The sequence below is a fragment of the Caulobacter sp. HJHS_5 genome (genome assembly GCF_056683955.1).
The window spans coordinates 220223-274482 of sequence record NZ_JBWZNC010000007.1; the positions used below are offsets into that span (position 1 = coordinate 220223).

The 54260-nt window shown below is 69.4% G+C and carries 56 protein-coding genes and 1 pseudogene (2 of these 57 running past the window's edge); 33 read left to right on the forward strand and 24 right to left on the reverse strand.

What is annotated here, in order from left to right:
* Nucleotides 1-916 carry the 3' portion of a dihydroorotase gene (locus ACFLIT_RS15185; RefSeq protein WP_479912093.1) on the forward strand. The gene continues 419 nt to the left of window position 1, outside the view, so 916 of the gene's 1335 nt are visible here — the last part of the coding sequence; the start codon falls outside the window, past its left edge; it ends in the stop codon at nt 914-916.
* Between the two features lie 81 nt (nt 917-997).
* A complete protein-coding gene (locus tag ACFLIT_RS15190) occupies nt 998-1345 on the forward strand; it encodes a YciI family protein (protein WP_479912094.1) in 348 nt (115 codons plus the stop codon).
* A gap of 189 nt (nt 1346-1534) precedes the next feature.
* Here ACFLIT_RS15190 and ACFLIT_RS15195 read toward each other — a convergent pair whose 3' ends face one another.
* Nucleotides 1535-2884: a hypothetical protein gene (locus ACFLIT_RS15195; protein ID WP_479912095.1), complete on the reverse strand. Its 1350-nt coding sequence runs from the start codon at nt 2882-2884 to the stop codon at nt 1535-1537.
* A 185-nt stretch (nt 2885-3069) separates the two neighbouring features.
* On the opposite strand from ACFLIT_RS15195, the gene ACFLIT_RS15200 reads away from it, so the two are divergent.
* The 3 genes from ACFLIT_RS15200 to ACFLIT_RS15210 are packed head-to-tail and all read left to right on the forward strand — an operon-like array spanning nt 3070 to nt 5160.
* The gene (locus ACFLIT_RS15200; protein ID WP_479912096.1) at nt 3070-3822 is read left to right on the forward strand and encodes an enoyl-CoA hydratase-related protein; all 753 of its coding nucleotides are present in this window, start codon (nt 3070-3072) and stop codon (nt 3820-3822) included.
* A gap of 10 nt (nt 3823-3832) precedes the next feature.
* The gene (locus ACFLIT_RS15205) at nt 3833-4684 is read left to right on the forward strand and encodes an SDR family oxidoreductase (RefSeq protein WP_479912097.1); all 852 of its coding nucleotides are present in this window, start codon (nt 3833-3835) and stop codon (nt 4682-4684) included.
* Nucleotides 4681-5160 (forward strand): N-acetyltransferase family protein, encoded by a 480-nt coding sequence (locus ACFLIT_RS15210; protein ID WP_479912098.1) that lies wholly within the window; start codon nt 4681-4683, stop codon nt 5158-5160. Before ACFLIT_RS15205 ends, ACFLIT_RS15210 begins: the two co-directional genes overlap by 4 nt.
* A 60-nt stretch (nt 5161-5220) precedes the next feature.
* On the opposite strand, the gene ACFLIT_RS15215 is transcribed toward ACFLIT_RS15210, so the two are convergent.
* From ACFLIT_RS15215 to ACFLIT_RS15225, 3 genes are all read right to left on the reverse strand, one after another.
* Nucleotides 5221-6423: an esterase gene (locus ACFLIT_RS15215; RefSeq protein ID WP_479912099.1), complete on the reverse strand. Its 1203-nt coding sequence runs from the start codon at nt 6421-6423 to the stop codon at nt 5221-5223.
* 120 nt (nt 6424-6543) lie between these two features.
* On the reverse strand, nt 6544-8166 hold the full coding sequence (locus ACFLIT_RS15220; protein ID WP_479912100.1) for a tannase/feruloyl esterase family alpha/beta hydrolase: 1623 nt from the start codon (nt 8164-8166) through the stop codon (nt 6544-6546).
* Between the two features lie 60 nt (nt 8167-8226).
* The gene (locus tag ACFLIT_RS15225) at nt 8227-9474 is read right to left on the reverse strand and encodes an MFS transporter (protein WP_479912101.1); all 1248 of its coding nucleotides are present in this window, start codon (nt 9472-9474) and stop codon (nt 8227-8229) included.
* 225 nt (nt 9475-9699) lie between these two features.
* Here ACFLIT_RS15225 and ACFLIT_RS15230 point away from each other — a divergent pair, with 225 nt between their 5' ends.
* Genes ACFLIT_RS15230 through ACFLIT_RS15250 form a run of 5 tightly spaced genes read left to right on the forward strand, consistent with a single transcriptional unit; the run spans nt 9700 to nt 12895 of the window.
* Nucleotides 9700-10200 (forward strand): GNAT family N-acetyltransferase, encoded by a 501-nt coding sequence (locus ACFLIT_RS15230; protein ID WP_479912102.1) that lies wholly within the window; start codon nt 9700-9702, stop codon nt 10198-10200.
* Nucleotides 10201-10241: 41 nt separating this feature from the next.
* Entirely contained in the window at nt 10242-10799 is a 558-nt protein-coding gene (locus tag ACFLIT_RS15235) for a DUF1285 domain-containing protein (RefSeq protein WP_479912103.1), read from the forward strand.
* Nucleotides 10796-11425 (forward strand): CoA pyrophosphatase, encoded by a 630-nt coding sequence (locus ACFLIT_RS15240; RefSeq protein WP_479912104.1) that lies wholly within the window; start codon nt 10796-10798, stop codon nt 11423-11425. Before ACFLIT_RS15235 ends, ACFLIT_RS15240 begins: the two co-directional genes overlap by 4 nt.
* Nucleotides 11418-11681 carry a DUF6111 family protein gene (locus tag ACFLIT_RS15245; protein WP_479912105.1) on the forward strand — a complete coding sequence of 88 codons (264 nt, stop codon included), beginning with the start codon at nt 11418-11420 and terminating at the stop codon, nt 11679-11681. The genes ACFLIT_RS15240 and ACFLIT_RS15245 overlap by 8 nt, the downstream gene beginning before the upstream one ends.
* On the forward strand, nt 11678-12895 hold the full coding sequence (locus tag ACFLIT_RS15250; protein ID WP_479912106.1) for a CCA tRNA nucleotidyltransferase: 1218 nt from the start codon (nt 11678-11680) through the stop codon (nt 12893-12895). The genes ACFLIT_RS15245 and ACFLIT_RS15250 overlap by 4 nt, the downstream gene beginning before the upstream one ends.
* Here ACFLIT_RS15250 and hemF read toward each other — a convergent pair.
* The gene (hemF, locus tag ACFLIT_RS15255; RefSeq protein ID WP_479912107.1) at nt 12892-13764 is read right to left on the reverse strand and encodes an oxygen-dependent coproporphyrinogen oxidase; all 873 of its coding nucleotides are present in this window, start codon (nt 13762-13764) and stop codon (nt 12892-12894) included. The two genes, ACFLIT_RS15250 and hemF, sit on opposite strands and share 4 nt — an antisense overlap.
* Nucleotides 13765-13776: 12 nt before the next feature.
* A complete protein-coding gene (locus tag ACFLIT_RS15260; RefSeq protein ID WP_479912108.1) occupies nt 13777-14250 on the reverse strand; it encodes a tRNA (cytidine(34)-2'-O)-methyltransferase in 474 nt (157 codons plus the stop codon).
* A gap of 207 nt (nt 14251-14457) precedes the next feature.
* Between ACFLIT_RS15260 and petA the strand changes: the two genes are divergently transcribed.
* The 3 genes from petA to ACFLIT_RS15275 are packed head-to-tail and all read left to right on the forward strand — an operon-like array spanning nt 14458 to nt 17188.
* Nucleotides 14458-15003, forward strand: a complete 546-nt coding sequence (gene petA, locus ACFLIT_RS15265; protein WP_479912109.1) for a ubiquinol-cytochrome c reductase iron-sulfur subunit — start codon at nt 14458-14460, stop codon at nt 15001-15003.
* Nucleotides 15004-15010: 7 nt separating this feature from the next.
* Nucleotides 15011-16333 carry a cytochrome b gene (locus ACFLIT_RS15270; protein ID WP_479912110.1) on the forward strand — a complete coding sequence of 441 codons (1323 nt, stop codon included), beginning with the start codon at nt 15011-15013 and terminating at the stop codon, nt 16331-16333.
* A 3-nt stretch (nt 16334-16336) separates the two neighbouring features.
* On the forward strand, nt 16337-17188 hold the full coding sequence (locus ACFLIT_RS15275; RefSeq protein WP_479912111.1) for a cytochrome c1: 852 nt from the start codon (nt 16337-16339) through the stop codon (nt 17186-17188).
* 74 nt (nt 17189-17262) lie between these two features.
* Here the strand turns inward: ACFLIT_RS15275 and ACFLIT_RS15280 are convergent, their stop codons facing one another.
* Nucleotides 17263-17976, reverse strand: coding sequence for a hypothetical protein (locus ACFLIT_RS15280; RefSeq protein WP_479912112.1), 714 nt, complete (start codon nt 17974-17976; stop codon nt 17263-17265).
* A 143-nt stretch (nt 17977-18119) separates the two neighbouring features.
* Between ACFLIT_RS15280 and ACFLIT_RS15285 the strand changes: the two genes are divergently transcribed.
* Nucleotides 18120-18659 carry a methylated-DNA--[protein]-cysteine S-methyltransferase gene (locus tag ACFLIT_RS15285; protein WP_479912113.1) on the forward strand — a complete coding sequence of 180 codons (540 nt, stop codon included), beginning with the start codon at nt 18120-18122 and terminating at the stop codon, nt 18657-18659.
* On the opposite strand, the gene ACFLIT_RS15290 is transcribed toward ACFLIT_RS15285, so the two are convergent.
* From ACFLIT_RS15290 to ACFLIT_RS15305, 4 genes are all read right to left on the reverse strand, one after another.
* Nucleotides 18656-20722: a TonB-dependent receptor plug domain-containing protein gene (locus ACFLIT_RS15290; protein ID WP_479912114.1), complete on the reverse strand. Its 2067-nt coding sequence runs from the start codon at nt 20720-20722 to the stop codon at nt 18656-18658. The genes ACFLIT_RS15285 and ACFLIT_RS15290 overlap by 4 nt on opposite strands.
* Nucleotides 20723-20820: 98 nt before the next feature.
* Nucleotides 20821-21639 (reverse strand): glycosyltransferase family 2 protein, encoded by an 819-nt coding sequence (locus tag ACFLIT_RS15295; RefSeq protein ID WP_479912115.1) that lies wholly within the window; start codon nt 21637-21639, stop codon nt 20821-20823.
* 114 nt (nt 21640-21753) lie between these two features.
* Nucleotides 21754-24060, reverse strand: coding sequence for a TonB-dependent receptor (locus tag ACFLIT_RS15300; RefSeq protein WP_479912116.1), 2307 nt, complete (start codon nt 24058-24060; stop codon nt 21754-21756).
* A 160-nt stretch (nt 24061-24220) separates the two neighbouring features.
* On the reverse strand, nt 24221-25207 hold the full coding sequence (locus ACFLIT_RS15305; protein WP_479912117.1) for a FecR family protein: 987 nt from the start codon (nt 25205-25207) through the stop codon (nt 24221-24223).
* 170 nt (nt 25208-25377) lie between these two features.
* Between ACFLIT_RS15305 and ACFLIT_RS15310 the strand changes: the two genes are divergently transcribed.
* Nucleotides 25378-26034 (forward strand): class I SAM-dependent methyltransferase, encoded by a 657-nt coding sequence (locus ACFLIT_RS15310; protein WP_479912118.1) that lies wholly within the window; start codon nt 25378-25380, stop codon nt 26032-26034.
* Nucleotides 26035-26039: 5 nt separating this feature from the next.
* Here ACFLIT_RS15310 and ACFLIT_RS15315 read toward each other — a convergent pair whose 3' ends face one another.
* Entirely contained in the window at nt 26040-26591 is a 552-nt protein-coding gene (locus tag ACFLIT_RS15315; RefSeq protein WP_479912119.1) for an RNA polymerase sigma factor, read from the reverse strand.
* 174 nt (nt 26592-26765) lie between these two features.
* Here ACFLIT_RS15315 and ACFLIT_RS15320 point away from each other — a divergent pair, with 174 nt between their 5' ends.
* On the forward strand, nt 26766-27494 hold the full coding sequence (locus ACFLIT_RS15320) for a polysaccharide deacetylase family protein (RefSeq protein WP_479912120.1): 729 nt from the start codon (nt 26766-26768) through the stop codon (nt 27492-27494).
* Here the strand turns inward: ACFLIT_RS15320 and gloA are convergent.
* The 3 genes from gloA to ACFLIT_RS15335 form a co-directional block, all read right to left on the reverse strand.
* Entirely contained in the window at nt 27491-27988 is a 498-nt protein-coding gene (gloA, locus tag ACFLIT_RS15325) for a lactoylglutathione lyase (protein ID WP_479912121.1), read from the reverse strand. The genes ACFLIT_RS15320 and gloA overlap by 4 nt on opposite strands.
* Before the next feature lie 95 nt (nt 27989-28083).
* Nucleotides 28084-28317 (reverse strand): hypothetical protein, encoded by a 234-nt coding sequence (locus ACFLIT_RS15330; protein ID WP_479912122.1) that lies wholly within the window; start codon nt 28315-28317, stop codon nt 28084-28086.
* Between the two features lie 2 nt (nt 28318-28319).
* On the reverse strand, nt 28320-28505 hold the full coding sequence (locus ACFLIT_RS15335) for a hypothetical protein (RefSeq protein ID WP_479912123.1): 186 nt from the start codon (nt 28503-28505) through the stop codon (nt 28320-28322).
* 126 nt (nt 28506-28631) lie between these two features.
* Here ACFLIT_RS15335 and ACFLIT_RS15340 point away from each other — a divergent pair, with 126 nt between their 5' ends.
* From ACFLIT_RS15340 to ACFLIT_RS15375, 8 genes are all read left to right on the forward strand, one after another.
* Complete coding sequence (locus tag ACFLIT_RS15340; protein WP_479912124.1) at nt 28632-30632, forward strand: alpha/beta hydrolase domain-containing protein; 2001 nt, start codon at nt 28632-28634, stop codon at nt 30630-30632.
* A 45-nt stretch (nt 30633-30677) separates the two neighbouring features.
* On the forward strand, nt 30678-32306 hold the full coding sequence (locus ACFLIT_RS15345; RefSeq protein ID WP_479912125.1) for an NAD(P)/FAD-dependent oxidoreductase: 1629 nt from the start codon (nt 30678-30680) through the stop codon (nt 32304-32306).
* Between the two features lie 163 nt (nt 32307-32469).
* Nucleotides 32470-32817: a type II RES/Xre toxin-antitoxin system antitoxin gene (gene parS / locus ACFLIT_RS15350; RefSeq protein WP_479912233.1), complete on the forward strand. Its 348-nt coding sequence runs from the start codon at nt 32470-32472 to the stop codon at nt 32815-32817.
* The gene (locus tag ACFLIT_RS15355) at nt 32814-33251 is read left to right on the forward strand and encodes an RES family NAD+ phosphorylase (protein ID WP_479912126.1); all 438 of its coding nucleotides are present in this window, start codon (nt 32814-32816) and stop codon (nt 33249-33251) included. Before parS ends, ACFLIT_RS15355 begins: the two co-directional genes overlap by 4 nt.
* A 31-nt stretch (nt 33252-33282) precedes the next feature.
* Nucleotides 33283-34275: an LLM class flavin-dependent oxidoreductase gene (locus ACFLIT_RS15360; RefSeq protein WP_479912127.1), complete on the forward strand. Its 993-nt coding sequence runs from the start codon at nt 33283-33285 to the stop codon at nt 34273-34275.
* An 84-nt stretch (nt 34276-34359) separates the two neighbouring features.
* Nucleotides 34360-36723 carry a M20/M25/M40 family metallo-hydrolase gene (locus ACFLIT_RS15365; RefSeq protein WP_479912128.1) on the forward strand — a complete coding sequence of 788 codons (2364 nt, stop codon included), beginning with the start codon at nt 34360-34362 and terminating at the stop codon, nt 36721-36723.
* Nucleotides 36720-37091 (forward strand): YbaN family protein, encoded by a 372-nt coding sequence (locus ACFLIT_RS15370; RefSeq protein ID WP_479912129.1) that lies wholly within the window; start codon nt 36720-36722, stop codon nt 37089-37091. Before ACFLIT_RS15365 ends, ACFLIT_RS15370 begins: the two co-directional genes overlap by 4 nt.
* A 2-nt stretch (nt 37092-37093) precedes the next feature.
* Nucleotides 37094-38029 carry an NUDIX hydrolase gene (locus ACFLIT_RS15375; RefSeq protein ID WP_479912130.1) on the forward strand — a complete coding sequence of 312 codons (936 nt, stop codon included), beginning with the start codon at nt 37094-37096 and terminating at the stop codon, nt 38027-38029.
* Here ACFLIT_RS15375 and ACFLIT_RS15380 read toward each other — a convergent pair.
* Nucleotides 38026-38232, reverse strand: coding sequence for a helix-turn-helix transcriptional regulator (locus ACFLIT_RS15380; protein WP_479912131.1), 207 nt, complete (start codon nt 38230-38232; stop codon nt 38026-38028). The genes ACFLIT_RS15375 and ACFLIT_RS15380 overlap by 4 nt on opposite strands.
* Nucleotides 38229-38639, reverse strand: a complete 411-nt coding sequence (locus tag ACFLIT_RS15385) for a hypothetical protein (protein ID WP_479912132.1) — start codon at nt 38637-38639, stop codon at nt 38229-38231. Before ACFLIT_RS15385 ends, ACFLIT_RS15380 begins: the two co-directional genes overlap by 4 nt.
* Nucleotides 38640-38841: 202 nt before the next feature.
* Between ACFLIT_RS15385 and ACFLIT_RS15390 the strand changes: the two genes are divergently transcribed.
* Nucleotides 38842-39363, forward strand: coding sequence for an RNA polymerase sigma factor (locus ACFLIT_RS15390; RefSeq protein ID WP_479912133.1), 522 nt, complete (start codon nt 38842-38844; stop codon nt 39361-39363).
* Nucleotides 39360-39932: a hypothetical protein gene (locus ACFLIT_RS15395; protein WP_479912134.1), complete on the forward strand. Its 573-nt coding sequence runs from the start codon at nt 39360-39362 to the stop codon at nt 39930-39932. Before ACFLIT_RS15390 ends, ACFLIT_RS15395 begins: the two co-directional genes overlap by 4 nt.
* Here the strand turns inward: ACFLIT_RS15395 and ACFLIT_RS15400 are convergent.
* Nucleotides 39929-40825, reverse strand: coding sequence for a LysR family transcriptional regulator (locus ACFLIT_RS15400; RefSeq protein WP_479912135.1), 897 nt, complete (start codon nt 40823-40825; stop codon nt 39929-39931). The genes ACFLIT_RS15395 and ACFLIT_RS15400 overlap by 4 nt on opposite strands.
* Nucleotides 40826-40921: 96 nt before the next feature.
* Here ACFLIT_RS15400 and ACFLIT_RS15405 point away from each other — a divergent pair, with 96 nt between their 5' ends.
* Together ACFLIT_RS15405 and ACFLIT_RS15410 are read left to right on the forward strand one after the other, a co-directional pair.
* Nucleotides 40922-41902, forward strand: a complete 981-nt coding sequence (locus ACFLIT_RS15405) for an aldo/keto reductase (RefSeq protein WP_479912136.1) — start codon at nt 40922-40924, stop codon at nt 41900-41902.
* A gap of 5 nt (nt 41903-41907) precedes the next feature.
* Nucleotides 41908-43437 carry a PQQ-dependent sugar dehydrogenase gene (locus ACFLIT_RS15410; RefSeq protein ID WP_479912137.1) on the forward strand — a complete coding sequence of 510 codons (1530 nt, stop codon included), beginning with the start codon at nt 41908-41910 and terminating at the stop codon, nt 43435-43437.
* Nucleotides 43438-43455: 18 nt separating this feature from the next.
* Here the strand turns inward: ACFLIT_RS15410 and ACFLIT_RS15415 are convergent, their stop codons facing one another.
* Nucleotides 43456-43908 (reverse strand): NIPSNAP family protein, encoded by a 453-nt coding sequence (locus tag ACFLIT_RS15415; protein ID WP_479912138.1) that lies wholly within the window; start codon nt 43906-43908, stop codon nt 43456-43458.
* 221 nt (nt 43909-44129) lie between these two features.
* Between ACFLIT_RS15415 and nadA the strand changes: the two are divergent.
* The 3 genes and pseudogenes from nadA to nadC all read left to right on the forward strand — a co-directional run.
* A pseudogene (gene nadA, locus ACFLIT_RS15420) lies at nt 44130-45116 on the forward strand (quinolinate synthase NadA); the annotation flags it as partial.
* Nucleotides 45117-45129: 13 nt separating this feature from the next.
* Nucleotides 45130-46632, forward strand: a complete 1503-nt coding sequence (locus ACFLIT_RS15425; protein ID WP_479912139.1) for an L-aspartate oxidase — start codon at nt 45130-45132, stop codon at nt 46630-46632.
* Nucleotides 46629-47480, forward strand: coding sequence for a carboxylating nicotinate-nucleotide diphosphorylase (gene nadC, locus ACFLIT_RS15430; protein ID WP_479912140.1), 852 nt, complete (start codon nt 46629-46631; stop codon nt 47478-47480). The genes ACFLIT_RS15425 and nadC overlap by 4 nt, the downstream gene beginning before the upstream one ends.
* A 127-nt stretch (nt 47481-47607) precedes the next feature.
* Here nadC and ACFLIT_RS15435 read toward each other — a convergent pair whose 3' ends face one another.
* Nucleotides 47608-48120: a DUF1993 domain-containing protein gene (locus ACFLIT_RS15435; protein ID WP_479912141.1), complete on the reverse strand. Its 513-nt coding sequence runs from the start codon at nt 48118-48120 to the stop codon at nt 47608-47610.
* Nucleotides 48121-48220: 100 nt separating this feature from the next.
* Between ACFLIT_RS15435 and ACFLIT_RS15440 the strand changes: the two genes are divergently transcribed.
* Both ACFLIT_RS15440 and ACFLIT_RS15445 read left to right on the forward strand, forming a co-directional pair.
* Nucleotides 48221-49849: an FAD-dependent oxidoreductase gene (locus ACFLIT_RS15440; protein WP_479912142.1), complete on the forward strand. Its 1629-nt coding sequence runs from the start codon at nt 48221-48223 to the stop codon at nt 49847-49849.
* Complete coding sequence (locus ACFLIT_RS15445) at nt 49849-50151, forward strand: UBP-type zinc finger domain-containing protein (protein ID WP_479912143.1); 303 nt, start codon at nt 49849-49851, stop codon at nt 50149-50151. Before ACFLIT_RS15440 ends, ACFLIT_RS15445 begins: the two co-directional genes overlap by 1 nt.
* Here ACFLIT_RS15445 and ACFLIT_RS15450 read toward each other — a convergent pair.
* The 4 genes from ACFLIT_RS15450 to ACFLIT_RS15465 form a co-directional block, all read right to left on the reverse strand.
* Nucleotides 50148-51449 (reverse strand): surface lipoprotein assembly modifier, encoded by a 1302-nt coding sequence (locus ACFLIT_RS15450; protein ID WP_479912144.1) that lies wholly within the window; start codon nt 51447-51449, stop codon nt 50148-50150. The genes ACFLIT_RS15445 and ACFLIT_RS15450 overlap by 4 nt on opposite strands.
* 5 nt (nt 51450-51454) lie before the next feature.
* A complete protein-coding gene (locus tag ACFLIT_RS15455) occupies nt 51455-53350 on the reverse strand; it encodes a HupA family protein (RefSeq protein ID WP_479912145.1) in 1896 nt (631 codons plus the stop codon).
* Between the two features lie 195 nt (nt 53351-53545).
* Entirely contained in the window at nt 53546-53980 is a 435-nt protein-coding gene (locus ACFLIT_RS15460; RefSeq protein WP_479912146.1) for a hypothetical protein, read from the reverse strand.
* Nucleotides 53981-54164: 184 nt separating this feature from the next.
* Nucleotides 54165-54260 carry the final stretch of an outer membrane protein assembly factor BamB family protein gene (locus tag ACFLIT_RS15465; RefSeq protein WP_479912147.1) on the reverse strand. 1863 nt of this gene lie beyond the right edge of the window, so 96 of the gene's 1959 nt are visible here — the last part of the coding sequence; its start codon lies off the right edge, out of view — the gene reads right to left on this strand; it ends in the stop codon at nt 54165-54167.

The window sequence follows — 54260 nt, forward strand, 5'->3', positions numbered from 1 at the left end:
GCGCCTTCCGGGCTGCTGCGGCGTGAAGGTGTTCATGGGCGCTTCGACGGGCGCCCTGCTGATCGCCGACGACGCCGGGGTCGAGGCCGTGCTCCGCAACATCAAGCGCCGCGCCGCCTTCCACTCGGAGGACGAATACCGCCTGGCCGAACGCCGGCCGCTGGCTCGCACCGGCGACTGGACCAGCCATCCCGAGGTGCGCGACGCCGAGAGCGCCATCCGCTCCACCGAACGCCTCGTCCGCCTCGCCCAGGGCCTCGGCAAGCGCATCCACGTGCTGCACGTCACCACCAAGGAAGAGATCGCCTTTCTGGCCAAGCACAAGGATGTGGCCAGCGTCGAGGTGACCCCGCAGCACCTCACGCTCACCGCGCCGGAAGCCTATGAGCGGATGAAGGGCCTGGCCCAGATGAACCCGCCGATCCGCAGCGCCGACCACGTCGCCGGTCTCTGGGCCGGCATCGCCAGCGGCGTCGCCGACGTCATGGGCTCGGACCACGCCCCCCATACGCTGGAGGAGAAGGCGCGGCCCTATCCGGCTTCGCCGTCCGGCATGCCGGGGGTGCAGACCCTGGTGCCCGTGATGCTCACCCACGTGAACGCCGGCAAGCTGAGCCTCGAACGCTTCGTCGACCTGACCAGCGCGGGGCCGCAGCGCGTGTTCGGCCTCGCCGACAAGGGCCGCCTCGCCGAGGGCTTCGACGCGGATCTCACCGTCGTCGACATGAAGGCGAAGAGAACGATCAGACACGACCAGATGGCCACCCGTTCGGGCTGGACGCCGTTCGACGGTTTCGAGGCCAACGGCTGGCCGGTCGCCACCATCATCCGCGGTCGCGTCGTCATGCGCGACGACGAGGTGGTTGCTCCGGCGCTGGGGGAGCCGGTGCGTTTCCTCGAGACTCTCGCGGGCTGATTTCGAAATGTCGAAGGCGGCCTCGGCTGCTCGTCATCCCTCGAGGCCGCGATCGGCGCGGCCCCAAGCGGAGCATCGACCATGAAATACATCCTGCTGATCTACGAGAACGAAGCCAACTTCGTCGGCGGCAAGGACACGCCGTCCTATCGCGCCCTGGTGGCCAGCCACATGGCGCTGGCCGGGGAACTCGCCGGGCAAGGCGTGCTGCAGGCCGGCTCGGGCCTGGCCTTCACCAACGAAGCCAAGACCGTGCGCACCAGCCGCGGCAAGGAAATGCTGCATGACGGCCCGTTCGCGGAAACCCGGGAACAACTCGGCGGCTACTACGTGATCGAGGTGGCCGACTTGGACGCGGCCGTGGCCATCGCCCACCGCGTGCCGCTCGGCGCTGACGGGGCCATCGAGGTGCGCCCGCTCAGCGACTAGCTTTCGCGGCAAGGAAAAAGCCCGCCCGGATCGCTCCGGGCGGGCTCGTTCGTTTCAGTCCGGTCGGCTAGAGCCTTTTAGGGCCAGATGGAATCATCTGGCCCGTTGAAAAAGGCTCTACCTTCTAGTGTTTGGAGCGCGCCGGGCGGGTTAACCGCGCACACTTAACCCTGGCGCGCTCTAGGCAGATCAGCCCTTCTTCGGGTTGACGTTGGTGGCCAACTTGCAGCCGCCGCCGATGCCCTTGGCCTGACCGCAGCTGAGGGCTTCCTTCGGCTTCATGTCGGCCTTGTTGATGCCCATCACATAGCCGGCCATGCCGTCCGAGCAGGCCAGTTCGACGAAGCCTTCGTCGGCCGTCGCGCCGATCATGCGGGCTTCCGACACCTGGCAGGTGGTGTCCGGCTTCAGGCTCTTCAGGCTGGTCGAGAGCTTGGCGAACAGCGGGTCGTACTTGGTGAAGCTGCAGCGGAAACCGGCGACTTCCGATTCCACGCAGTCGTAGACCTTGGTCGAGGCGGCGTCGCGGCCGAACAGGGCGACGGCGCCGTCCGGACGGTTCGAGCAGGCCAGTTCCACGGTGTCGACGCCGGGGGCGCCTTGCAGGGTGCCGTACTTGGAGACGTCGCAGTTGTAGCCGGCGGCCTTGGCCAGGCGGGTGTAGAGGGCGTTCTGCTCGGTGGCCGCGGCGCGGCTGTCGGTCAGCTTGCAGCCGCCGCCGACGAAGTCGGCCTGGGCGCAGTCGATGGTGCGGGTCAGGCTGCCGTTCTTGGCCTCCTGCAGCACATAGCCCTTACCGTCGTTACAGGCGATTTCGTAGTAGTTATCGCCGGTGGGGGTGCTGAGCACGTAGCGGCGATCCTTGATCGCGCAGGCCTTGTCCGACTTGGCGGCCAGGGCGTCGATCACCTTCAGCTGGGCGGCGGCGTCGGTCAGGGTGCAGGCCAGGTTCGTGCCGGCCTCGTAAAACAGGCAGGGGTTGACCTCAACGGCGCCGGCGGTCGAAGCCGGGGAGGTGGTGGCGACGACAACGCCCTTGCCGTTCTCGCAGGCGGCTTCGAAATAGACGTTGGTCGTGGTGGCGCCGATGGCGCGGGCCTTGGTCGGCACGCAATCCGAGCCAGCCTTGGTCAGGAACGGCTGCAGAGCCTTCGACTGGTCTGCGTTTTCCGGCAACTTACAGGCGATCGATTGCGGCTTGCCGTCCGGGCCGAGGTTGGCGGCTTCGAGGCAGCTGAACACCTGCGGCTTCGGCGCGGCGCTGCTGGCGATGATTACGAAGCCCATGCCTTCGTTACAGGCGACTTCGTAGCCGTCGGTCTTCACCTTGGTCTTCGAGTCGGTGCTGCCGCCGATGTAGAGAGCGTTCTTGGGCGTGCAGCTGATGCCGGCGGTCGGGATCAGGGCCGGAACCTCGGCCATGCCCTTGGTGATCTGCTTCTGATCGAGCTTGGGCGCGCGGCCCTGCGAAACGGCCGCGGGGACGATCGCGGCGACGGCGAGAATGGCCGCCAGGCCGATCCCGATAGACCTTTTCATGAATATCTCCTGGGTATGTTCCCTCGCGGCGGAGCATAAGCGTCAGGCCGCTGTCGGGGTCAAGATGTGCACAGGCCTTGGCCGAACTGAGGCCAATGGCGAAGCTGGCTTTGCTCTCATTCCGTTGCTTGACGCGGCGGCGCCCGCGTTCGCTGCTAAAAACCTTTACACTTCTGGAGGTGACGATGACGAGCGAACCTGTACGCGCCGCCCTCGCCGACGGCGTGCTGACCCTCACCCTGGCGCGGGCGGAAAAGAAGAACGCCCTCACCGACGGCATGTACGGCGCCCTGGCCGACGCCCTCGTCGAGGCCGAGGCTGACCCGGCGATTCGCTGTGTGCTGTTCGAGGCCGAGGGCGACGCCTTCTGCGCCGGCAACGACATCGCCGACTTCGCCAGGATCGCGACGACGGGGGCGGCGGAAGACGCGAACGTCTTCCGCTTCCTCAAGGCCCTGGCCTATTCCACCAAGCCGCTGGTCGCCGCCGTCCAGGGCGCGGCCGTGGGCGTGGGGACTACCTTGCTGCTGCACTGCGATCTGGTCTTCGTCGCCGACGATGCGCGGTTGGCGACCCCGTTCGCCGACCTCGGCCTGGTGCCCGAGGCCGCCTCCAGCCTGCTGCTGCCGGCCCGCATCGGCCATGCCCGCGCCTTCTCGATGTTCGTTCTCGGAGAGCGGATCGACGGGCCGACCGCCGCCGCCTGGGGCCTGGCCAACGCCTGCCTCCCGCGCGCCGAGCTGGCCACGCGGGCTCGCACGGCGGCCCTGGAAGTCGCCGGACGGCCGCCGATGGCCCTGGCCCAGACCAAGGCCCTGATGCGCCAAGCCGAAACCGTCGCCGGGGTGATGGATCGCGAGGCGGTGCTGTTCGTCGAACGATTGCGGAGCGAGGAGGCGCGGGAAGCCTTCTCGGCCTTCGCGGCCCGCAAGCGCTGAGGAGAACGTCATGTCCCTGAAGAACAAGACCCTGTTCGTCACCGGCGCCTCGCGCGGCATCGGCCTGGCCATCGCCCTGCGCGCCGCGCGCGACGGGGCCAACGTCGTGGTCGCCGCCAAGACCGCCGAGCCGCATCCCAAGCTGCCTGGCACCATCCACACCGCCGCGGCCGAGATCGAAGCCGCCGGCGGCAAGGCCCTGCCCCTCGTGGTCGACGTGCGGGACGAGGCCAGCGTCGAGGCGGCCGTCGCCGCCGCCGTCGACGCCTTCGGCGGCGTCGACATCTGCGTTAACAACGCCTCGGCCATCCAGCTGACCGGCACGTTGCAGACCGAGATGAAGCGCTACGACCTGATGCACCAGGTGAACGGACGAGGGACCTTCCTCGTCTCCAAGGCCTGCCTGCCGCACCTTCTGAAAGCCGAGAACCCGCACGTGCTGGCCCTATCGCCGCCGCTCGACCTTTCGCCCCACTGGTTCGGTCCGCACGTCGCCTACACGGTCGCCAAGTACAACATGAGCCTGTTCATGCTGGGCATGGCGGCGGAGTTTCAGGGCCGGGTGGCGTTCAACGCCCTTTGGCCGCGCACCACCATCGCCACCTCGGCGGTGAAGTTCGCCCTCGGGGGCGATGCGATGATGAACGCCTCGCGCAGCCCGGACATCCTGGCCGACGCCGCCCACGCCATTTTCAAAAAGGACGCCAAGGCCTTCACCGGCCGCTTCCTGATCGACGACAGTTTCCTCTATGACGAGGGTGTGCGCGACTTCGAATCCTATCGCATGGTTCCCGGCTCGACCCTGATGCCCGATTTCTTCGTCCCCGCCGACAGCCAGCCGCCGCCGGGCGTGAAGCTGTGAGCGTTTCGATCCGGCCGGCGGTCCCCGCCGACGCCCCGACCATCCTCGTCTTCGTGCGCGAGTTGGCCGAGTACGAACAGATGCTGGATCAGGTCGAGGCCGGCGAGGCGGACTTCGCCGAAGCGCTGTTCGGCCGTACGCCGCGCGTCTTCGCGGAGATCGCCGAGGTCGATGGCGCGCCCGTCGGCTTCGCCCTGTGGTTCTATACCTTCTCGACCTTCAAAGGCCGCCACGGGATCTATCTCGAAGATCTCTATGTGCGCCCCCAAGCGCGCGGCGCGGGCGTCGGCAAGGCGTTGCTGCAGGGGCTGGCGCGCCGCTGCGTCGAGGAGCGGCTCGGTCGCCTGGAGTGGGCGGTGCTCGACTGGAACGCCCCGGCGATCGGCTTCTACGACAGCATCGGATCGGCGACCCTCGACGACTGGGTCGTGCGCCGCCTCACCGGCGAGGCGTTGGAGGCGATGGCCGCCGGCTGAAATGCGAAGGGCCGCCGCGTTCGACGCGACGGCCCTCGTCGTCCTCGATCCTTAAGCTCCTCAGCGGAAGAAGCGCGGTGCGGCGTCGTTGAGGTTGATCTGCCACAGATCCCAGGCGTGGATGCGGTCCGGCGCCTCCACGGTCACCGGCTTGAAGCCGTTCTCCTGGTAGAAGGGCACGCTGGCGCGCCAGCCGTTCAGGGCGAAGTCCTTGGTTCCGACGGCCATGTAGACCAGCTTCCAGGTCTTCTTGGCGGTTTCGAGCTTGGCCTTGTTGTCGCCTTGCAGGCTGGCCTTGGTGGCGTCGCTCAGGCCGGCCGACAGGATGCCGACGTAGCCGAACAGTTCGGGATGGCTGAACGCCAGGGTCGCGGTCTGACCGCCGCCCATCGACAGGCCCATCACCGCCGTGTTGGCCGGTCCGGTCTTCACGCGGTAGCGCGCGTTCACCAGCGGAATCACCTCGCCCACCACGTCGCGGGTGTAGTTGTCGGTCCCCAGCGCGGGCGTCGGGCCGCCCATGGTGAAGCCATTGCCGCCGGCCGGCGCCGTCTCGCCCGGCAGGGCCTCGATATGTCCGCTCGGCATGACCACGATCATCGGAACCGCCTTCTTCTCGGCGATCAGATTGTCGAGGATGTAGTGGGCGCGGCCGATGGTGGTCCAGGAATCGTCGTCGCCGCCGCCGCCGTGCAGCAGGTAGAGCACCGGATAGGTCTGGTTGCTCTTCTCGTAGCCGGGCGGAGTGTAGACGTGCAGCGAGCGGGTCATGCCGCCCAGGGTCTTGGACGTGTAGTCGAAGCGGCTGACGGCCCCGTGCGGCACGTCCTTCAGCGCCATGAAGGCGGTGTCGGCGCCCTTGATCTCGAACATCGCCTGGGCGCCCGTCTGGCCGAGCGAATAGTCGATGTTGGTCTGGTCCATCACCGTCACGCCGTCGACGTTGTACTGATAGCGATAGAGCATCGGCGGCAGCTTCGGGGTGGTGAACGACCACACGCCCTCGGCGTCCTTGGTCATGGCGCCCCCGTAAGCCGGATAGTCCTGGATCGCCACGGTGACGGCCTTGGCCTCCGGCGCGCGCAGCTTGAACTGCACGGTGTCGCCCGGCAGCAGGGTCACGCCCTTGGGCGGAGGCGGCGGGCGGTTGGCCGCGGCGCCGCCGGGCGGTCCGCCGGCCGGGGCGGGCGGCTGGGCCTGGGCCAGGCCGGCTGTCGAGATCAGGCTGCAGGCGAGGCCCGCCGTCAGAAGAATGCGCTTCATTGTCTCCCCCTCGTGTTCTGGTTCGGCTGCGCAAGGCGCAGGAGCCGTCACGCTAGGGCGAAAGGCAGTCTTTGAAAATGTTTCTCTACATAACAAATTGCGGCGCGTGAGGCGCGTCGCTCACGCCTTGGGCGCCTCGCAGACGAAGTTCTCGGCGCGGTTCGGATCGCCGCCGCGATAGCGGGCGACGGCGGGAAAGGCGCAGAGCGGTCGTTGGAAGCCGATCTTGCCGCTGGGGCCCGATCCCTCTTCGAAGCGGGTGGCGATCAGGGTGCCAGGCGCCTGGCCAGCCTCGACCCAGGCCTCGATGGCCTTGCCCATGTCATGCCGCGGATCGCTGACCGGCGGCGCTCCGCCGTTGGCGGTGGAGAAGGCGGTCGCGCCGGGGCCGCCCTGACAGTGGCCCATGCCGGGGACCATGTAGAGTCGGGTGAAATCCTGCGCCTGGGCGGCGCTGCGCGCCTGCACCGCCTCGTAGTACTGAACCACGTCCATCGGCGGCACGACCGGGTCCTGCCAGCCGGCGAACAGGATCAGCTTGCCGCCCCGGGCGCGGAAGCGGGAAAGGTCGGGGTCTGTCGCGTCGACCTTGGGGCTCATCAGCCGGCGCACGGCGTCGACGCCCGCGCCCCAGTCGAAATTCCACCAGTTCCAGTTGGCGTCGTTGAAGGCCCACCAGCGGAAGAAGTCGACGCGCTGTGGCTCGGCCGGGTTGGGTCCGTGCCAATAGGCCGCCCAGCCGGGGCGGGGCGAGGTCGCGGGGCCGGCGCCCTCGCTGCCGATCGGATAGCCGGCGATGATCGAGGCGCCCGTGCGGGCGTCGCGCGGACCTTGGTAGATCTTCTGGGCGGCGATCACCTGGGCGTCGGTCAGGCAGTCCGGCCGGTCGCCCGTCGCGCAGCGCAGCCGCTCGACCTTGAAGCCGCAGGCGCGCGGATCGTTGATGACCCCGTCGGTCACCCCGTCCTGCGGATCGCATTCGGCCACCGCCGCGCGGGTGATCAGCCGCAGCTTGTCGGCGGTCAGGATGGTGGCGGTGTCGTCGCCCGGCAGGTGGTTGGCCTGGAAGGTCCACAGGAAGCCGAGATTCAGGTTCACGCGATTGCCGCCGGGCGCGCCGGCGATGACGCCGTCGAAGTCGTCCGGGAAACGCTGCACGGCCGACAGCGCCTGGTGGCCGCCGGTCGAACACCCGCTGAAGTAGGAGTGGGCCGGCGCGGCGGCGAGATAGGCCTGAGCGATGGCCTTGGCGGCGACGACGGACTCGTGGACGGCGCGGCCGCCGCCCCAGTCCTCGATGGCCTCGGGGCGCTCGCGCCCGAAGGCGAGGTCGCCGCCCTGGTGGCCTGTGTCGGTGGCCACGGCCACGTCGCCCGCGCGGATGCGGGTCGCCATCAGGCCGTAGTCGATGTCCGAGGCGTAGCCGCCGTTGCCGATCATGTGCAGCCGTCGGCTCCAGGCCGCGCCCTCCGGCAGCCAGACCTCGAAGCCGATGCGCGAGCCCGGGCGCGGGGTCGAGACGCCGGTCACCCGGCAGAACGCCGGCAGGCCGGTCAAACGGCGGGGGGCGGTCCCTGGCCCCGGAGCCTCCAGAGCCCCGTCGCGCACCATGGCTGCCCGGGTGATCTGAACATGCGGCAGAGCTAGGCCGGCGACGCCTTCGCAGCTCGTCGCCGCGGCGGCGGGCCTGGCGAACAGGAGCGGCGCCGCGAACAGTGCGCCGAGGGTCAGCAAGCGTTTCATCCCGTCCCGCCTTCTTGTCGGCCGCCAAGCTGGACCGGCGAAAGGATGTCGGCAAGGGGATCAGGCCAGGCGGTCGGCCTTGCGCAGGGCGGGGAACATCCAGGCCCAGGCGCCGGTGACCACGATGGCGCCCACGCCCCCGAAGATCGCCGCGCCCACCGGGCCGAGGAACCGGGCGGCGACGCCGCTCTCGAACTCGCCGAGCTCGTTGGAAGCGCCGATGAACAGGCCGGAGACCGCCATCACCCGACCGCGCATCGGGTCCGGCGTCACCAGCTGCTCCAGCGTGCCGCGGACGAACACCGACAGCATGTCGGCCCCGCCCAGCACCGCCAGCGCCGCCACCGACAGCCAAAGCGACTTGGAAAGCCCGAAGGCGATGGTGGCCAGGCCGAACACCGCCACGCCCCCGAACATCCAGAAGCCCGCACGCCGCCGGATCGGCGACACGGCCATCAGGATCGCGACGCTGGTCGCCCCGATGGCGGGGGCCGCCCGCAGGACGCCGAAGCCTTGGGAGCCGACGTGCAGCACGTCGCGGGCGAACACCGGCAGCAGGGCGGTCGCCCCGCCCAACAGCACGGCGAACAGGTCGAGCGAGGTCGCGCCGAGCAGGATCTTGTTGGTCCAGACATACATCAGGCCCTCGCGGATCAGGGCGATGCGCGAGCCGCCCTGCGAGAAGGGCTTGGTGTTGGAGCGAATGCCCAGCAGCACGGTGATGCAGAACAGATAGAGCCCGGCCGACACCCCGAAGGCGAGGGCGGAAGAGACGGCGCACAACAGGCCGCCGATCGCGGGGCCGATGATCGCGGCGCTCTGCCAGGCCAGGGAGTTGAAGGCGATGGCGCGCGGCAAAATCTCGCGCGGCACCAGCATCGGCCCCAGGGCGCCGGAGGCCGGAGAATAGAAGGCCCGCGCGCCGCCGAACGCCAGGGCGATGGCGAAGATCGGCCACAGCTGCGGATGACCGCGCCAGGCCAGCCAGGCGAGCAGGCTGGCGCTGACCACCTCGACGCACAGCGCCGTGGTCATGATCTTCTTGCGGTCCAGGCGGTCGGCCGCCTCGCCGGCGTTGAGCGTCAGGGTCAGTAGGGCCAGGAACTGCGCCAGGCCGATCATCCCGACCATCAGCGCGCCCTGCGCCACCGAACCGGTCTGGCGGGCGATGACATACACCTGCCAGCCGATCGCCACCGACTGAATCTGCACCGCCGTCACCGCGAAGAACCGGTTCAGCCAGAAGCGCACGTAATCGGGATGCGCCAGCAGTTGGCGTATGGCGGAAGGCGAGGCGGGGGAGATCATGGGCGAGCGTCAGCATGCGCTGCGGCTTGCTGCGCCGCAACCGCGCGGCGGGGCGTTCGAATGCGAAATTGACCTGGCGAGCCGCTGACCCTATCTGCCGCGCTTCCGGAGGGTCTCATGCGACGCCAGCGACGAAAAACCCGCACACTTCGCGTGCTTGAATCCTGACCGCCCGCGTTTGACGCCCGGGCGGCGCGTCGCCCTCCCTGCTTCCTCCGGACGTCCATGCCCTTCGACCAAGCCTCTCCTGAAATCGCTCTCAGACCCGAAACCGTCGCCGACGCCGCGGCTGTCGAGGCCCTGGTCGCCCGCGCCTTCGGCCCCGGTCGGCTGACCCGCGTCTCGGAGCGCGTGCGCGAATTCGCGCCCTTCCGCCGCGAGCTGTCGATGTGCGCCTTCGCCGACGGCCTGCTCGTGGGTTCGGTGCGGATGTGGGACGTGGTCATCGGCGGCGCACCCGCCATTTTCCTGGGCCCGCTGGCGGTCGAGGCGGCGTTCCGCAACAGCGGCGCGGGCGGGCGGCTGGTGGCGGCGGCCTGCGCGGCGGCCGAGGCCGCCGGCGCTTCGGCGGTGCTGCTGGTCGGCGACCCGCCCTATTTCGAACGCTTCGGCTTCTCGACGGCGGCGGCGGAAGGAATCGTCCTCCCCGGCCCGGTCGACCGCAAACGGGTGATGCTGCGTGTGCTGTCGCCCGCCGGCGAAGGCCTGAAGGGCGTGGTCGCCTAAGATCGCTTGAGGGCGGCCCGCGTTGGGCCTACCAGCGAGGCATGGCAGGCGGAGCAGGGCTCGAGACGCTGATCGCCGCCGCGGGCGGCCTCCAGTCCGGCGAGGCGGCCGAGGGCCGACGCCTGCCGCCGGTCCATCTGTGGAATCCCTCTCACTGCGGCAAGATCGATATCGTCATCCGCAAGGACGGCTCCTGGTGGCACGAAGGCTCGCCGATCGGCCGCCCGGCCCTGGTGCGGCTGTTCTCCACGGTCCTGCGCAAGGATCCCGATGGCTTCCATCTGGTCACCCCGGTCGAGAAGCTGGAGATCACCGTCGAGGACGCCCCCTTCGTCGCGGTGAGCGCCGACCGCGAAGGCGACCGGTGGGTCTTCACCACCAATGTCGGCGACCGGGCCGAGGCCGGGCCGGATCATTCGATCCGCGTCGAGACCGCCGCCGACGGCGCGCCGCGCCCCTATGTCCATGTGCGGGCGGGACTCGAAGCCCTGATCGCCCGGCCGGTCTTCTATCGGCTGGTCGCCGAGGCCGAGACTCGCGACGGCCGCTTCAGTCTCGCCTCCAACGGCGTCTGGTTCGATCTCGGGGGCGTGGCGTGAGCGCCGAGCTTCGCGCCTGGATCACCGAACGGCTCGATCCGCTGGCGCCGCGCCCCTTCGAGGCGCCTGTCGCCCCGGTCGATTTCGATACCAACCTGCAGGCGGGGCCCGGCGCGCCGCCCAGCATTCCCGCCGCCGTGCTGATCGGCCTCGTCGAGCGTGAGGATGGGTTGACGGTGCTGCTCACTCGCCGAGCCGACACCCTGCGCAGGCATACCGGCCAGGTCGCCTTTCCCGGCGGCCGCATCGAGGCGGGGGAAACGCCGTGGGAAGCGGCCCTGCGCGAGGCCAACGAGGAGATCGGGCTCGATCCCGCCGCTGTCACCCTGGCGGGCCTTTCCGCTCCCTTCGCGCTGGGCACCGGCTTCCTGGTAACGCCCGTGGTGGGTTTCGTGCCGCGGGACGCCCCGTTGGTCGCCAATCCCGCCGAGGTGGCCGAAATCTTCGAGACGCCGTTCGGCTTCCTGATGGACCCGGCCAATCACGAACGCCGCTATATCGATCTGCCGGACGGCGACCGTCGTTGGTTCTACGCCATGACCCACCAGGAACGTCTGATCTGGGGCGCTACCGCCGGCATGCTGCGCCAGCTCTACGACCGGCTTTACGGAGGCCCGCTTGCTTAGGGTCCTGCTGCCGCGCCTCGTCCTGTTTCTGGTCCCCTTCGTGATCTGGTTCGTCTGGCGCGAGGTCGCCCGGCGCACGGGCCGACCGATGGGCGCCACGCCCTGGGCCTGGCTGTTCGGCGCCGGCGCCCTCCTGGCCGCGCTGTCCCTGATGGCCACCGTCGCCTTCCAACGCGATAATCGCGACGAAACCTATGTTCCGGCCGAGGTCGGGGCGGACGGACGGGTCAGTCCCGGCTATTTCGAGAAGCGATGAGCGACCTGCCCGAAACCCTCGGCGAACCCGCCTGGATGACCGCCGCGGCGACGCGGGCGGCGATGGCGGCGCTCGAAGCCGCGGGCGGCGAGGGCTGCGCCCGCTTCGTCGGCGGCTGCGTGCGCAACACCCTGACCGGCCATCCGGTCGACGACATCGACATCGCCACCGTGCTCACGCCCGAAGCGGTGATCGACGCCGCCAAGGCCGCGAGTCTGAAAGTCGTGCCGACCGGCGTGGAGCACGGCACGGTGACCATCGTCGTTTCCGGCCGGCCGTTCGAGGTCACCACCTTGCGCCGCGACGTCTCCACCGACGGCCGTCGCGCCGTGGTGGCCTTCACGGAGGACTGGACCGAGGACGCCCAGCGGCGGGACTTCCGCTTCAACGCGCTCTACGCCGACGCGACCGGCCGCATCTTCGACCCGACCGGCGCCGGTGTCGCCGACGCCCTGGCGCGGCGAGTGGTGTTCGTCGGCGATGCGGTCACCCGCATCCGCGAGGACTACCTGCGCATCCTCCGCTACTTCCGCTTTCTCGCCTGGTACGGCGAGGGCGAACTGGATCCGGAGGCCGTCGTCGCCTGCGCCGCCGAGCGCGAGATGCTGGCCGACCGCCCGGGTGAGCGCGTTTCCAAGGAATTGCTGAAGCTGCTTGCCGCCCCCGACCCGCGCCGCGCGATGCGGCTGATGGCCGAGGCCGGCGTGCTGCAGGTCATCCTGCCGTTTCCGATCCAGCTGGCACGGTTCGAGACCATGGTCGCCATCGACCGCGACCCGGAACTGCGCCTGGCGGCCCTGCTGCCCGACGAGGACGCCGAGACCGCCCTGGCCGTCGCCGAGCGCCTGCGCCTGTCGAACGCCCAGCGCGACCGCCTGATCGCCGCCGCGGGCGCGCGCCTTTACCCGATGACCACGGCGGAGGCGCGGCGCGTGGTTTATCGCCTCGGCGCGCGCACGTTCCAGGACAAGGCCAGGCTGGCCTGGGCCGCCGCAGGCGTCGCCGACGATCCGGCCTGGAGAAGCCTCGCGGCCGCGCCGGAGGGCTGGACTGTCCCGACCTTCCCGCTTACGGGCGCCGACGCCCTGGCGGTCGGCCTGCCCAAGGGGCCGAAGCTCGGCCAGGCCCTGCGCCTGATCGAGGAGGAGTGGGTTGCGGGCGATTTCGCGAAACGCCGCGAGGCGTTGATCGCGCGTCTGAAGGCCTTGGCCTAAGGCCACTTCACCGTCGGCGGCATCGAGCTGAGGATCGACTCGACGTTGCCGCCCGTCTTCAGGCCGAACATGGTGCCGCGGTCGTAGAGCAGGTTGAATTCCACGTAGCGGCCGCGCCGGATCAGCTGTTCCTCGCGCTCGTCCTCGGTCCACGGTTCGCTCATGCGGTGGCGGACGATCTTCGGATAGATATCGAGGAAGGCCTCGCCCACGTCGCGCGTGAAGGCGAAATCGCGCTCGTGGTCGCCGCTGTCGTGATGGTCGTAGAAGATGCCGCCGACGCCGCGCGGCTCCTTGCGGTGCGGCAGCCAGAAGTACTCGTCGCACCAGGCCTTGTACTTGGCGTGCCACTCGGGATCGTGGGCGTCGCAGGCCTTCCGCAGGGCGGCGTGGAAGAGGCGGGCGTCCGGCGCGTCCTGGCTGCGCTGGTCGGCCAGCAGGGGCGTCAGGTCGGCGCCGCCGCCGAACCAGCTCTGGGTCGTGGCGATGAAGCGGGTGTTCATGTGCACGGCCGGCACGCGCGGGCTCACCATGTGAGCGATCAGCGAGACGCCGGTGGCGAAGAAGCGCGGGTCTTCCGCGGCGCCCGGCATGGCCTTGGCCATCTCGGGCGTGAAACTGCCGAACACGGTCGAGACATGGACGCCCACCTTCTCGAAGAAGCGGCCGTGCATCATCGACATCACGCCGCCGCCGCCGGCTTCCCGCGCCCACGGGGTGCGAACGAAGCGGCCGGGTTCGCCGGGGTAGAGGTGAGCAGGCGCCTCATCCTCCAGCGCCTCGAAGGCGGCGCACACGCGGTCGCGCAGCGATTCGAACCAGGCCGCGGCCTGGGTCTTGCGAGCTTCGAGAACGGGATCGGTCGTCATGGCGAGGGCGTCTTAGTCGGTCTTGGCGATTTTCGGAAACCCGCCCGTCTGGCGCAGGGCTTCGGAAAGCCCGATGCCGGCGCTGACCGCCAGGTTGAACGAGCGGGCCGGCGGTGCGATGGGGATCAGGAGACGGGCCTCGGCGGCCGCGTGTACTTCCTCGGGGACGCCGGCGCTCTCGCGCCCGAACAGCAGGGTGTCGCCCGGGGCGAAAGAAAAATCGTAAAGCGGCTGGGCGCCGCGCGTCGTGAACAGAACCAGCCGACCGGTCTTTCGTTCGGGGGCGGCCAGGAAATTCGACCAGCCGTCATGCAGCGTCATGTGCGCCAGAGGCCCGTAATCCAGGGCCGCGCGCTTCATGCTGCGGTCGTCCAAGGGGAAGGCGCAGGGCTGAATCACCTCCAGCGGAACCGCGAAACAGGCGGTCAGGCGGATCACGGCGCCAAGGTTTTGCGGAATGTCCGGTTGAAAAAGCGCGAGACGCATTCTAAGCGATCCAGCCAAAGGAACCTGGGCAGGGGGATGCGCGCCAGGCGTCTTGCGGCGAATGCCGCAGGGGGCGAGGGTGGCGGTCGTCCGCCGAGATCGTTTCTTTAAGGCCCTCGTCCGGGGGTCGTGAAGTTGGGCGTTCGTGCACGGACGTCTTTTTTGAGCGGTCGCGTCTCTCCGCGCGGCCCTATCGAGGGTGATCGAGTGGCAGGCGCCGCAACGCAACCGCAGACCGTGACCGGGGAAGACCCCAACCGTCGCGACTTCATTCACATCGCCGCCGTCGCGGCCGCCGCCGCCGGCGGCGTCGCCGTGGCTTGGCCGCTGGTCATGCAAATGAACCCGGCGGGCGATACCTTGGCCCTGGCTTCGGTGGAGTTCGACCTTTCGAAGGTCGCCCCCGGGCAACAGGTCGTCGTCAAGTGGCGCAGCAAGCCGCTGTTCGTGCGCAACCGCACCGAGGCGGAAGTCGCCAAGGCGGTGAAGGACGACAACGCCCCGATGAAAGACCCGCAGAAGGACGCCGACCGGGTGAAGCCCGGCAAGGCCCAATGGCTGGTCGTCGGCGGCAACTGCACCCACCTCGGCTGCGTGCCGACGTTCGGCGGCGGCGAGTACGGCGGCTGGTTCTGCCCGTGCCACGGCTCGGTCTACGACACCTCGGGCCGTATCCGTAAGGGCCCGGCTCCCCTGAACCTGGTGGTGCCGGAATACGCCTTCCTCTCCGACACTCGCATCAAGATCGGCTGATACGTAGATGAGCGGACATCCTTCGACCTACGAGCCGAAAACGGCTTTCACCCGCTGGCTCGACAGCCGCCTGCCGATCGTTCGGCTCGGCTACGACAGCTTCGTCGACTATCCGACCCCGCGGAACCTGAACTACTGGTGGACCTTCGGGGCCATCCTCAGCCTCTGCCTGGGCGTGCAGATCGCCACCGGCGTCGTGCTGGCGATGCACTACACGGCTAATGCGGGCCTGGCCTTCAACAGCGTCGAGCACATCATGCGCGACGTGCAGTACGGCTGGCTGATCCGCTACATCCACGCCAACGGCGCTTCGATGTTCTTCATCGCGGTTTACGTCCACATGCTCCGCGGCCTCTACTACGGGTCCTACAAGGCCCCGCGCGAGATCCTCTGGATCCTGGGCTGCGTCATCTATCTGCTGATGATGGCCACCGCCTTCATGGGCTACGTCCTGCCCTGGGGTCAGATGTCCTTCCACGGCGCGGTCGTGATCACCAACCTGTTCGGCGCCCTGCCGATCGTCGGTCAGGCCATCACCACCTGGCTGTGGGGCGGCTTCGCGGTCGATAACCCGACCCTCAACCGCTTCTTCTCGCTGCACTACCTGCTGCCGTTCATGATCGCGGGCGTCGTGATCCTGCACATCTGGGCGCTGCACGTGGCCGGCCAGAACAACCCGACCGGCGTCGAGCCCAAGTCGAAGGCCGACACCGTGCCCTTCACGCCCTACGCCACCATCAAGGACGGCTTCGCCGTCAGCGTCTTCCTGATCCTGTTCGCGATCTTCGTCTTCTACATGCCGAACGCCCTGGGCCACGCCGACAACTACATTCCGGCCGACCCGCTGGTGACGCCCGCGCACATCGTGCCCGAATGGTACTTCCTGCCGTTCTACGCGATCCTGCGCGCCATCCCCGACAAGCTCGGCGGCGTCATCGCCATGTTCGGCGCCATCGCCTGCCTGTTCGCCCTGCCGTGGCTCGACACGTCGAAGGTGCGCTCGATGCGCTACCGTCCGACCGCGAAGCTCTACTTCCTGATCTTCGTCGTCGCGTGCTGCATCCTGGGCCTTTGCGGCGCCAAGCTGCCGGACGATCCGGTGATCCCGGGTCTGACGACCTTCAAGCTCCTGGAAAGCGACATCAACAGCTTCGTCTGGCTGTCGCGCCTCGCGACCCTCTACTATTTCGGCTTCTTCCTGGTGATCCTGCCGATCCTCGGCCTGGTCGAAAAGACGCTGCCGGTTCCGGACTCCATCGCCAAGCCGGCGCTGTCGCATCCCGCGCACGCCCCGGCCGAAGCGACCGCTTCTCCCGAGACGAAGGGCTGATCGATGCTGCGTAAGTTCTCCATCATCGCAGCCGTCGCCGGCCTTCTGGTCGCGACCGCCGCTCCGGCCCTGGCCGCCGGCCATCCGGAAGAGCCGAAGAAGGTCGACTGGTCGTTCAACGGTCCGTTCGGCAAGTTCGACCAGGCGCAGCTGCAGCGCGGCTACAAGGTCTACCGCGAGGTCTGCTCGGCCTGTCACGCGGCCAGCCTGCTGTCGTTCCGCAACCTGGGCGACAAGAACGGCCCGTTCTACAGCCCGAAGTATCCGAACTCGAACGACAACCCGTACGTGAAGGCGATCGCCGCCGAGTACCAAGTGTCGGTCATCGACGAGGAAACGGGTGACACGGTGCAGCGTCCGGCCACGTCGGCCGACCACTTCCCGTCGCCGTTCCCCAACGATTTCGCGGCGCGGGCCAGCAACGGCGGCGCCCTGCCGCCGGACCTGTCGGTGCTCGCCAAGGCCCGCGAGGGCGGCCCGGACTACATCTACTCGCTGCTGACCGGCTACCATGAGCCGCCGGCCGGCCTGACCATCGATCCGACCAAGCACTACAACCCGTACTTCCCGGGCGACCTCACTTCGGCGTGGTCCGGCGATCCGAAGCACGTGCCGCACGGCGGCGTGATCGGCATGCCCCCGCCGCTGGCCGATGACCGCGTCACCTACGACGACGGCACCAAGGCCACTCTCGACCAGGAAGCCAAGGACGTCTCGGCCTTCCTGATGTGGGCCGCCGAGCCGAAGATGGTCGAGCGCAAGGAGATGGGCTTCTCGGTCCTGATCTACCTGCTGCTGATGTCGGGCCTGCTGTACGCCAGCTACCGCACCGTCTGGCGCAACGAGTCGCACTAAGCTTTCCGAACCCCGGTTCGAAGCCGCGGCCCTCCCCTCGGGGAGGGCCGTTTGCGTTTCAGGGTCTTGGCGCTTCAGGGGCGGGGCCTGGCCAGCACCAAGCGGCCGCCGGGCATGTCGATGCGCAGGCGGTAGCGTCGCAGCCAGTCCGTGCCGAGCGCGCCGGCGACGCTGGTCGGCAGCTCGGCGCCGCGCGCCGCGCTCGGCTTCTCGAACAGCGCCCCGCCGACGGACAGGGCGCGAATCCACGTGGGAGACCACTGGCGCGGGTCGCCGTCGTCCGGCCCGTGAGCGGTGGGGATCGACAACCGCACGGCCGCCTTGGACGCGGTATCGACCACGAAATCCCCCGCGAGCGCGCGCGGTCCGTCGGAGACCGCCGCGCGGACGGTCGGCCGGCCCTCGACCCGCGTCATCGGCAACCGCTGGCCGGCGAGCGGCGGCGCGCTGTTCGGAGGGTAGAAGGTCAGCCGGCAGGGGTTGAACTCGAGGTCGACCACGTACCGGCCGAGCACGTCGTCGCCGATCACCCCGACGATGGGCGTCACGAACCCCGGCGCGCGCGGATCGAGGTTGGCGACGGTCACCGGCGTGGCCGCCAGGGCGAGGCCCGCGAAGCGCAGGTCCCCGACCAAGGCGGGCTCGGTGACGCCCTCCATCTGGGCGCGGGTTTCATGCAGGAGGGTCTGGGGCGCGGCGAAATCGATCAGCCAGTCGCCGCCCGCGCGGCCGAAAATGGCCGGCGCGACCACCGCGCCGTTTTCCAGCAGGCATCCGACTGAACCCACCGGCTCCGCCCTCGCGCCAAGCCCAACGAGCGACGCCGACCCGGCGAGGATCGCGGCGATGCATGGACGACCGGGCTTCATACCCCCACCTTAGGAAGACGCGGGCTTGTCGGTCCAGCCGCCCGCGAAGGGAGACGTGGCCCATGGGCGCCGAAGGCTACTGTCTGTTCGATACCGCCCTCGGCGTATGCAGCCTCGCATGGCGGGGCGAGGTCGTGGTCGGGGCCGCCCTGCCGGACGATGCGCCGGAGCTGCTGCGCTCGCGCACGGCCCGCCGACATCCGGACGCCGTGGAACAGCCGCCGCCGCCCTCGATCGCGGTGGTTGTCGAGGCGGTGAAGGCGCTGCTCGCCGACGGCGTGGTCGATCTCGCCGACATCGCCGTCGATCTCGATCAGGTCGAGCCGTTCGATCGCCAGGTGCTCGAAATCACGCGCCGCATCCCGCCCGGCCGCACCCGCACCTACGGACAGATCGCCGCCGAGCTCGGTCAGCCGCGCGCCGCCCAGGCGGTGGGCGCCGCGCTCGGGCGCAACCCGATTCCGATAATCGTGCCCTGCCACCGCGTTCTGGCGGCCGGCGGTAAATCGGGCGGCTTCTCGGCCCCCGGCGGGCGGATGACCAAGCTCAAGCTGCTGGCCATCGAGAACGCCCGCGTAGGCGACGAGCCCACGCTGCTTTAGAAGGTCTTGCGCACCCGCATCATCAGGAACGGCTCCATCGAGGCTTCACGCCGCTCGTAGGCCGAGATCAGGCCCGCCGAACGCGGACCGTTGTAGAGCACCCGCTTGCGCACCAGGGCCTTGCCGACGGTGTTCTCGATCTGCAAGCGGAAGACGAGGTCGGGCCGAGGCGTCCAGTCCCAATACAGCTTGAGGAAGGCCGTCTCCGTGGTCGTGCGGATCTCGTTGATCCGGTAGTTGGTGTCCCGCCAGTCCTTGACCACCTCGAGGGCGACCAGCGAGTCCAGCGACGGCAGGGTCTGGCTGAGGACGAAGTCCATGTCGAAGGGCGTGTCGCTGGTGATCCGGCGGGGGCGGCCGGTCACAGGGTCGGTCACCTCGGTCTTCTGCCACAGCCCGTTCAGTTTCAGCAGCATGCCCGGGCGGCCGAGGTTGTCGAAGGGCAGGGTCAGGTTCAGCTTGGCGGTATTGCGCCAGCCGTCGCCGATGTTGCCCGGCGCGTCATAGCGATTGTCGATCGGGATCAGGTCGACCACGGATTCGACGTTGGCGCGGGTCAGGGTCAGCACCACCGCCCCCTGCGACCAGAACCGGCGCTCGAAGGCCGCCTCGGCCACCCAGGCCCGCTCGGGCTGCAGATTGGGGTTGCCGGCGTTGTGCACGCCGGTGTCGAGCTGGGCGCTGGCGGCGAAATCGCCGAAGTCGAGCTGATCGACCTCGCGTTCCAGCCGCACCCGCACCTGGCTGGACGAATCGGGCGCCCACGAGACGATCACGCGCGGCTTGGCGAAGGTCAGGGTGCGTTCCTGATTGGCGCCGCCGCTCTGGCTGATCGTCGAGCGTTCATAGCGCAGGCCCCCGTCGAGGGAGAGGGCGTCGCTTACCTGCCAGCTGCCGGTGATGAAGGCCTCGCCGCGCCGTTCCTCCACCCGCACATTGGCCGAAGGCAGGGGCACGACGACGCCGTTCTCGGTCAGGGCCGTGCGGCTGTCGAGGAAGTTGAAGGCCCCCTCGAACCCGCCTTCCAGGCGCAGGCCCGTCGCGGGGGTCGCGGTCAGCAGGGCGCGGGCGATGCGCTCGCCACCCTCCGACGAGGAGATGTTGCGCTGTGTGCGGCCACGGCTGCGGCTGACCCCTGTCTCTTCTTCGGTCGAAAATGTCGCCAGGCCGACCAGGCGACCCGTGAGCTTGGCGGTCAGCGGGCGCTCGTAGTCGCCGCCGACCTCCCAGTCGTTGTCGATCTCCTCGCTGTCGTTGAACACCTGATAGGCGCCCAGCGGGTCGATCAGGTCCGAGCGTTCGCGCCGATCGCCGACCTCTCGGGCGCCCGAGAGGTTGAAGCGCAGGACATCGGCCCCGGGGCGATACTCGGCGCCGACGTTGAAGTTGATCAGATCCTGTCGATCGTCGACGGCGAAGCGGCCGTCGAACAGGCTCCCGCCCAGGGTGCTGCGCCGCCAGAAGGGGCCTTCGCCCGATCCGGGCGTCCGATCGTTGCGGTATTGAAGCTGCCCCTCCAGCGAAAGCGGTCCCGAACGCCAAGTGCCTTCAACACGCGGCACCACGCCGACAAAGCCGTCGTCGAACGCCTTGACCAGCATCTGCAGCGCCAGGGTGGAGCTGGCCCCGCTCTTGCGGATCACATTGGCCACCACCGGCTGGCCCTGCATGTCGAGCCCGGTCGAGGCGTCGCGCACCAGGTCGATCCGCTCGACCTGAGAGACCGGGATGCGCTGCAACAGCTGTTGCAGGGAGACGGCCTTCGACGATGGTCTCTCACCGTCGATCATCACATTGCCGGCGGCCCCGCCGAACCCACGCACATCGGCGCCGCCGTTGAAGCTGAAGCCGGGCAGTCGCTGCACCATGTCGAAGGCGCTGGTCGGCTTGAACTCGGTGAAGAAGGTCGGCGGGTAAGAGGTCCCGCCCGCGCCCGCGCCCGTCGCCACGCCTGCCGGCGCGGGGCCTTCGACCGCATCCTGCGCCCAGGCGTCGTCGCCCAACAGGCAGGCGCAGGCGAAACCGCCGGCCACAAACCGCCGCAGTGCGCTGGCGTTGAGCATGGTCGTTACTCCCGTCGCGGCGCGCTTCGTGACGCGCCGTCATTGCGACGCAGTCGAACTAGACCGCGCGGGAGCTGTATACAGCGACCGGGGGTCGCTTAGCGAGGGCGAAGCGTGATTGGCGCCGCGGGAGGGGCCTCGGCGGCGGCGGCGGCGGCCGTCTCGGCCATCAGCTCCCGCGCCTTCAGATAGGACAGCAGCGGGTAGAGCGCGGCCATCATGGCGATCAGCACGCCCAGTTCGCCCTCTTTGTAGCCCTTGCGGGAGACGTAGCACTTCCAGAATCGGCGCAAGCCGCGGAAGGCGTTATCCCACAGGCCGGTCAGCTGGCCGCTGTCGGCCAGATCGGCGGCGCGCAGGGTGGTGTAGCGGTTCAGACGCCCGACCATGTCGCCGATGTTCTCGTCGACCATGTGGCGCAGGGGGTGCGACAGCTTGCCGGCGGGGGCGCCGTCGAGGATGGCGCCGGGGTGAACCCGTTCGGCCTTCCAGCGCTTCACGCCGCGGCGATAGAGGCGCACCGCCGAGCTAGTGCCGAACGACCCGCCCCAGCCATGACGCACCAGCTTGCGGCCGATGTAGTTGTCGATCGGCACCTGGAAGTAGTCGCCTTCCGGGTCACGCTCGATGGTCAGGCGGATTTCCAGCGCCAGCGCGTCGTCGATCACTTCATCGGCGTCGACTTCGAGAATCCAGGCGCCGGTGCAGGCGTCGAGGCCGGCGTGCTTGCGGTGACCTTCCAGGGGGAAGAAGCCGCTGATCACGCGCGCCCCGGCGCGGGCGGCGAGAGCTTCGGTGCGATCCGTGCAGCGGTCGGCGACCACCACCACCTCGTCGCAGAACGCCAGTCGGTGAAGGCAATCCTCGATCCGGGCTTCCTCGTTGCGTGCACAGAGCAGCGCCGAAAGTCTGGCCATCCCAACCGTCCTCTAGCCCGCCCCCCTGAGGCGGCATGAGGATGTGACGCCACCGGCCGCCGACGCCCCCACGCATCTGTATGCAGGTCAGAACGCCGCAGCGTCGCGGGGGGCTCAGAAGGCCGCGGAAAGCGCCAGGGCCAGGGTTCGCGGCCGCTGCGGCGTCACCTGGCGCACCTGACCGAAGCTGAATGGATTGCCATAGGCGAAGGTGTCGCCTTCGGCGTTGGCGAGGTTGCTCACATAGGCCGCCAGTCGCCAGCGGCCGTGGCTGAGCTGGGCGGAGAGCTTGGTCGTTATGTAGCCTCCCATCTGAGGCGACAGCAGGGGATCGAAGGTCAGGCGGGAGCGGCCGATGTAGTTGGCCTCGCCAGTCAGCAACAGGGAAAGTTCGGCGCCCAGGGGCTGTTCGTACTGCACCAGGGCGCCCATCGACGTGTCCGGCACCCCCGGCATCCCCCTGCCGACCTTGGCGGCGAAGGCGGGGTTCACCCTGACGATTTGCGGATTGCTGACCAGTCCGTTGGCCTGGATCGACCAGCGCGGGGTCGGCCGCCACGCGATCTCGGCCTCCAGGCCCACGCTGCGCCCGTCGCCGACATTGGCCGTATAGGCGAGGCCGGAATTGTAGAACTGGTCGCTCTGGATGTCGTTCCACACGGCGTAGAACAGGGCCGAGCGCACATCGACCCTTCCCTCCGCCAGCCGCAGCTTGGCGCCCATCTCGTAGTTGCGCATTTCGTCCGGCTGGAACTCGCGGCGCTGGGGACTCGGCGGCAGCAGACCGCCGGAATTGAAACCGCCGGCGCGATAGCCTTGCGAGAACAACAGGTAGAACAGATCGCCGGAAGCGAAGTCGTACTGCAGCGAAAGTTTCGGCGACCAGCCCCGGTAGCGCCGCTCGCGGTCGAAGCTGCGCGACTGCCCGGGGGACGGGGCCATCACATCGCTGGAGGTCTGCACCCTCTTGCGGAAGGCTCGCGCGCCCGCGGCGGCGGTCCAGCCCCCCCAGACCGGATAGGAAACCTCGCCATAGAGCGCCGCGTCGGTGAGCTCGTCCATCCGTCGCTCGCGGTAGACCCCCCGCAGCGGCGATCCCGGCGGCGCGCTGCTCAGCAGGGCGGGGCTGCGCTCGTCGCGATAGGTCACATAGGCCCCGGCCAGCCAGCGGAACGGGCGACCTTCGGGCGAGGTGTAGAAGGCGTCCTGGGAGATGATGCGGACGCGCGAACTCTCGTCGTACACGCCAAGGTCTGCGGTGCTCTCGCCAAACAGCGAAAGCGCGGCGGAGGCGTCGTACAGACTTTCGAAGTCGTGCTTGATGAAGGCCGTCGACGAATGAAACAGGCCCCAGTCGCCTCCGCCGTCGATGCTGAGCGCGGCCTGCGCGAAGTCGTTGCGATGGCTTTCGCGGACGCGGTTGTTGCGCTGACGCGGCCCTAGAGCGCCGGAGACATACTGGGTGTCGGCGGTGTCGATCCGCTGCATCAGGGCCGAGGCGCGGGCCGACCAGGTGTCGTTGGGCCAGACGCTGACGGAGAGACGCGCGCCGTTTCGCTCGGTCTTGTCGACATTCGAAAGGCGCAGGCTGAGGTCGTCGACGAACCCACCCTGCTGTTCGCTGTAGGCCACGACACGGGCGGCCGCCCGCCCCTCGACCAGCGGCACGTTGGCGACGCCTTCGAGCGCATAGCTGGGGGCGCCGGATTCCGTCCACGCGTGGGTGGCGCGCACCTGGCCTTCCAGGGCGTCCAGCACCGGCTTTCGGGTGACGATGCGATAGATTCCCGTCAGCGAACCGCCGCCGTAGAGCGCGCCCTGCGGCCCGCGCACGATCTCCACGGCTTCAACGTCGGTCAGTCGAAGGTCCGGGTCCGGGGCGTTGTAGGTCAGGGTGACGTCGTCGAGGTAGGTGCCGACGGTGGAGCGGGTGCGGCCGGTGAACGCGCCGTCGGAGAGGCCGCGCAGCAGGATTTTGTCTCGGCCCGGACCGAGGTTGGTGGTGATCACGCCCGCCGCCTGGCGGACGGCGCTGGCGGTGTCGATGGCGAAGGTGCTGGTCAGTTGTCCCCCGCTCATCACGCTGACGGCGGACGGCAGGCGCCCGACGGGCGCCGGGCGTTTGCTGGCGGTGATGACGAGGTCCGACACCGGCGGCGCAATCTGCTCCTCGGTGATGGACGACGAGGCGGGCGGTGGCGGCGGCGAGGCGGCGCGTCGAACCGCCACCGGCGCGCGGGCTTGCGGGCGGGCTGGGATGGAGGGCGACATGCGCACCGTGCGCGCGTCGACGATCTCGAAGCTGCAAGGCGCGCCGGCGGTGAGGCGGCGGAGGGCCTCGGGTATCGTGTAGCGCCCCGAAAGGCCGGGGCTGCGGCCGACGCAGGCGGAAACGCCGCCGATCGAAATGTCGGCTTGCACGGCGAAGTCGATAAGCGCTTCAGGGTAGGGTTTGGGCGCGATTCGATACGCGCCGCCCGATTGGGCCTCGGCGTTCGAGGCTGCGCATACCGCCCATATCAGAACCAGGACCGACGCCCCGGCGCGGCCGACTGCCAACGCTACCCCCGCTTCGACTCCGTCAGCGAGCCGACGGATCAGCGCGTAGCACTATCTCATTTTTCGTGACGGTCGAGGAAATCGGCGCCAGCGAGGCGAGGCGACGCACCACCTCGTCCTGATCATCGACCATCAGCACGCCGGAGAATCGCAACGAACCGGCGCCATCGCTCAGTGTGATCGGACGAGCGAACTGGGCGTTGAGGTCGGCGACGACGTCGCTCATGGGCGCATCGCGATAGATCAGGCGCCCGCCCCGCCAGCCGAGGGCTTCCTCGGCGACGACGCTGGAGACATGGCCATCGGCGGCGCCCTCGGTGTGATCGAGACGATGGCCGGCGGTGAGCCGCAGGGTGGCTCCACTGGCGCTGGCCACGGGCGCGACCTCGACGACGCCGCGGGCCACGGTCACCGAGAACCGGCCGTCACGGCGGCGAACGTCGAACTGAGTGCCGACCACGCGCACCTGGCGGTCGCCGGAGGTGATGTAGAACGGCCGCGACGTATCCTTGGCGACATCGAACACCGCCTCGCCGTCCAGCGTGGTGCGCCGCTGGCCGTGGCTGAACTTCACCGACAGGTGCGAGGCCCCGTTGAGATCCACGCGCGACCCGTCCTTCAGGGTCACCGTGCGGCGCTCGCCGGGGGCGGTCTCGTAGACGGTCGGCTGGGTGGACATCCACATCGGGACGCCGACGGCGGCGAAGAGGCCGGCGGCGGCCAGGGCGCCGTAGATCGCGCGGCGTTGCGGCTGGGCCGGGGCGCTCGGCGCGCGGCGCGGGAAGGGGATCACGTCGGCGGTCTGCGGGCGAAACACCTCGCCGATCGCGCGGGCGTCCTCGGCGGTGAGCACGACCCGGTCATAGGCGACGGCGTGGAGCGGGTCGGCGTTCAGCCAGGAATCGAAGGCGAGCCAATCCGCCTCGCCCGCCTGAGGCGATTCCAGGCGAAGCATCCATTCGACCGCCGTGTCGATCACGGCGTCGGCGATAGGCGGCGAAGCGTTCATGAGTTCCTGATCGACCCGGCGGCGAACCGGACTCTATGATGCCTAGACGTCGCCATCGCTGCCTGACCCCCCATCCTTGGCAGGTTTGCCGCGCCTTGGCGACCTGAGGCCCGCCGGGGCCGGCGCCGTCTGCTGGGATACGCCCCGTTCATGGGCGGAAGGAGCTTACGATGGGTTATTTCCGCATGCGACGGGTCATCGAGCTCGCCGCGCTCGATCGCCCGTGGGTGGGCGAGGTGTTCATGCGCAAGCGCTTTGCGCCGCCCATCGAGACCAATGCCGAGGAGTGGAACGACCACTACGCCGGCTCGACCTACGATCGTCTGTTCAAGAGCGACCAGCGGCATCACCACCGCCTTCTGGCGTCCCTGGTCAACGAGCACCGTCCCCACGCCAAGGTGCTGGAGATCGGCTGCGGCGAGGGCGCCTTCTATGCGAGCCTCAAGGCCTTCGCCCCGGCCGGCTACCTTGGCGTCGACTTCTCCGACACCGGCGTCGGGGCCGCGCGCCGCCGTTTCCCCGGCGACCTGCCGGGCCACCCGACCTTCGCGGTCGGTGACGGCCGCACCTACGAGCCGGAGGACAAGTTCGACGCCATCGTCTTCCCGGAATGCATCGAGTACCTGGGCGAGCCGGTCGAGTTGCTGCGCCGCTACAGCCCCAGCCTGCACCCGAACGGAGTGTTCGGCGTCAGCATGTGGCTGAACACCAAGCCCCTGCGGATCTGGCGCAAGCTGCAGGCGTCCTGCGAGATTCTCGATGAGGCGGTGGTCGCGGCTCCCTGGGGCGGCGCTTGGCTGGTAACGGTCTGCAAGCCGCCGAAGTGATCTCGTCATCGCCCGCCCTCGCCCATCGCGCGGGTCAGGGATTTCAGGGCGGCGCTGAGGTGCTTTTCGACGGCGCTGACCGAGATGCCCATGGCGCGGGCGGTTTCGGCTTGGCTGAGGCCTTCGAACTTGTGCAGCCGGAAAGCGCGGCCCATCTGCGGCGGTAGGGCCTCGGCCGCGTCGCGCAACTTGGCCAGACGCTGGCGGGCGGCGATCGCGGCCTCGGGCTCCGGTTCGTCGACCACGTCCTCGCCGTCGATGGCGACCCGGCGGTGGCGATACCAGGCGTCGTCGCGGGCGGCGGTGCGCCGTTCGCCGCGCAAGCGGTCGAGCATGAGGTTCGAGCCCATGCGGTAGAGCAGGGCCATGGGGTTTTCGACGGGAGTCGAGGGATCGACCGCGACAACCTTCAGGTAGAGGTCCTGCGCCAGGTCCTCGGCGGCGGCGAGCGATTGCAGACGCGCGGCGAAGAAGCGCACGAGGTTGGGGCGCTTGGTCAGGTAGAGGCCCAGCAGGCTGGTCTCGTCCTCGGCAGACGTACTCTGCGGTCCGCTCACTACGCTCTTTCGCCCAAAGATCCGCCGGCGAGCCAGCATCGTTGGGAAAACACTAATCGTCCGAGCGGTCTGCGGCTAGAGGCCGCGCGGCTTGGAAGCTCCGCCGCGAAGCGGCTAAACCTACAACGGGCTCCGTGGCTTGCGTGGTCCGAGGGCGATGAAAAAGGGGGAGACATGCGTCGATGGCTGCTCGCTCTTGAGCTTCGCCGCTGGCGCGCGGCCGGTCGGCGCCCCGTGCTCTGGTGGCGCGACGACGACGCCCGCGAGGATACGGCCGCCCTGCGCCGCCTCGTCGCCCTGTCCGCGGCGACTGGCGCGCCCCTGACGGTGGCCGCGATCCCCGATGGAGACCGCGCCGGCCTGGCCGCGCCGCTGGCGGGCGCGCCTGGCGTCACCCTCGTCCAGCACGGGGTCGATCATCGCAATCGCCGCGTGGGCGACGGCTCCGGCGAGTTCGCCGCCGAGACCGCCGTGGATGAAATCGCCGCCGCGCTGCGGGCCGGCTGGGGGCGCCTCGAGGGTTTGCCCGGCGCTCTCAAGGCCTTCGCGCCGCCTTGGAACTTCGTGCATCCGGCGCTGCCCGAGGCCCTGTCGCGGGCAGGCTACGTCGGCTGGTCGGCCTGGGCCGAGCGCCGTCCGGTCGACGCGCTTCCGCGCATCGACGCCCATCTCGACCTCTTGCGCTGGGGGGGCGGCGCGCGCTTTCGGGGCGAAGGCGCCTTCGCCGCCCGTCTCACCCGGCTGTTGGCCGAGCGACGGCGAGCCGGCGACTGGGACGCGCCCATCGGCCTGCTCACTCATCACCTCGACCACGACGAGGCGGCCTGGGCCTTCCTCGAACGCTTCCTGGCCCGCCGCGAGTTCGACTGGCGCGGCCTGCCGGCCCTGCTGGCCGAGGTCTAGGAGATCTGGGCCATCCGGTTCGGCGACAGGATTTCGATCCAATAGCCGTCCGGATCCTTGATGAAGGCGATGCCCTTCATCTTGCCGTCGTCGGGGCGCTTCACGAACTCGACGCCAAGCGCCTCGAAACGGGCGCAGGCGGCATAGACGTCCGGCACGCTGATGCCGAGGTGGCCGAAGCCGCGCGGTTCGGCGTTGCCGTGGTGATAGCCGGCGAAGTCCGGGTCGCCTTCGGTGCCCCAGTTGTGGGTCAGCTCCAGGGTGGTCTCGCGGCTGAACACGAAGTGGCGCAGCGCCTCCGGGTCAGTCGGAACGCTTTCACCCTCATGCAGCAGGGCAAGGAAAAACAGCGAGAACTTCATCTCCGGGAAGTCCAGCCTGTGCAGCTGGGTAAATCCGAGCGCCTCCTCGTAGAACTTCACTGAAGCGACCGGATCGCGCACCCGCAGCATGGTCTGGTTGAAGCGGAAGCCGGCGGTGGCGGGGTCGCGCATGGGTGAGGTCCTGAATGCGAAAAGGGCCGCGACGTCGAAGCCGCGGCCCGTTCCTAATCCGATACCGTCGCGAGGCGAAGCGCCTCCTGCGGTGTTCAGGGCTTGGCGCGCTGGACGCTGTTTTCCTCGGTGTCGCGCTTGCCCTTGGCGTCGTGGGCGTGGTGGCGATCGCGCTCGCCGCCGCCGGCGGAGACGTGGCTGTAGGGCGTGTTGGTCGGCTCGCCGGGCGCGCGCGTCTCCTTCTTCTCGGGGCGCGATTGTTTGGCGTTCTCGTGGCTGGCGCCGGGGCCGCCCCAGCGTTCGGCGTTCTCGTTGTGAGTATGGGCCATGGTCAACGGTCCTGCGTGCGGGCGTGAACGGTCTCGACGTTCTGGTGCAGGTTTCCGTGGCGGCCCTGCTGCTCGAGATTCAGGTCGGCGTTTCCCGCCTGACGGGCCTCGGCGTCATCGGCGCCGAGGTGGCGGTTCTCGCCGGGGCGGACCTGGTCCTTTGGAATCGGGGGCGGTTTGGCGGTCATGGCGATCCTCCTTGCACCCGATCTAAACCCGACCGCCGGGCGGCCGTTCCAGGCTTGAGCATGGGCGATTGACAGGAAGGGGAGGTGCGGACCGTATGCCGTTGAAGGTCCGGGGAGGGACGCCGAATGCCGTCATCGCTGCGCGTCGCCGCGCTCGCCATCCTGGCCGGATGCGCCGTCTTCACCGGCGCCGCGGCCCATGTCGTCCGCCTGGACATGCAGCCTCCGAAGCCGGCCTTCGACGGTCGCGCTTTCGGCCCGGCCGGCGCCTATGAGGTGATCGTCGGGGTCGCCCACGGCGAGCTTGACCCGCGCGATGCCAAGAACCGCATCGTCACCGACCTGCAGTTCGCGCCGCGCAACGCCCGCGGCATGGTCGAATACGCCGCCACCTTCCAACTGGCCCGTCCCGTCGACGCGGCCAAGCAGAGCGGGGTGATGATCTACAGCGTGGTCAACCGAGGGACCGGCGCCGTCAGCGGCTATGACGAGGGCCACGTCTCGGTGATCAGCGGCTGGCAGGGCGACATCCCGCCGGACGCCCGGCTGCAGACCATCGAGGTTCCCATCGCCAAGGGGCCGAATGGCGCGCCCGTCACCGGACCGACCATCGCCCGCTTCGTCGGCATGCCGGCCGGGACCACCACCTTGCCGCTGAACGGCGGCCAGGGCCGGGGCGTGCCGCGCCCGCCGCCGCTGTCGCTGGAGACCTCGAAGGCCACCCTCTACCGCCAGCCCAACGACAAGGCTCCCTTGCAGGCCCTCCCCGCGTCCGACTGGGCCTTCGCCGACTGCGCGGCGACGCCGTTCCCGGGCAAGCCGGACCCGACCAAGGTCTGCGTGAAGGGCGGCTTCGATCCGAAGTTCGCCTACACCCTGGGCTACATCGCCAAGGATCCGCCGGTGCTCGGCATCGGCTACGCGGCGACGCGGGATCTGGTCGCCTTCCTGCGCTATGCCGACCGTGATGAGGCGGGGAACGCCAACCCGGCGCGTGGCGGAGCGAAGATCGCGGTCGGGGCCGGCATCTCGCAGTCCGCCAACTTCCTGCGCTCCCTGGTTCAGCTCGGGTTTAATCAAGCCGAGGACAGCCGCATCGTCTTTGACGGCGTCTTCCCGCAGAACTCCCTGCGCGAGAACGCCATGAACTATCGCTTCGCCATCCCCGGCGGCGGGGCGGCCTTGTTCGACAGCGGCATCGAGGGCGTGGTCTGGTACGGCGCCTATGAAGACAAGCTGCGCGGCTTGAAGCGCGCCTCGGTGTTCGATCGCTGCCTTCCGACCCGGACCTGCCCGAAGGTGATCGAGATGTTCGGCGCCTCGGAGCTGTGGGGTCTGCGCGGCTCCCCGGCCCTGATCGGCACGGACGCCAAGGCCGACATCCCGCTACCGGCCAATGTCCGTCGCTACTACAATCCCGGCGTCACTCACGGAGGCGGGCAGGGCGGCTTCAAGCTCGACGGCGCGCGCATGGCCGCCTGCACCCTCGCCGGCAATCCGAACCCCGTCGCCGACACCGGCCGCGCCCACCTCGCCAACCTGATCGCCTGGGTGAAGGATGGCGTCGAGCCGCCGCCCAGCGCCTATCCGACCCTGGCCGAGGGGGACCTCGTCACCGCCGAGCAGGCCATGGCCGGCTTCCCAGCCGTCCCCGGCGCGCCGCGCGCCGACCTCAACCCGCTGCAGATCTACGACAACGGCCCCGGTTTCAACGCCGCCGACCTGACCGGCGTCCCCAGCAAGGCGCCGCCGACCGTAACCGGCTATGCGCCCCTGCGCGTGGCGCGCGTCGACGCGGACGGAAACGAGGCCGTCGTCGGCGTTCGCTCGACCCTCTTGCAGGCGCCGCTCGGCAGCTACCTTGGCTGGAACATCGCCGCCAATGGCTACATGGCCGGTCAGAACTGCGGATCGAACGGCGGCTACATCCCCTTCGCCCGCACCCGCGCCGAGCGCACCGCGTCCGGTGATCCCCGGCCCTCGCTGGAAGAGCGCTACAACGACCACGCAACCTATGTCGCCAAGGTGAAGTCAGCGGCCGACAGCCTGGTGAAGGCGCGCTTCCTGCTGCCGCGCGACGCCGAGCGGATCGTCCGCGACGCCGAGGCCAGCGACATTCTGCGTTAGAGTTTGAAACTGGCGGTCACAAACGCAGCCGCTAAATAGGCGCAGATGTTGCGCTTATCCGAACTCAAATTGCCGCTCGATCACGCCCCGGAGGCTCTGCCGGCGGCCATCGCGGCGCGTTTCGGAGTCTCGGAAGGCGATCTGGTCTCCTGGGCGGTGTGGAAGCGCGCCCACGACGCCCGCAAGAAGTCGGCGATCCTCAAGGTCTATATCGTCGACGTCGAGGTGAAGGACGAGACGGCGGTGCTGAAGCGCATGGCCGACGATCCGCACCTCCGCCCGACGCCGGACACCGCCTATCGCCCCGTGGCCAGCGCGCCGCCGGGGCGCCTCCGCCCCGTCGTCATTGGCGCCGGGCCCTGCGGTCTGTTCGCCGGTCTGATCCTGGCCGAGATGGGCTTTCGGCCGATCATCCTCGACCGTGGCAAGGTGGTTCGCCAGCGCACTCAGGACACCTGGGGCCTGTGGCGGCGGGGCGAGCTGAACCCGGAATCGAACGTGCAGTTCGGCGAGGGCGGCGCCGGCACCTTTTCGGACGGCAAGCTCTACAGCCAGATCAAGGACCCGAGGCATCTCGGCCGCAAGGTCCTCAGAGAGTTCGTCGAGGCTGGCGCCCCGCCGGAAATCCTCACCGAGGCCCACCCGCACATCGGCACGTTTCGTCTGGTGACCATGGTCGAGGCCATGCGCGCCAAGATCGAGAACCTGGGCGGCGAGTATCGCTTCGAGCACCGCGTCACCGACATCGAGCTGGATCGCGGGCCGGACGGCGGCAAGCGTCTGCGCGGCCTGCACCTGCATACCGACGAGTTCCTGGAAGCCGACCAGGTGGTGTTCGCCATCGGCCACTCGTCGCGCGACACCTTCCAGACGCTCTACGATCGCGGCGTCCACTTCGAGGCCAAGCCGTTCTCGATCGGTTTCCGCATCGAGCATCCGCAGTCGTGGATCGACCGCGCTTTGTTCGGCCCCTGCGCCGGCCACCCGGACCTCGGGGCGGCGGCCTATTCCCTGTCGCATCACTGCGCGAACGGCCGCACCGTCTACAGTTTCTGCATGTGCCCGGGGGGCACGGTGGTGGCCGCCACCAGCGAGCCGGACCGCGTCGTCACCAACGGCATGAGCCAGTATTCCCGCAACGAGCGGAACGCCAACTCGGGCTTCGTGGTCGGCATCTCGCCGGCCGACTACGCCAGCGAGCACCCCCTGGCCGGGATCGAGCTGCAGCGCGCGCTGGAAAGCCGCGCCTTCGTGGCGGGCGGCGGCGGCTATTACGCCCCGGCCCAGCTGGTCGGCGACTTCCTGGCCGGGCGGCCGTCGACGAAGCTCGGCGAGGTGATCCCCAGCTATCGCCCGGGCGTCACGCCCACCGACCTGGCCGCCCTGATGCCGGACTACGTAGTGGAAGCGATGCGCGAGGCCCTGCCGGTCTTCGGCCGCAAGATTCCACGCTACGACGACCCCGAGGCGGTGCTCACCGGGCTCGAGACCCGCACCTCGTCGCCGATCCGCATGACGCGCGGCGGCGACTTCCAGAGCCTGAACGTGCGCGGCCTGTTCCCGGCCGGCGAGGGCGCGGGCTACGCCGGCGGCATCCTCTCGGCGGCCGTCGACGGCATCAAGGTCGGCGAGGCCGTGGCGCGGGCCATCATCGGCGAGGCCGCCGCGGCCTAGCCGCCGCATTGAAAAGTGTAGTCAGAAAGGCTATCTAACAAAACGCCGACTTAGCATCGGCATTTTGTCGGAGGGCATCTTGGCAGCTGTCGCTCGTATTCAAGAATTGCTCGGTGGCGAACCGGTGACGGGTCCGCTGCGGTCCGACCTCGACATCGTGCGCATGGTGCGTCGAGGCGTGCCAACGCAGGCGGTCGATCACTTCCTTCAAGGGTCTCATCTCACCTTCAACACTATCGAGCGTCACGTTCTGCCGCGTCGGACCTTCAAGCGCCGGCAAGAGGCTGCTCAACCCCTGGATGCGGTTGAGTCCGACCGGCTTCTCCGCCTTGTGCGGATGGTCGCTTCGGCGGATGAGACGTTCGGGACGACTGACAAGGCCCTGGCCTGGCTCAGTCGGGAAAATCGGGCGCTTGATAACCAGACCCCGCTTTCCTTGGCCGATACCGACCTCGGCGCTCGCAGCGTCGAAGCCCTGCTTGGCCGGATCGGACATGGTCTAGCGGCTTGATCGTCTACCGGCTGGCCAAGGCGGCTTACCGGGCGCTCGACGGGGAGGGCGCACGACTTCATGGCGCACGTTGGAACTCGCCCGGGCGGCCGATGGTTTACGCCGCCGCCAACGCAGCCCTGGCTGTGCTTGAGGTTCTGGTTCACCTGGATTTGCCGGTCGAATTAATGCCGGACGACTATCGGATCTTCGTCATCGACGTACCCGACGAGGCGCCGATGGAGATGGCGGAGTCGGCGATGGATATGGCGGTCTCCCAGGCCGCCGGCGACGCCTTCCTTATCGCCGGCGTAGCCCTGGGTCTCGTCGTACCGAGCATCGTTGTTCCGCAGGAGCGAAACCTGTTGCTCAATCCGAGGCATCCGGACATGGCGCGTGTCCGCGTGATCGACGAGACGCCGTTCGCATTCGATCCACGTCTGGTGGGCGCCTAGCCGCGGCCGGCCGGCTCCCTATATGCCGGCCATGCTTGCTCCCCTGTCCGTGCTCGACCTGTCGCCCGTCGCCGAAGGCTCGGACGTCTCCACCTCGCTGGCCAACACCCTCGATCTCGCCCGCCATGTCGAACGGCTGGGCTACCGCCGCTTCTGGCTGGCCGAGCACCACAACATGGTCGGCATCGCCAGCGCCGCCACCTCGGTGGTCATCGCCCACGTGGCGGCCGGCACCTCGACGATCCGCGTCGGCGCCGGCGGCGTCATGCTGCCGAACCACGCGCCCCTGGTCATCGCCGAGCAGTTCGGCACCCTGGCGGCCCTGCATCCCGGCCGCATCGACCTCGGCCTCGGCCGCGCGCCGGGCACGGATCAGCCCGCCGCCCGCGCCCTGCGCCGCACCCTGCAGGGCGAGGTCGACGCCTTCCCGCAGGACGTGCTGGAGCTGATGGCCTACTTCAAGGGCGACCCCAACGCCGTGGTCCGCGCCACCCCGGGCGAGGGCGAGGACGTGCCGATCTGGATTCTCGGCTCCAGCCTTTACGGCGCCCAACTCGCCGCCGCCTTCGGCCTGCCCTACGCCTTTGCCTCCCATTTCGCCCCGGCCGAGATGGAGAGCGCCATCGCCGTCTACCGCCAACGCTTCCGGCCCTCCGCCCAGCTCGACAGGCCGCACGTGATGCTGGGCCTCAACGTCTTCGCCGCCGACACCGACGCCGAGGCGCAGGCGCTCTACACCTCGCTGCAGCAGGCGTTCGTCAACCTGCGCTCCGGCCGACCCGGCAAGCTGCCGGCGCCGGTCCCCGGCTATGGCGAAAGTCTCGACCCCAGCGCGGCGGCGATGCTGCGTCACGCCCTGTCCTGCTCGGTCGTCGGCGGGCCGCAGACCGTTCGTGAGGGGCTGGAGGCCTTCCAGGCCCGCACGGGCGCCGACGAAATCATCGTCACGGCCCAGATTTTCGACCACGCCGCGCGCCTGAGATCCTACGAAATCCTGGCCGAACAGGCGAAGGCGCTCGCCTAGCCCCGGTCCTGCTTTCGCGTCCTAGTCGCAGTCCCCCTTTCCGTCCGCCGCGAACCGCCTAAAGTCGCGCGAGGGGAGACGGCCGTGCTGAGATCGATCGCGTTCTATGTGGCCGTCGCGCTCGGCCTGCTGCTGGCCATCGCGGGCTTCCAGCCGACGCGCGTGCGTCCGGCCGACGCCCCGCCGGGCGTCTTCTCCGCCGAGCGGGCGATGGCCGACGTCGCCGCTATCGGCAAAGCGCCGCACCCGATCGGCTCGGCCGAGGCGGCGCGGGTGCGCGACGATCTTGTTCGCCGGCTGACGAGCCTCGGCTTCGCGGTCGAAATCTATCGCGCCCCGGCGATCACGACGGTTCCCGGCATCATCGGCGCCTACCCTGAGACTCTGGTCGCGGTGCGTCCCGGGCGCGACCGCACCCTGCCGCCGGTGGCGATCATGAGCCACTACGACAGCGTGGCGAACTCCCCCGGCGCGGCCGACGATACGGCCGGCGTCGCCGCCAGCCTTGAGGCCGCTCGCGCCCTGGCCGCGGACGGACCCGCCGCGCGCGACCTGGTGCTCATCGTCACCGATGGCGAGGAGGCTGGCATGTTCGGCGCCCGCGCCTTCTTCGCCGCTCATTCGCTGGCCAAACGCCTGGGCGTGGTGCTGAACCTTGAGACGCGCGGCTCGGCCGGTCCCAACCTGATGTTCGAGACCAGCCCCGAAAGCGGCCCCCTCGTTCGCCGCTTCGCCGCCGTCGCCCCGGGACCGAACAGCAATTCGCTGCTGGCCTGGGTCTACGCCAACATGCCGAACGACACCGACTTCACCCTGGCCCGCAAGGCCGGGATCGCCGGCCTGAACTTCGGCTTCATCGGCCGGCCGTTCGACTACCACTCGATGACCGCCACGCCCGCCAACCTCGACCGCGGCAGCCTGCAGCAGATGGGCGATCAGGTGTTGGCGATGACGCGAAGCCTGCTGGCCGCCGGGCCGCTGCCGCCTCGCACGCCCAACCTTGTCTACGGCGACGTCTACGGCCTTTTGCTGATCGTCTATCCGGGCTGGGTCGGCTGGCTGGTGCTGCTCGCCGCCACCGGCCTGTTCGGCCTCTCCCTTCGTCGGCTCGGGCCGGTGCGGCCTTCGCCTTGGGAGATCGTTCGGGGTGGCGGCGCCCTTCTGCTCGTCGTCGTCTACACGACCTTCATCCTGCATGTGGTCGGGCGGCTGATGCCACTGGGCGACAGCCCTTATCAGAACCGCGTGGTCGCCCAGTTCGGCCTCTACCTCACGGCCGCGGGTCTGCTGACCTTCGCCTTCGTTTCGGGTCTGATCGCCAATCTCATGCGGGGAGAGGGGCGCTGGCGGGGCGGGATCTTCGCCCTGATCGTCGCGGCCCTGTGCTCGTTGTTCGGCGGCGTCGACCCGTTGGGCATCGGCCTCGCCGTCGTCGCCGCCGTGCTCGCCTGGGCGCTGCTGAAGCGGCCGGTCGCGCCGACCGCGTTGTGGAGCGGCGCGCTCGCTCTCGGGATCGTCCTCACCGTCGCCCTGCAGCTGCTGGCGCCGCAACTGGCCTTCATGATGGCCTGGCCGCTGCTGATCGGCGCCGCCCTGGCCGCCGCCACGCGCCTCGGCGTCGAGACCCGCCTCGCGCCCACGCTCGCGACAATCGCTTTCGGCGCCCTGGTCTTCGGTTGGCTGGCCCGCGCCGGCGGCCTCGCCTTCGATGGGCTGGGGATCACCACGCCTGAAGTCCTGCCCGTGTTCCTGGCCCCGGCGCTATTCGTGCTCGCGCCCCTGGCCGCCCGCGCGGGCGCCGCGACCCTGGCCCGCCCCGTCGCCGTGGTAGCGCTCGCCGCCGGGGTGATCGTCACCGGCTTCGTCGCCGTGCACGACACGGCTTCGCCGCGCTTCCCGCGGGTCAGCTATGTGCTGCACGTCACCGACCTGCCGCGCGGCCGCACGCTCGTCTCCACGGGCCTGGGCAAGCCCGACCCCTGGACCCGCCAGGTGCTGGGCGACGCCGCCAAGCCCGAGTCCTTGCCGGCCCTGCTGAGCCGCCCCGTGCTCGCCGCCCCGACGGCGCCTATCGCGCCCTTCGCCGTGCCCGCCGTTGTCGTCGGTCGCAACGGGGATCGCGCCACCCTGACCGTCACCGCGCCCGGCGCGCGCGAGCTGCGGCTCGGCCTCAAGGGGGCGCCCCTGAAGAACCTCACCGTCGCCGGCATGCGCGCCGACCTGAAGCCGGGGCCCGACGGCTGGGCCGTGTTGCGCTGGCACGCGCCGCGCGACGGCCTTGTCCTGACCCTGGACGCCCCCGCCGGGACCCGGCTCGACTGGCGCCTGGCCGCCACCGCCGACGGCTGGCCCGCCGCCGCCAGCCTGCCCGCCCGTCCGCCCAACACCATGCCCTTCCAGAATTCGGACTCGCAGGTGGTCATCGCCGAAGGCAAGGTGGCCTGGTGAAACGGTGGGTCTTCCTCGCGCTCGGCGTCCTGTTCGTGGCGCTCGGAATCATCGGCGCCTTCCTGCCGCTGATGCCGACGACGATCTTCATCATCCTGGCGGCCGGCTGCTTCGCCCGCTCGTCGCCGCGTCTCGAGGCCTGGCTGCTGAACCACAAGACCTTCGGCCCGTCCCTGCGCGCCTGGCGCGAGAGCGGGGCGATCCCGCGCAAGGGCAAGGTCTTCGCCTGTCTCGGCATGGGCTTCGGCCTGGCGCTGTTCTTCTGGGCCTGGCTGGCCCACCCCAACCGCCACATCTGGGTGGCGGTGATGGTCACCGCGATCATCGGGGCTTGCGCCGCCTTCGTCGTCAGCCGGCCGGAGGCGTGACGATGACTCACGGTCTGGCCGTCGAGCTCAGCGCCGTCGTCGTCGCCGTCACCGGCGGCGAGCCGCGCGTGCTGACCATCGACGACGGCGAGGCCCTGCCGTCCGGCCCGCTGGAGAGCGAGCACCGCACGCTCGAACTTGGCCTACGCGCCTGGGTGCAGGCCTCCACCGGTCTCACGCTCGGCTATGTCGAACAGCTCTACACCTTCGCCGACCGCGCCCGGATCACCGAGGGCGGGCAGCGCCTGGTCTCGCTCAGCTACCTGGCCCTGACCCGCGAAACCCCGCCCAACCCGCTCGATGGTCCGCCCGGCGTGCGCTGGTCGCCCTGGCGCTGGTACTTCCCGTGGGAGGAGCGGCGCGGCAAGGCGGGGGAGGCGGCGGCCAACGCGCTCGCCGAACGCCTGCTGGCCTGGAGCGAGGAAGCGCCCGACGCCGTCACCGGCCGCGCGCGCCGACAGCGCGTGCTGCTCGCCTTCGGCCTCGACGGCGCGCCCTGGAACGAGGACCTGACCCTCCAGCGTTACGAGTTGCTCTACGAGGCCGGCCTTGTCGCCGAGGCCCTGCGCGACGAGGGCCGTGAGGCCGAGGCGCCGCCGGAGTCCGGCAAGGCCATGGCCCACGACCACCGCCGCATCCTGGCCACCGGCGTCTCGCGCCTGCGGGCCAAGATCAAATACCGCCCCGTGGTGTTTGAACTCCTGCCCGCCGCCTTCACCCGTCTTCAGCTGCAGCAGACCGTCGAGGCCCTGGGCGGGCGGGGGGTCCACAAGCAGAACTTCCGCCGCCTGATCGACCAGCAGGGTCTGATCGAGGACACCGGCGAGATCGCCAGCGACACCGGCGGCCGCCCCGCCAAGCTCGCCCGCTTCCGCGGCGAGGTGCTGCTGGAACGCGCCGCCGCCGGCACGCGCCTGCCGGTGGCTAGGGGGCGCTAGTCCCGCCCGACGAACGGGTTATGAAACAGCTGCTCGACCGGAAGCTCGAATAGGGCGGCCAAGCGGTAGGCCAGCGGCAGCGACGGGTCGTACTTGTCGGCCTCAATCGCATTGATCGTCTGGCGCGAGGCGTCGACCCGGTTCGCCAGCTCACCCTGACTCCAGCCGCGCGCCAGCCGCTGTTCGCGTAGGGTGTTTTTCACGCCGCCTTGCCCCGTCGCCGCAGCCACCAGCCGGCCCAGAGCACGATGGATACCGCCGCCTGACCCAGAAACACCAGCGCGGCGCCGTAGAGGAGATCACGGCTCGCGCCCCCGCGAACGACGAGGGCGGCGGCTGCGGCCGTGGCGACGCCGCCTCCGATCTGTGCATCCCAGAACCAGGACACGAGATGCGCCTGCCGCGCCATCTCATCGACCTTGCGCCACCACGGCAGCGACGCCGGATACGCGAGGGCGACCACCAGGGCCAGGCCGCCGAGCTGCACCGCCAAGGGCAGATCGGCGCCTTTGCGAGCGAGCAGACCACCCAGAACGCCGAGGGCGAGGGCTCCGGCCAGGGTCAGGCCAAGGCCTCTCAGAACGGACTTTCGATGCGAACCTGTCGACACGATGTGTCTCCTCCAATGTCAAATATCTTTGACACCAGGGGCTGTGTCGTTGTCAAACTTCTTTTACATGAAGCGCCGGGCTGGTTTCCCCGCGCACTGGCTTCAAGATCGAGCGGGCGAGCCATCTCAACAGTCGGTGACGTCCAAGATGTAAGAAGTTCCGTCGCTGGCTGACTACCTTATGAAACGGCGGCGAGGATCGATGGGCGATCAGACGAAACAGCAGGATGAGCTCTACCTGCGCCTGCAGGCTGAGTATCGCGCGCCGCTGGAGCGTCTGGCCCGCGCCTATGAAGCCGACCCGGACGTGCGGCGCGACGTGTTGCAGGACATCCAGGTCGCCCTCTGGCGCAGCCTCGCCCTGTTCGATGGCCGCTGCTCTGAACGCACCTGGGTCTACCGTGTGGCCCACAATGTCGGCGCCTCGCATGTGATCGGCCGCAAGCGGGGCGGGGCGCTGCTGACCCTGGAGGCGGCGTCGGACGCGGCCGACGCCGACGATCCCGAACGCGCGACCGGCGACCGCCAGGCCCTGGCCCGCCTCACCGCCCTGATTCACCAGCTTCGGCCGCCCGACCGGCAACTGGCGCTGCTCTACCTGGAAGACCTCGAGGCGGCGCAGATCGGCGAGATCACCGGCATGTCGCCCGGTGCGGTCGCCACCAAGATCCACCGCCTCAAGACCCTGCTCGCCCGCCGTTTCCAGGAGGAAGGGACGCGATGACCGACGATCAGAAACCTGACGCCAGGTCACTCTGGCGCGACCAGCCTCCGGAGGAGACCTCCCCCATGACCCTCGCCCAGATTCACGCCCGCGGTTTCCAGAGCCGCATTCGTTGGCGGAATAGCCGTGAGTATGTCGCCGGTATCGTCGTCATTGCGGGGTGCGCGTTCCTCGCTGCTCGCTCGGACGTCCCCTTGGTGCGTATCGGCCTCGTGGTGATGATCCTCGGCGTCCTGGTTTCGATGTGGCAGCTCAATCGCCGCGCTTCAGCGCGCGCGGCGCCCGCGACGACGGCTGAGAATTCTCTCGCCTTCCACCGTCAGCAACTTGTTCGACAGCGCGACGCTCTGCGCACCGTCGGCATCTGGTATTTGCTGCCCTATGTCCCCGGCTTCGCTCTGGTGATTATCGGTCGCTGGCTGCAGCACCCCGAGCGCTGGGCGCCCGCCACAGCCATGGTGGCGATCATGGCTATCGTTCTTGGCGGCATCCTCCTGCTGAACCTCAAAGGGGCGGAGCGCCTGCAGAAGCAGATCGACGAGATCGACGCCCTGACGGGAACCGACTAGCCGCCGCGATACCGCAGCGCCCCCACCAGCAGTTCGAAGGCGGCCGTCTGCTGGCGGCGGCTCGGGTAGTAGAGGTGGTAGCCGGCGAACGGCGCGCACCAGTCCTCCAGCACCGACACCAGGGCGCCGTCGCGAACCGCCTCGACAGCTAGGTCTTGCGGCAGGTAGGCGAGCCCCAGACCCGCCACGGCCGCGTCGCGCCGCAGGGCGCCGCTGTTGAACACCAGCGGCCCCTCCACGCGCACCTTCAGTTCGCGCCCATCCTTCTCGAAATCCCAGGGCAACAGGCCGCCGTGAGTCGGCAGGCGGATGTTGATGCAGCGATGCTCGGTCAGGTCCTGCGGGACGAGCGGCTTGGGGTGGCGCTCGAAATAGGCGGGGGAGCCGACCACGGCCATCCGCATGTCCGGCCCGATGCGGACGGCCACCATGTCCTTGGCCACCTGTTCGCCGAGGCGCACGCCCGCGTCGAAGCGTTCGGCGACGATGTCGACAAGGCCGTTGTCGGCCACGATCTCGACCTGGATGTCGGGATAGTCCGGCAGCAGGCGACGAAGCGCGGGCCACAGCACGGTGGCGGCGGCGTGCTCGCCGGCGGTCAGGCGGAAGCGGCCGGCGGGCGTGGCGCGATAGGCGCCCAGCGCGGCCACGCCTTCGGTGATTTCGTCCAGGCGCGGGCCGATGGTCGCCAGCAGCCGCTCGCCCGCCTCGGTCGGCGCGACGCTGCGGGTGGTGCGGGTCAGCAGGCGCACGTCGAGCCGGGTCTCCAGGCCGCGGATGGTGTGGCTCAGCGCCGAGGGCGAGACGCCAAGCCTGGCGGCCGCCCGCGTGAAGCTGCGCTCGCGCGCCACGGCGAGGAAGGCGGCCAGATCGTCCAGGCTCTCGCGGGGCATTGCTGAGCAGGTCTCACAAACTCATGCGGATATCCCGGTCTTATCCCAAGAGTGGCCTTGGCCATATCCTCTTTCTCGAACGGAAGGAGATCGGCGATGCAAACCCGCAAACTCGGCGACGGCCTGGAAGTCTCGGCGCTCGGCCTGGGCTGCATGGGGCTCAGCTTCGGCTACGGCCCCAGCGTCGCGACCGCCGACGGCGTGAAGCTGATCCGCACCGCTTTCGAGCGCGGCGTCACCTTCTTCGACACAGCCGAGGCCTACGGCCCGTTCGACAATGAAGTGTTGCTCGGCGAAGCCCTGGCGCCCATGCGCGACGAGGTGGTGATCGCCACCAAGTTCGGCTTCGTGGGCGGCAAGGTTCCGCAAGGCCTCGACAGCCGCCCCGAGAACATCCGCGCCGTCACCGAGGCGGCGTTGAAGCGCCTGCGCACCGACCGCATCGACCTGCTCTATCAGCACCGCGTCGACCCGAGGGTGCCGATGGAAGACGTGGCGGGGACGGTGAAGGCCCTGATCGCCGAGGGCAAGGTCAAGCACTTCGGCCTGTCGGAGGCCGGCGCGCAGAGCATCCGCCGCGCCCACGCCGTCCAGCCGGTCGCCGCCCTGCAGAGTGAATATTCCCTGTGGTGGCGCGAGCCTGAAAAGGAAATCCTGCCGACCCTGGAGGAGCTCGGCATCGGCCTCGTGCCGTTCAGCCCGCTGGGCAAGGGCTTCCTGACCGGCGCCATCGACGCCCGGACCGAGTTCACGCCCGGCGACTTCCGCAACATCGTGCCGCGCTTCGCCGCCGAGGCCCGCGCGGCCAATCAGGCCCTGGTCGACAGGCTCGGGGCCATCGCCGCCGCCAAGGGCGCTGCCAAGGCTCAGATCGCCCTGGCCTGGCTGCTGGCCCGAAAGCCGTGGATCGCGCCGATCCCCGGCACCACCAAACTGCATCGTCTGGAAGAAAACCTCGGCGCGGCCGAGATCGACCTGACGCCTGAGGACCTCGCCGAGATTGAAGCCGCCGTGGCCGAGATCGAGGTGCAAGGCGCCCGCTATCCCGCGGCGCTGCAAGCCAATGTGGGGCGCTGATCGCCATGAAGACTCTCGCCACCCTCACGACCCTCCTGTCGCTCGCCGCTCCGGCCGCCTTCGCCCAGCCGGCGCCGCTCACCCTGACGCTGGAGGACTACGCCGAGGCGCCGATCACTGGTGACTTCGCGCAGATCAGCGCCGTCGGCCAAGCCGCGCGCCTCAACATGGCGAAGGTCGAACCGGGCCAGCGGCGGCTTTTCCTCAATGACCAGACCGGCGTGCTCTATGTGCTCGACAAGGCGACCCGCAGGCCGACGACCTACCTGAATCTGCGCGAGGCTTTCCCGCGCCTCGTTCCCGACGGCAGCTACGCCAGCGGCTTCTACGGCTTCGCCTTCGATCCCGATTACGCCCGCAACGGCGTCTTCCTCACGGTGCACCTGGAGGATGCCCGCAGCACCGCGGCGGCCTCGACCCTTCCCGGTTACGCCCCAACCCAGGCCGTGCAGACGCCGAACGGCGGCCAGCCCCTGACTCGTGAGGCGGTGCTGGTCGAATGGACCGACAACAATGTACGCGACGACCGTTTCACCGGCTCCGCCCGCGAGGTGCTGCGTGTCGCCCTGGCCAACGGCGTCCACCCGATGGGCGAAATCGGCTTCAACCCGGCGGCCCGGCGTGGCGACGCCGACTGGCGCACGCTCTACATCGGCATCGGAGATTCCGGGACTGGCGAGACCAACGATGTCCGCCGCCTCAATCCGCAGCGGCTCGACGCCTTCGGTGGGAAGATTCTGCGTATCCGGCCCGACCTGAAAGAGACCGCCGGCGCGCGACAGGTCAGCGAGAACGGTCGCTACCGCATCCCCGACGACAATCCCTTCCTGACGACAGCCGGGGCGCGTCCGGAAATCTGGGCCTATGGCATGCGCAATCCGCACCGCATCGCCTGGGACGTCGACCCGGCCAAGCCGCGTGAGGCCAGGCTGCTGGCCTTCGTCATCGGCTCCAACGCCGGGACTCCGCGCTTCGAGACCATCGACGTGATCCGCCGCGGCGCCAACTACGGCTATCCGCTGCGCGAGGGCGCCGAGGCCAAGCCGGCCAACGCCATCGTCGGCGAGATCGCCGCCGACGGCACGGTCCCTCAGCGCGTGTCGGACACCGCCGTCACCGGCGCCCGCGTGAAGCTCGCCAGCGCGGCTCTGCAGTACAAGACCACCGTGGACGGCGACGCCATCGCCGGCGGCTTCGTCTATCGCGGCCGCATGGTTCCGGCCCTGCGCGGCAAGCTGGTGTTCGGCGACATCACCACCGGCCGCCTCTGGTACGCGGAGCCCTCCGAGTTCTACGCCGCCGACGACGGCGACCCCGCCACCATGGCTCCGATCCATCTGCTCGACAGCGACCTTCCCGCCCAGGTCCGCGCCAGGCATCGCGCGCGCGGCGGCCCGGCGACCGGCCCGACCGGCGCGGCGCCGGCGGCCGGGCAGGGGCGTATCGACCTGCGCCTGGCCGAGGATCCCGACGGCGAGATCCTGCTGCTCACCAAGCCGGACGGCATGGTCCGGCGGGTGACGGGCGCCCGCTAGCGCCCGCCATCCGGAATCCTAGTCCAACGTCGCGCCCTCGGCCGTCTTCGGGTGGGGCGAGAAGTCGGTCATGGTCATCAGGCGGATGTCGGCGCCGGTCATGGCCCGCGAGCCGTCGGCGTACTTCGCCGTCGCGGCGACGCGGTCCTTCTCGACCTGCGGGTCGGCGCGGAACTTCGCCCAGGCGGCGTCGCGCTCGGCCTGGTCCTTGAACACCATCAGGTAGGTGACGCCCGGCTTGTCCCCCTCGTTCGACCAGTAGGCGACGGGCTTCACCCCCGCGCGGGCCAGACCCGGAATGATCCAGCTCTGAAACTCGGCCTCGACATCCTTCACCCGGCCGGGCGCGGCGGCGTAGGTGCGCAGTTCGTAGAGTTTCTTGGCCGGCTGGGCGGCGGCGGGCGTCATGGTGAGGGCGGCCGTCGCAACGGCGGCGAGGGTGCATAGGGTCGAACGGATGGCCGGGATCATGGCGGGGCTCCAGGCGCGAAAGGCGCATCGGTCAGAATAGCGGCGGCGTTTCCGCTGATTAGGGCCGAGAAGGCGCAGAGCTTTGTGAATCAGGCTCAGCAATCGCCGTTCGAACGCGCCCCTTGCGATATGCTCAGACTAAGCATATCTGTCCGCATCGAGGGTGTGTGCAGCTTGTATGACGCCCGACTTATGCTCAATGTGAGCATTGGAGGTTCGCCGTGGCCCCGTTCGACGCCGCCCTTCCCCCCCGCCTCAAGACCGCGGCCGACCTCTACGATCGCGTGAAGGGTCAGATCCCGCGCCTGGAATGGCCGGTCTACGCCGACGATGTCGAGGCCATCGAGCGCCTGAAGGCCGAGCGCGACGCCATCGTCCTGGCCCACAACTATCAGACGCCCGAAATCTTCCACGGCGTGGCCGATATCGTCGGCGACAGCCTGGCCCTGGCCCGCGAGGCGGTGAAGACCGACGCCTCGGTGATCGTCCTGGCCGGCGTGCACTTCATGGCCGAGACCGCCAAAGTTCTGAACCCCGACAAGACCGTGCTGATCCCCGACATGGGCGCCGGCTGCTCCCTGGCCGAAAGCATCACCGCCGAGGACGTCCGCCTGCTGAAGCAGCGCTATCCGGGCGTGCCGGTGATCACCTATGTGAACACCTCGGCGGCCGTGAAGGCCGAGAGCGACATCTGCTGCACCTCGGGCAACGCCCTGAAGGTGGTCGAGAGCCTGGGCGTGCCGCGGGTCATCATGATCCCGGACGAGTTCCTGGCCCGCAACATCGCCGCCCAGACCGAGGTCGAGGTCATCGCCTGGCACGGTCGCTGCGAGGTGCACGAGCGCTTCACCCCGGAGGACATCGCCGCCTACCGCGCGGCCATGCCGGGCCTGGTCGTCCTGGCCCACCCGGAATGTTCGCCGGAGGTCGTCGCCGTGTCGGACTTCGCCGGCTCGACGGCGGAGATGGCCGACTTCGTCACCCGGCGCCAGCCCGACCGCGTGGTCATGGTCACCGAGTGCTCGATGGCCGACAACGTCGCCGCCTCGAACCCCAAGGTGCAGTTCCTGCGCCCGTGCAACCTCTGCCCGCACATGAAGCGCATCACCCTCGGCGGCATCCGCCATTCGCTGGAGACCATGACCACCGAGGTGATCGTCGATCCCGCCGTGGCCGACGGCGCCCGCCGCGCGGTCGAACGCATGCTGGCGGTCCGCTGAGATGAGCGCCATCGACGACGACCGCCCCGTCGTGGTCGGGGCCGGCATCGCCGGCCTGTCGACCGCCCTGCGCCTGTCGGCCTTCGAGCCGGTGCGTCTTATCTCGCCCGCGCCGCTGGGTGAGGGCGCGGCCACGGCCTGGGCCCAAGGCGGCGTCGCCGCCGCCGTCAGCGCCGATGACTCGGCCGAACTGCACGCCATCGACACCGTCGCCGCCGGCGACGGGCTGACCGATCCGCGCGCCGCCGCGCGCATCTGTTCGGGCGCGGTCGCCGCCGTCAGCTGGCTCGACGCCCTCGGCGCCGACTTCGATCGCGACGCCGCCGGCTATCTGAAGCTCGGCCTCGAGGCCGCCCACAGCCGCCGCCGGATCGTCCACGCCGGCGGCGACGCCACCGGCGCGGCCATCCTGCGCGCCTTGGTCGAGGCCGTGCGTCGCTCGCCGCGCATCAGCGTCGAGCCCTTGGCCCTGCGCCGTCTGCTGCTCGATTGCCATGGCGCGGTCGCCGGCGTCCTGGCGGTCGACGCCGCCGGCCATCCGGCGACGCTGCGCACCGCCCGCGTGATCCTGGCCACCGGAGGCGTCGGCGGCCTGTTCCGCCACACCACCAATCCGCTCGGCGCCTGGGGCCAGGGCCTGGCCGCCGCCGCCCTGGCCGGCGCCCACCTGGCCGACGTCGAGTTCGTGCAGTTTCACCCGACGGCGCTGGACGTGGATCGCGATCCCATGCCGCTGGTCAGCGAGGCCGTGCGCGGCGAGGGGGCTCGGCTAGTCGACGCCGCCGGCGTGCGCCTCATGGCCAGCTATCCGCGCGGCGACCTCGAACCGCGCGATGTCGTCTCGCGCGCCGTCTGGGCCGCCCACGCCGAGGGGCGCGGCGCCTTTCTCGACGCCCGGGGCGTCGATCGCTTCCACAACCGCTTCCCGCAGGTGGCGGCCGCCTGCCTGAGAGCCGGCGTCGATCCGCAGAAGGAGCCGATCCCGGTTCGCCCGGCGGCGCACTACCACATGGGCGGCGTCGCCGTGGACGCGCGCGGCCGCGCCAGCCTGCCGGGCCTCTGGGCCGTCGGCGAGACCGCCGCCACCGGCCTGCACGGCGCCAACCGCCTGGCCAGCAATTCGCTGATCGAAGCCGCTGTCTGCGCCGAGACCGTCGCCGCCAGTGTCGCTGAGGCCGCCCGCGAAGCCGGCGCCCCGCGCCCGGCGCAGCCGCCGCCGGCCCCCGACGCCAAGCTCGTCCGTCCGATCATGAACGCGGCCGGCGTCGTCCGCAGCACCGAGGGGCTCTCCGAGGCCGCCGGCCGTCTGCGCGATCTGGTCGCCGCCGAGGGCGAAGCCGCCGATCCAGCCCTGGTCGGGCTGATGATCGTCACCGCCGCCGAGCGTCGCCGCGAAAGCCGCGGGGCGCATGCCCGCAGCGACTATCCCGAGCGCGCCAGCAGCGCCGAGCGCTCCACGCTCAGCCTGTCGCAGCTCGACCTGCCGCGCGCGGTGGCCGCATGACCCTGACCCCGCTTCCCCGCCCGCTGATCGAGCCTCTGGTTCGCGCCGCCCTCGTGGAGGATCTCGGCCGCGCCGGCGATGTCACCACCGAAGCGATCATTCCGGCCGAGGCGACCGCCCGCGCCGCCATCGTCGCCCGTCAGCCGGGCGTCGTCGCCGGTCTCGACCTCGCGGCCCTGGCCTTCGAGCTGATCGACCCGCGCCTCGTGTTCGAAGCCCATGTCGCCGACGGCGACGCGGTGTCGCCCGGCGCCGAGCTGGCCACCATTTCCGGCCCGGCGCGCGGCCTGCTGACCGGCGAGCGGGTGGCCCTCAATTTCCTCGGCCGCCTGTGCGGCGTCGCCACCGCCACGGCCGCTGTGGTCGCCGCCGTGCGCCCGCACGCCTGCCGCATCACCGACACGCGCAAGACGACGCCGGGCCTTCGCGCCGTGGAGAAGTACGCGGTGCGCGCCGGCGGGGGCTCGAACCACCGCTTCGGCCTCGATGACGCGGTGCTGATCAAGGACAACCACGTCGCCGTGGCCGGCGGCGTGGCCGCCGCCGTGCAGCGCGCCCGCGCCGCCGTCGGCCACCTGGTGAAGATCGAGGTCGAGGTCGATACCCTGGCCCAGCTCGAGGAAGCCCTGGCGGCCGGGGCCGAGGTCGTGCTGCTCGACAACATGAGCCTCGACGACCTGCGCACCGCCGTCGCCCTCTGCAAGGGCCGGGCGATCACCGAGGCCTCGGGCGGGGTGACGCTGGAGACCGCCCCGGCCATCGCGGCGACCGGGGTCGATCTCATCTCGCTCGGCTGGCTGACCCACTCGGTCCGGGTGCTGGACCTGGGGCTGGATTATCGGGCGTAACGAAATCCTCGTCCTTCGAGGCTCGCGTGGCTCGCACCTCAGGATGAGGATTTCGACTGAATCGTCTCAGTAGACCTCATCCTGAGGCGCCGCGAAGCGGCCTCGAAGGACGAGGGCGTAAGCGCCCCTAAAGCTGCGCTCCGATGTAGTCGCGCTTGCCGATGTCCAGGCCGTTCTCGCGCAGGATCATGTAGGTCGCGGCGATGTGGAAGAAGAAGTTCGCCGTCGCGAAGCCGGTGACGTAGGCCGTCCCCGTGGGGAACTCGACCTTGTTGGGGCCCAGCTGCAGGCTGATCGGGCGCGTCTCGGAACCTTCGAAGGCCGCCTTGTCGAGGCCCTTCAGGAAGTCGACGGTCTTGGCGATGCGGGCCTGCAGCTCGCCGAAAGTCTCTTCGTTGTCCTCATAGCGCGGGTTCTCGCTCTGGCTCAGGCGGGCGCCGACGCCCTTGGCGCCGTCGGTGGCGATCTGGATCTGGCGTTTCAGCGGCAGCATGTCGGGGGCGAGGCGCGCGTTGACCAGCACGCCGGGATCGATCTTGCGCTCACCCGCCCAGGCCTCGGCCTTCTTGAGGATCGCCGATACGGCGCCCAAAGCCTGGATGTAGCTGGGGATGCTGGCGTCGTAGAGCGAGATGGCCATCAGAGTCTCCGAGAAGGGGAAGAGGGGGCTATGAGAAGCGCCGCCCTGCGGTAGGGTGCCTATCATGCCGGCCAGCACACTGGACACCCGCCGAGAGCAAATGTTTCCGCGGCTCGAACCCGCGGAGATCCAGCGCCTCCGGCGCTTCGGGGAAGCGCGCCGCTACGCCGACGGCGAGGCTCTATTCCAGGTCGGGCGCGAAAGCCTCGGCATGTTCATCGTGCTGCAGGGCCAGGTGCGCGTCACTCGCCGCGACGCGCACGGTGAAGACCAGGAGGTCGTTGTCCACGGGCCGGGGCAATTCTCCGCCGAGATTTCCGCCCTCAGCGGCCGCGCCGCCCTGGTCGACGGCCATGCCGTCGGCGAGGTCGAAGCCATCGTCATCCCGCCCGAGCAATTGCGCGCCGCCCTCGTCGCCGAGGCCGAACTCGGCGAGCGGATCATGCGCGCCCTGATCCTCCGTCGCGTCGGCCTGATCGAGGCGGGGGCCGGCCCCGTGATCGTCGGGCCGGGCGATGACGCCGACGTCCTGCGCCTGCAGAACTTCCTCGACCGTAACGCCCACCCGCACCAGGATCTCGACCCGGCCGTCGACGAAGACGCCCGCGCGCTGATCGACCGTTTCCACGTCACCGCCGACGACCTGCCGATCGTGCTCTGTCCGGACGGCTCGATGCTGCGCAATCCGCGCGAGGAGCAGCTGGCCCGCTGCATCGGCCTGTCCAGCCGCCTCGACGCCGACAAGCTCTACGACGTCGCCATCGTGGGCTCCGGTCCGGCCGGCCTCGCGGCCGCCGTCTATGCGGCCTCCGAAGGCCTCTCCGTGCTGGTGCTCGACAGCCGCGCCTTCGGCGGCCAGGCGGGCGCCTCGGCGCGCATCGAGAACTACCTCGGCTTTCCCACCGGCATCAGCGGCATGGCCCTGATGGGCCGCGCCAACGCCCAAGCCCAGAAGTTTGGGGCCGACATGGCGATCCCCGACGTGGTCAACCACCTGCGCATGGCCGACGAAAGCGTCGATGGCGAAGCCCGCTTCTGCCTGACCATCGAGGGCGGCGAGACGGCCAAGGCGCGCAGCCTGGTGGTCGCCAGCGGCGCCCAGTACCGCCGGCTCGATGCTCCGGGCATGGACCGCTATGAATGCGGCGGCGTGCACTATTGGGCCTCGCCGCTGGAGCTGAAGCTCTGTCAGGGCCAAGAGGTCGTGCTGGTCGGGGCCGGCAACTCGGCTGGTCAGGCGACGGTCTATCTCGCCAGCCAGGTGGCCAAGGTCTGGATGGTGGTGCGCGGCAAGAGCCTGGCGGCGACCATGTCCCGCTATCTCGTCGACCGCATCGAGAGCCTGCCCAACGTCGAGGTCGTCACCGAGAGCGAGGTCGTCGGCCTGGATGGTGACGGCGAGGCCCTGCAGCGCGTGCGCTGGCGCCACCGCCGCGGCGGTGAAGAAACCACACGCGATATCCGCCACCTCTTCCTGTTCATCGGCGCCGAGCCCAACACCGGCTGGCTGTCGCAATGCAGGGTCGCGCTCGACGGCAAGGGCTTCGTGGTCACGGGCGAGGAAGGTCGCCATGCCCTGGAGACCAGCCTGCCTGGCGTCTTCGCCATCGGCGACGCCCGCGCCGGATCGGTCAAGCGCGTCGCCGCGGCGGTGGGCGAGGGCGCCCAGGTCGTCGCCGCCCTCCATGCGTATCTCGCCAATTCCGGCCCCAGTACAGGAAGCGACTGATGGACGAGTGTCCGCACACCGCCAGCATCCAGACCGTCACGCCCCTGACCAAGGGCTGCGCCGAATGCCTGAAATCGGGCGGCTGGTGGGTGCACCTGCGCCTCTGCCGCACCTGCGGTCATGTCGGCTGTTGCGACCAGTCGCCGGGCAAGCACGCCACCGGCCACTTCCACGCCACCAAGCACCCCATCATCGAGGGCTATGACCCGCCGGAGGGCTGGGGCTGGTGCTACGTCGACGAGCTGTTCATCGACCTGCCTGACCAGACCCCGCAGGTGGGGCCGATCCCGCGCTTCGTCTAGAAGCCGCGAGTGAAGCCGACCTCCAGCCGATTCCGCCGATAGTCCGACAGCGGTACGGTTGAGCGGGTTTCCGCGTATGACAACTGAACGAACGGCGCCGCGCCGAGCACGGACCAATCGCGCTTCGATAGGCGGACGGCGGCGTTCCGATCATGGTCCCTGCGGACGATGCCGAACAGCGGCGACCCCCTGTCAAACTCACGGTAGCCGAGGCCGCCACGGATGAAGACGAGAGCGCCCAGCGGCAAGGCGAACAGTCGGCCGACCGACGCCGCCGCGCCCGTGTACGAGTCCGGCGCGGCGTTCAACGCGCGCCGATCCACTGAGGCCGTCGCCTGCCAGAGCGCGCTCGGCCCGAGATAGCGCGTGCGGGACACGTCTAATGAATAGCCCCAACCGTCGCGTTGGCTGGAGAACCGGTCGGCGCTGCGCGCCGTTTCGGCAGCCGCGCTCCACTGGGTGTTGGAAGTCAGGGGACCGTCGTAGGCCGCGCGCAGGCCCCATCGACGGTCGAGCAGCGAGCCGTTGAAATATCGAACCCCGACCAACGGCTGCACGGCGAGCTTGGCGCCCGAGGCTCCGCGTCGCTCGATCCCAACTGCGGCCGAAACGTCGGCGATCGTGAAGTCGCCGTCGACGGATCCCTGGGCCGCGCCGGTTAAGGTGACCAGGGCCGCGGCGGACGGATTGAGGGGCAAGCGGCCTTCAAGGACGCCCGATGCGGCGGCCGAGACGCTGGCCTTGCGGCGCCCGTCGGGGGACAGGGCGAAGGGCAGGCCGAACAGCTCGACGGTGGCCGCGCTGGTGGCCGAGTTGACGTTGCTGTCGGGTCCGAGGGCGAAGCTGAACTGGCCTTGCCAACCCCGTCGCGCCGCTATGTCGCGCAGCCGCTGCTCGGTAATCGCCTTGCGGGTCGCGTCGAGCCCACCCGAACGTGCGAGACGATAATTGAACGCCGCCTGCGGTAAGCGACCGGCGGCCAGGTGCATCTCGGCCAGTTGAAAGCGCGCCAGGGCGTCGTCGGTTACCCGCGTGAGGTGACCGTCCAGCTCTGCGATCGCTTGGTCGCGGCGGCCGGTGCGAAACAGCAGTTCTGCATGCAGGCGCAGGCCTTCCGGCGTGGCCAAGACGTCGGGTCGCCCCTCTAGCAGCGAGAGCGCGATCATGAAATCGCCGGCCTGGAGAGCCGATGTGATCGCCTGGGCGAAGATATGATCGTCCGCCGGGGCGGCGAGAGTCTGGGCGCCGATGAGGCTGGCTGCAGCGGCGACCTGAAGCGCGATGGCGGCCGGGGCCAAACTTCTTATTGGAAGCATCCTTGGCAGTCGCTGAGAGCGAGGCCGGCAGCTCCAACGAGACGATTGGTCGCGGTCGGGTTGTAGAGCAGGAAGCTCAGCCCTGCTTCTTTGATCGGGTTGCCGGCCGGCCCGACGAAAATGCCTGACAGGCTTCCAGTCATGGTTGCGTTGCTCGCCGTCCCATCGATCGACGTGGGTGCGGTGCTAAACCCGAACGTTCCTGAGAAGCTGAAGGCCAGATCGTCGTTAAGGTTGACCGTCGCGCCATTGAGATTGACCGCCCGCATGTTCGAAGTCTGGCCGCTCACCGCTTTTGCGCCAAAATCGGCTGACATGTTCATCGCCCCGGCGACCAGAATCTCAGCCTGCCCCTGCTGGAGATAGGAAGCGCGCAGCGCACCATTGAAGGTTCCCGATCCCTGCGCCGGCAGATAGCCGGTAGAGGCGGTGCTGACGATCGCCGCGTAGTCGATGACCTGCTGAATCTCTGAGCTGTTCAGACCGTCGGAACGCGCGAGCTGGACATAGTCAAGACCGCGGCCGAGCGTTTCCCTGACCTCGAAGAGATCGAGCGTGTGTGTCACGCTGCCGGCCGTCTGAGCCGTCGCGCGTCGGCGCGCGCCAAGACCGTCGTTGCCGATCGTAAAATTGGAAAAGGTGAGGAAGGGCGGCTCTCCGGTGGTTCCGGTGCGCGCGAGATAGGTGTCGTCGGCCCCATCGCTGGTGCCCTGGTTGACGAGGGAGAGTGGCAATCGATTGCCATTGCTGCCGCCCGAAGTCTGCACGCCTATGCTCGCCGTGCGGGCCGCTAGTTCCGTACCGCCGGCGATGCACGTCGTCGCCAACGGCGTGGCCTGACAGTCGGAAGCGTAAAGGCCCGATGATGTTCCCGGGACTGTCGGCGGGGGGGCCGGAGGCGGGGCATTGACGGCGCTGCTCGTCTGCTTGAGGCCAGCGACGCCGTACAGATAGCCGCTGTGAAGAGCGACGTTGTAGCTGAGCGTTAGCTCGGCCGGCAGGCCAGATTCGCCCGAACCCGCGAAGCCGCCCGCGATCTCACCCCCACGCGCTCCTGGCCAATCCACCGAGCCCGTTACGCCGCCGTTGTAAAGGACGCCGCCGTAGTTGAAGTCGAGGGGGGCCGGAAGGCTCACCGTGGCTCCAGCGTCATCGCTGGTCCGGAAGTTCGAGGCGAATCCGGTGATCGATCGCTCGCCGAAATCCACCGAAGCGTCGATAGAGCCCCGAACGTTGTAGCTTGTGCTGAGTCCTAGGACGATAAAACGTCCGCGGGTCTCGCCGGCATACTTGGCCGTGCCCAGCGTCGGCAGAGTTGAAATTTTAGATGTCGCCAAGGCGAAGTAGTCGTAACCCACGCCATAGGCCGTCGTTATGCCCGAAAAGCGTCCGAGCTGAACATAGTTCAGGCCGCCCGACGCGGCGGCGATGTCGTCGTAAAGCTCCAGGCTCGACGTTTGGTTGGCGCCGTTCTGGGCGCTCGCCCGGCGAACCGCGCCGAGGCCGTCACCGCCGCTCACAAGCCCGGCGTAGGTGAAGGTCTCAATGCCGTCCGAGCGAACATAGACGTCGTCCGCACCACTTGCCGTGCGCTTGGTGTCCAGTTGTATGTCGTAGGCCACGCTGCGTACGCCACCCGAGGGCCCCAGGTCGGCGCCCGAGTAGAAAACGAAGCTGCTCGTTTCCGGCTTGCCGGTAAAGGTAGCTCCGCAGCGGATGGGCGTCGGCGCCGACTGGCAGGCGTCGACCGTAGGCGTGGTAGGCGTGGTGGGAGTTGTCGGGAGCGAGGGCGTGGTCACGCTGCCGCCGGGACCGCCGCCGCCGCAGGCGGCCAGGACAAAACAGCTGGCCGCAGCCAACATTGCGCTGCGATACGACGTCATTTAAACCCCCGGTAGAACTCAGGGGGCTTGATAGCCAAGAGTAGTGGGCCGCGCCAAGCCGAATTCCAGTCTCGGCTTCGATCCTTGGCGGCCTTGCCGACAGGGTTCATCGCACTGAGGCGCATGACACCCGCCGCGAGATGGATGACCGCAGATGATCCGCAGGGCATGGCTCAAGCGCTGCGGCTATGTCGTTTACGCCGCCGGCAGCGCGGCCGCGAGGTAGTCGGTGATCTGGTTGAACTCGTCCGGGGTCGCTTGGGCGCCGCGGCCCGACATCATCTGCACGACATCGTCCCAGCCATTGCGGTCGAACTTCTTGTCCATGAACATTTCCGGGCCGTGGCAGGCCGTGCAGACGCGCATGGTCAGTTCGTGGCCCGGACCCGACGGCAGGCCGTCGGGGCCCACCGGGCCGAGGCCGGGCGCGCCCGGCGCCGGGGCGCCTTCGGCCGGCGGGACCGGAGCGCTGGGGGTCGGGGTCGGGGCGCCGACGGGCGTGGCCGCAGCCGCTGCGGCAGGGGTCTGAGCCGTCGGGGCCGGGGTCTGGGCCAGGGCGGTCTGGGCGATCGACGCGCCGCAACCGATGACGAACACGCTGGCGGCGAGGACGGACAGGGTACGGATCACGTGGTCTTCCCAAAAGCTGGCCGGCGGTGGCGCGCCGACGTTTACGACGATGCGTCGAGACCATGGCGACGGTGTGACGCCGGGTATCACGCCATGACACCCTGGGGCGCCGAACTTGAACCCCCAGTGAACGAAAAAAGGCCTCGGGTCGAGTCCCGAGGCCCTTGTTCAGAAGGCGTTGCGACTAAGGTAGGGCGAAAACGTGCAGCCCGTCGCTGAGCAGGGGCGCCCCGACCTGACTGCCGCCGGTGGCGACGATCGCCACATACTGTTTGCCCTT

What these genes read in the sequence shown, in the direction of transcription:
- ACFLIT_RS15190 (WP_479912094.1), top strand. Translation starts at nt 998, where the DNA reads ATGAAATACATCCTGCTGATCTACGAGAACGAAGCCAACTTCGTCGGC.
- ACFLIT_RS15195 (WP_479912095.1), bottom strand. Translation starts at nt 2,884, where the DNA reads ATGAAAAGGTCTATCGGGATCGGCCTGGCGGCCATTCTCGCCGTCGCC.
- ACFLIT_RS15200 (WP_479912096.1), top strand. Translation starts at nt 3,070, where the DNA reads ATGACGAGCGAACCTGTACGCGCCGCCCTCGCCGACGGCGTGCTGACC.
- ACFLIT_RS15205 (WP_479912097.1), top strand. Translation starts at nt 3,833, where the DNA reads ATGTCCCTGAAGAACAAGACCCTGTTCGTCACCGGCGCCTCGCGCGGC.
- ACFLIT_RS15215 (WP_479912099.1), bottom strand. Translation starts at nt 6,423, where the DNA reads ATGAAGCGCATTCTTCTGACGGCGGGCCTCGCCTGCAGCCTGATCTCG.
- ACFLIT_RS15220 (WP_479912100.1), bottom strand. Translation starts at nt 8,166, where the DNA reads ATGAAACGCTTGCTGACCCTCGGCGCACTGTTCGCGGCGCCGCTCCTG.
- ACFLIT_RS15225 (WP_479912101.1), bottom strand. Translation starts at nt 9,474, where the DNA reads ATGATCTCCCCCGCCTCGCCTTCCGCCATACGCCAACTGCTGGCGCAT.
- ACFLIT_RS15230 (WP_479912102.1), top strand. Translation starts at nt 9,700, where the DNA reads ATGCCCTTCGACCAAGCCTCTCCTGAAATCGCTCTCAGACCCGAAACC.
- ACFLIT_RS15235 (WP_479912103.1), top strand. Translation starts at nt 10,242, where the DNA reads ATGGCAGGCGGAGCAGGGCTCGAGACGCTGATCGCCGCCGCGGGCGGC.
- ACFLIT_RS15250 (WP_479912106.1), top strand. Translation starts at nt 11,678, where the DNA reads ATGAGCGACCTGCCCGAAACCCTCGGCGAACCCGCCTGGATGACCGCC.
- hemF (WP_479912107.1), bottom strand. Translation starts at nt 13,764, where the DNA reads ATGACGACCGATCCCGTTCTCGAAGCTCGCAAGACCCAGGCCGCGGCC.
- ACFLIT_RS15260 (WP_479912108.1), bottom strand. Translation starts at nt 14,250, where the DNA reads ATGCGTCTCGCGCTTTTTCAACCGGACATTCCGCAAAACCTTGGCGCC.
- ACFLIT_RS15270 (WP_479912110.1), top strand. Translation starts at nt 15,011, where the DNA reads ATGAGCGGACATCCTTCGACCTACGAGCCGAAAACGGCTTTCACCCGC.
- ACFLIT_RS15275 (WP_479912111.1), top strand. Translation starts at nt 16,337, where the DNA reads ATGCTGCGTAAGTTCTCCATCATCGCAGCCGTCGCCGGCCTTCTGGTC.
- ACFLIT_RS15285 (WP_479912113.1), top strand. Translation starts at nt 18,120, where the DNA reads ATGGGCGCCGAAGGCTACTGTCTGTTCGATACCGCCCTCGGCGTATGC.
- ACFLIT_RS15290 (WP_479912114.1), bottom strand. Translation starts at nt 20,722, where the DNA reads ATGCTCAACGCCAGCGCACTGCGGCGGTTTGTGGCCGGCGGTTTCGCC.
- ACFLIT_RS15295 (WP_479912115.1), bottom strand. Translation starts at nt 21,639, where the DNA reads ATGGCCAGACTTTCGGCGCTGCTCTGTGCACGCAACGAGGAAGCCCGG.
- ACFLIT_RS15305 (WP_479912117.1), bottom strand. Translation starts at nt 25,207, where the DNA reads ATGAACGCTTCGCCGCCTATCGCCGACGCCGTGATCGACACGGCGGTC.
- ACFLIT_RS15310 (WP_479912118.1), top strand. Translation starts at nt 25,378, where the DNA reads ATGGGTTATTTCCGCATGCGACGGGTCATCGAGCTCGCCGCGCTCGAT.
- ACFLIT_RS15320 (WP_479912120.1), top strand. Translation starts at nt 26,766, where the DNA reads ATGCGTCGATGGCTGCTCGCTCTTGAGCTTCGCCGCTGGCGCGCGGCC.
- gloA (WP_479912121.1), bottom strand. Translation starts at nt 27,988, where the DNA reads ATGCGCGACCCCGCCACCGCCGGCTTCCGCTTCAACCAGACCATGCTG.
- ACFLIT_RS15330 (WP_479912122.1), bottom strand. Translation starts at nt 28,317, where the DNA reads ATGGCCCATACTCACAACGAGAACGCCGAACGCTGGGGCGGCCCCGGC.
- ACFLIT_RS15335 (WP_479912123.1), bottom strand. Translation starts at nt 28,505, where the DNA reads ATGACCGCCAAACCGCCCCCGATTCCAAAGGACCAGGTCCGCCCCGGC.
- ACFLIT_RS15340 (WP_479912124.1), top strand. Translation starts at nt 28,632, where the DNA reads ATGCCGTCATCGCTGCGCGTCGCCGCGCTCGCCATCCTGGCCGGATGC.
- ACFLIT_RS15345 (WP_479912125.1), top strand. Translation starts at nt 30,678, where the DNA reads ATGTTGCGCTTATCCGAACTCAAATTGCCGCTCGATCACGCCCCGGAG.
- parS (WP_479912233.1), top strand. Translation starts at nt 32,470, where the DNA reads ATGGTGCGTCGAGGCGTGCCAACGCAGGCGGTCGATCACTTCCTTCAA.
- ACFLIT_RS15360 (WP_479912127.1), top strand. Translation starts at nt 33,283, where the DNA reads ATGCTTGCTCCCCTGTCCGTGCTCGACCTGTCGCCCGTCGCCGAAGGC.
- ACFLIT_RS15375 (WP_479912130.1), top strand. Translation starts at nt 37,094, where the DNA reads ATGACTCACGGTCTGGCCGTCGAGCTCAGCGCCGTCGTCGTCGCCGTC.
- ACFLIT_RS15390 (WP_479912133.1), top strand. Translation starts at nt 38,842, where the DNA reads ATGGGCGATCAGACGAAACAGCAGGATGAGCTCTACCTGCGCCTGCAG.
- ACFLIT_RS15395 (WP_479912134.1), top strand. Translation starts at nt 39,360, where the DNA reads ATGACCGACGATCAGAAACCTGACGCCAGGTCACTCTGGCGCGACCAG.
- ACFLIT_RS15400 (WP_479912135.1), bottom strand. Translation starts at nt 40,825, where the DNA reads ATGCCCCGCGAGAGCCTGGACGATCTGGCCGCCTTCCTCGCCGTGGCG.
- ACFLIT_RS15405 (WP_479912136.1), top strand. Translation starts at nt 40,922, where the DNA reads ATGCAAACCCGCAAACTCGGCGACGGCCTGGAAGTCTCGGCGCTCGGC.
- ACFLIT_RS15410 (WP_479912137.1), top strand. Translation starts at nt 41,908, where the DNA reads ATGAAGACTCTCGCCACCCTCACGACCCTCCTGTCGCTCGCCGCTCCG.
- ACFLIT_RS15415 (WP_479912138.1), bottom strand. Translation starts at nt 43,908, where the DNA reads ATGATCCCGGCCATCCGTTCGACCCTATGCACCCTCGCCGCCGTTGCG.
- ACFLIT_RS15425 (WP_479912139.1), top strand. Translation starts at nt 45,130, where the DNA reads ATGAGCGCCATCGACGACGACCGCCCCGTCGTGGTCGGGGCCGGCATC.
- nadC (WP_479912140.1), top strand. Translation starts at nt 46,629, where the DNA reads ATGACCCTGACCCCGCTTCCCCGCCCGCTGATCGAGCCTCTGGTTCGC.
- ACFLIT_RS15435 (WP_479912141.1), bottom strand. Translation starts at nt 48,120, where the DNA reads ATGGCCATCTCGCTCTACGACGCCAGCATCCCCAGCTACATCCAGGCT.
- ACFLIT_RS15440 (WP_479912142.1), top strand. Translation starts at nt 48,221, where the DNA reads ATGTTTCCGCGGCTCGAACCCGCGGAGATCCAGCGCCTCCGGCGCTTC.
- ACFLIT_RS15445 (WP_479912143.1), top strand. Translation starts at nt 49,849, where the DNA reads ATGGACGAGTGTCCGCACACCGCCAGCATCCAGACCGTCACGCCCCTG.
- ACFLIT_RS15455 (WP_479912145.1), bottom strand. Translation starts at nt 53,350, where the DNA reads ATGACGTCGTATCGCAGCGCAATGTTGGCTGCGGCCAGCTGTTTTGTC.